Source organism: Mesorhizobium sp. WSM4816 (assembly GCF_055811535.1).
In genome coordinates, this window is sequence record NZ_JBVVQR010000006.1 from 110,134 (window position 1) to 166,288 (window position 56,155).

Consider the following 56,155-nt stretch of genomic DNA (forward strand, 5'->3'; position numbering starts at 1 on the left):
TCTTGCCGACGGCCAGGCCCTCGATCGAGAACCATGGGGCATATTGTGGAAATTCCGTGCGGATCGCCATCACCAGCAAGCCGAGATCGCGCGCTGTCGTATACTGGTCCGGCGAAAACAGCCCGTTCGGGTTGACGAAATGCGTTCCGGTCATGCCGAGCCGGCGCGCCTCGGCGTTCATGCGTTCGGCGAAAGCGATCTGCGAACCGCCGATGTTCTCGCCGACGGCCATGGCGACGTCGTTGGCCGATTTGACCAGTATCATCTTCAGCGCGTTATCGAGCCGCATGACCGAGCCGGGCTTGAAGCCCATCTTGCTCGGCGGCTCGCTGGCGGAACGCTTCGTCACCTTGATCGGCGAATCGACCTGGACCTCGCCGGCGGCAATCGCACGAAACGCCACATAGGCGGTCATCAGCTTGGTCAGCGAGGCAGGATACCAGCGCTTGAATGCCTCCTGGTGCTGGAGGATCTTGCCATTCTCCAGGTCGAACACGATCGTCGGATTGGCGAGAGCCGGGCCGGCCAGCGCCGCAAGCGCCACGGCGCCCGCGAGCAACAATTTGAGGAAACGCCTGTACCGCATGGTGGAATCCGAAATCGCCTCTTGCCGCAGTCGCCTCTGGCTCCGTAAGATTTGTTACGCGATCGCCAGCATGGTGATCCGGTCCCTCTATCCGGATCACTATCTTGCGGTGCTATTTAGCCTATGTGACGTCAAGATGGCAAAGTGCCTGAATGACAATTCTAAAACAGCAGGCACAATTGCAAAGCAGCAGGCAGAGCCCGTCTGCTCCAACAGCGAGATGGAACATCATGCCGATCCTGAACCGCGCCGCCGAAATGCAAGACGAGGTCGCCGGCTGGCGCCGCCATCTGCATCAGACGCCAGAGCTGAATTTCGACGTCTTCGAGACCGCCGCCTTCGTCACCGAGAAGCTCAAGGCCTTCGGTTGCGACGACGTGGTGACCGGCCTCGGCAAGACCGGTGTCGTCGGCATCATCCGCGGCCGCCTGGGCGAAGGCACGAGCATCGGCCTGCGCGCCGACATGGATGCGCTGCCACTCAACGAGATCACCGGGAAACCCTACGCCTCGACCATTCCGGGCAAGATGCACGCCTGCGGCCATGACGGCCACACCGCGATGCTGCTCGGCGCCGCCAAATATCTTGCCGAGACGCGCAATTTCGCCGGCTCCGTCGCAGTGATCTTCCAGCCGGCCGAAGAAGGCGGCGGCGGCGGCAACGAGATGGTCAAGGACGGCATGATGGAGCGCTTCGGCATCTCCAAGGTGTTCGGCATGCACAACATGCCGGGCCTGCCGGTCGGACAATTCGCCATTAAGCCGGGCCCGATCATGGCGGCGACAGCCGAATTCACCATCACGGTCAAGGGCAAGGGCGGGCATGCGGCGATGCCGCACGGCACGATCGACCCGATCGTCATCACCAGCCAGCTCGTCGGCGCTCTGCAGACGATCGCCTCGCGCAGCACCGATCCGGTCGAGGCTGTCGTGGTGTCGGTTACGAAATTCCACGCCGGCGACGCCTACAATGTCATTCCCGAGAGCGCCGAGATCGCAGGCACCGTGCGCACGCTGAAGAAGGAGGTCGCCAGGAAGGCTGAGCAGCGTGTGCGCGCCATCTGCGAGGGCGTGGGCGCGGCCTTCGGCGCAACGATCGAGGTCGATTACAAAGCCAATTATCCCGTCACCTTCAACCATCCGGAGGAGACGGTCTTTGCAAGCGATGTCGCCGCTGAAATCGCCGGCGAGGCACAGGTGCAACGCGCCATCCAGCCGGTGATGGGCGGCGAGGATTTCTCCTACATGCTGGAAGCGCGGCCGGGCGCCTTCATCTTCATCGGCAATGGCGACACCGCCGGTCTCCACAACCCTGCCTACGACTTCAACGACGAGGTCATCCCGCACGGCATGAGCTATTGGGTGAAGCTCGCGGAGACGGCGCTGGCCGCTTGATGCATCGGCCATAAACCGCCCTGCGGCTTGATCCGAGGGGTGCGCCGCGATTTGGGATGGCTGCAAGGCGGTCGGGCGCGGGACGTGGCGATGCTCCGATCGTCACTTCCGACCGGACCGCCTCCGCGCAAGACCCAAGGCAATGCCCAGGGCGATGCCGATTCCGATACCCGCAATAATATTGTCCGACCCTACGCCGATAGCCACGCCGATCACAACGCCGAGTGTGATGTGTTTGGCATCCATCATGCCGGGTCATTTAGGGTGGAAGGGGAGAGCTGCAACCGCTGGTAGGCTGCCATCCGATGTTGCCTGGGATCGCTACGGCCCGCTCTTCGGGTCGTCGACCTCCAGCGCCTCCATGACGGGCGCCAGATCACTCTCTTCGGCCGGATCGTCAGCCTGCGGCTGTTCGCCTGTCCGGGCCCTGTTCAGAGCTTTCTCAATGGCCTCTTCGATGTCGCCGATCTCGTCTTGGCGCACCTCGTGACCATAGCCGGCCGCGTCGGCATCCTGCTCGAATTGCTGAACCAGGACGGCCACGCTCACTTCGCTTTCCGCGGGCAGGTTACCGACGTTCTCCTGGAGCCAGGTTTCGAAGAACTCTTTCGTGGCACTCATGCGGGTCTCTCCTTCGGGACACTAAAGCGCGGCGGTGGTCCGAAGTTCCGCTATTTTCCGGCTCATCTTTGCGGTCCACTCGTGACCGGCCGATTGCGTCAAGCTTGCCTCTTGGCGAAACGGTCCGAAGCAGTTATGTGTCGGGCCGCGTGGTCCCGTAGCTCAGTAGGATAGAGCGGCAGATTCCTAATCTGTAGGTCACAGGTTCGATTCCTGTCGGGATCACCATAGTTTTCAATTGCTTAGGGAGCCTTCGCCGTACTTTTTTCTGCGATTTTGTATGGCGAACTTTGTACACGTTGTGGTCGTAGCGCGCTTGGTGTGCGCTTCGTGCTAGCCAGACACCGTTTTCATACGCAACGTGCAGTGCACTCAGGAAAAGACAAAACAGATGACGAGACCAAATAGTTTGCCAAACCCCTGGCTCCTGGACCACGCCCTGCTTCGAGACACGCAACGTCATCACGCCTGTTTCCGTTCCGGTCGCAACGCTTCAATTCGTCAGAAGAACTAGAAGGGAACGCCTTGTAGCTCATGTCCTCAGGCGAGCGTCGAAAGAAGCGCCACAACGGGAAATTCCGCACGGCATATGGCCTGACGCCGTTGCCCGACAAGATACTCTATCGCGATCCTAACCAGGTGGCGCCGGAAACGATCAGCGGGCTGCCTTGACCACTCGAAATGGTAGCAGCATTGGCACTCGCCGTTCGTATTCCTGGTATTCGGGGAACGCGGCGCGCAGCACGCGCTCTTCGTTCACGGCCCGCCGGAACTGAAGCATAAACCAGCAGGCACCGACCGCAACCGACGAGATCGACCAGTTGGCGATGATAACACCGCTGATTGTGATCGCCTCCGCAACATAAAGCGGGTGTCTGACGATGCTATAGGGGCCGGCGATCACGAGCTTTCGAGCTGTCGCCATTATAGAAAATGACCGTCCAAGCCAAAGCAGGCAGTAGGCTGAAAGGATCGTGCCCACCACGATCATCGCGGTTCCAAACAGTCGAACTTCTGTTGGAACGGTTCCGACCGGGAGTACGACCAGCAAGAACATCACAAAGGTTCCCGCGATCGAGACTATGCGCGGTGCAAGGCCCGACGCGCTGGCCTTGGCCGGCAGCCTCACCAGCGTGAAAAAAAGCGACATAGCCATGAAGATCAAGGCAGCGATCCGAGAGATCAATACTAGCGACCATCCTTCGAGACTCTCGCGCGCATTGAATATGCCGCCAATTGTACCTGTTTCCAGCACTACCAGCGCCGAGAAAATAGCCAGGATCGCGGCCTGGCCGGCGAAGTCTTCAATTCGACTGGTCATGATTCAGCTCCGCCATTTGCAAGTCTGATGCGATGGGCCTTTTAGGCGTGGTGAACGGATAGGCGAGTTGTCCCAAATAGGCATCTGGCACCGGCTCGTCGGTCCCGTATTTCGTCGGCATCGCTTTGGGCATGTACATCGTGCCGAATATCGCATCGATGATAGAAAGCTGGCCGGCGAAGTTCTTGTCGATGGCGGCTGGCTCGTTAGCATGGTGCCAATGATGAAAGAGCGGCGAGGCGACCACCCACTTGAACGGCCCAAACCTGATCCTGATGTTCGAGTGAATTAGTAGCGCCTGCCATTGGTAGATCAGCCCAGCGATGATGATTGGCCAGACCGAAAAGCCGAGGGCGTAGATAGGTAGGAGCGACGTCGCCTTGACGAAGAGTTGGTCGAGGGGATGAACACGGTGGGCAGCCAGGGCGTCCAGTTCTTCGATGCTGTGGTGGATCGCGTGAAAACGCCAAAGGAACGGCACAGAGTGGAGCGTCCTGTGGGCGACGTAGAAACCAACGTCCGAGATAACGATCACCTCAATCGTCTGGAGCCATATGGGCTGCGTCCGCACCGTCTCGCCGATGATACTCGGCACGGCTGAATTGATGGCCATCATGCAGGCGCCGACAAAGATCAGAAATCCGATCTTGAACAGCAGTCCGGTCACCAGCAGGTGAAGGAGGTCGGTTACGAACGCCCGTCGCAGGTACCGTCGCCCATCATGCAGCGGCACCAGATGCTCCAGCGGAACGAAGATCATAAAAACGATCAGAATCGCTTTCAGATCGATTATCTCGAACATTATTGAAGCCCACCAAGCGGCTGACGCAGGTATGGCCGAACCGTTTTCCGACGCTGGCGGCCGCGTGGCGAGCGGTCCGGCCGGCTATCTGTGGCCATCACAAGATTGCCGCGGCAAGTGACTAGCGGAACAGATATTTTGATACCTCTGGATTGCCTCGTCGCCACATAACGTTATCCAGGAAGTAGTGGTGCACGTTGATGAATATCCACGCTATGAAGAGGAACAGCGACGAGCCGAGCACCTCTTTATTATAAGGAATCAAAGCAGACAACGCGATCGGGACCAGCCTGAAACCGAGAATCCCAAGAACACTACCAATGATGATAAAGCCCAGCACTCGCAACCTATACATCGGACCAATAATGGACAGGACCTTGAATTCGGGTTCTATAACAGCATCTGAACGGTCGAGCTCTACATTGGTCTGATAAACGCCAGACCACCGCCAGGTACTGCAACGAATGGAGCGCCGGCACCACAAGCAGCCAGAGCGGGTTTATCCTCACAAATAGAATCCAGGCGTATAGAGACACGACGTAAGCGACGACGCCGTTGTACGGTAGCGTGCCACCATGCTTGTGCCAGCGATTGATCAGCATCACGACCGTGGCTGCCGTGGAAGCAGCGGCGGCAAATACGGCAATATTGGTGACCCACGAGGGGGCGGCAAATGTGTAGTAGTCCAAGCCCCAGAATTGCCTTTCGGTGATCACCGCGTTTGTCTGAAGCCAGGCGAACAGCCATACGGCATAGCCGTTGAACAGCAGCACTTTCTTGTCTTGCTCGTTGAAGAACCTGCGCTTCAATACGGCGTCCACCATCAGCATGCCGTAGCCTTGCTTGACATAGTGGCCAGCCCACAAAAAAGGCCATCGCATTGCCAGCATACCCCAGCAGGCGCGCATTCCCCGCTATTGAACCGTAAGCAAAAAAACCGCCCATGATCAGCGGGACGACAATGCCCGCGAAGATGTAACGGACCTGAAGGTTCTTGTCATATCTATCCGTCTCCGCACACCTTCCGCCCGAAATTGCGATAGAAAAGTTGATACGAGTGGGCAAAGTGCGGATGGTTTATCAGATGAGCCAGCAACAACATCGTTGCGCCCACGAAACCTTCGTACTTAAGAGGGACAAAAAACAAGACCGGCAGGATGAGCAACGCGCTCCCGCCAAGCATGAGAAAGTCAGCGACCGGACCAAAAAGATACTTCTGTGGGGCCGCCGCGACAGGAACCGCATCCGCCGAAAGGTGAAGTGCCATATTTATGCCCCTTGGGGAGACTCATTTAACAAGCCCGTCGTTTCCTAACGGTTAACGTGAAACGGTTGTGATCACGATAATTGTTGGTCGTTCCATCGCTGCGGCATTTCTTCATCTTATGCCCGTCGCGATAGCGTTCCAGGCAAAGCGCATTGTGGGATTCGCAATCGCGTGCTTGCCGACGATCTCGTCGGCATGCGCCAACCCGAATGCGACGGCGATCTCGTCACGATAGTCCTGGATTGCTGCCGCGGCCCGACGGAGTAAGTCGGCGCGCTCCACAGGCTCAGGGGTACGGCAACGGTGACAACTGGCCTGACACCACGGTCGCCACGATCCTATACCCAAATGGGTCATGCGCGGCCCATGGAACCATTCTATTATCGATGAGGGGTAGCTTGCTGCGAGCAAAATCGCACTTGGCAATTGGTGGGGCAAGGGGAAACTACGATCATTCCTACGACCGCGCTGATGTCAAAGCTCAGTGGGTGGCGAGCGAATGCCTCAGGCCTTGCTTCATGCTGGAGGGCAACATGCGCGCCTCTTTTCGACGTATGCTCATCAATCTAGATCGAGTACTCCTTAAGCTCGCGTCAGCTGTACTTCTCTTTTGCGCGTGGAGCGGGGATATCCATGCCGGAGAGTTCAAGAAAACGAATTGCTGGTTCGAGGTTCCGCGCGACCGGGGAATGACGTGTGGGACTCTCAATGTCCCTGAAAACCGCAAAAAAGCTTCTGGGACTGAAATCACTCTATCGGTGGTGGTCTTCGAACCCGACCGCGAGCGGCATGAGCCCATTGTGTTTCTCACGGGCGGGCCGGGCCAGCCCACCGATATTGGCGACAGGGAAGACATCGAGGCATGGTGGCAGTTCATAAGTGATCAAAATTGGATGATCGGGCGCCGGGTGGTCGTGGTCGACCAACGAGGGATAGGAAAGTCAATTCCCAGGCTGAGCTGTTCGCGATACTTCAAGGCCGATCATTGGAACTCCATTTCACTAAGCGTCGATGCCGAGATCAGCTTTGACAAGCTCATGAGAGATGAGGTGGTCGCGTGCCGAAGCGCGCTGATAGCAAAGGGCATTGACCTCTTCGCTTACAACACCACCGAAAATGCAGCAGACGTCAACGACGTTCGGAAGGCTCTTGGCATAAGGAAGTGGGTACTCTACGGCATCTCTTACGGCACAAGAGTTGCCTTGGAAGTGATGAACGAGCATCCAGAGGGCGTCTCGGCGAGCATTCTGGATTCCGTTCTTCCCCTTGATATCGACTACCTCAAGGAAGATGGGCGAAATCTGGATCGTTCTTTGCGACTGCTGGAACGAGATTGCCAAAAATCAAAAAATTGCATGCGCGGACTAGGAGACGCGGTGCGAGCGATCGTAAAGCAGCTGGACAAACAGCCGGTGCTTTTGCGGAGCGACGACAGGGAAAACGCTCCCGCTCAGTACAGATATGTCTCCGGCGCGGATTTTCTCGAGCTTATATTCGGGTTGCTATATGATCGTTACGCTATCGAAGATCTTCCAAAGCTAGTCGAGAAAACATACGAAAACGATTTCAGACCGCTTGCGGATATGATCTTTGAACATGACGATACCGAGATTGCCCAGGGCATGGATTTTTCGGTCACTTGCTCTGAGACCAACAGATCCGAGCTGCCTGACAAGCGCCTCGAATACTGGACGAAGTGGATCGGAGAGGCCGACTATACCTGGGTTTGCCCGCTTTGGTTTCCCCAGGGAATGACGGTTTCGCAAAAGCATCCTCGCCGCCTGGATATCCCGACCCTGCTGTTGTCGGGAGAGTATGATCCGGCAACACCGACTCACTGGGCATATCGTGCGGCCAAAAGCCTTCCTTTTGGGCAGGTCGTCGTGCTTCGCGGGATTGGGCACGATGTGATCGATTCCGACCCTTGCGGATCGGAGGTTGTCGCCGATTTCCTGGCGAACCCCACACGCAAGCTGAAGACTGGGTGCATTGGGCGGTTGCAGGCTCCGCAGTTCACCACCGCGGCGGAGGAGCAGTGGCAGGAGCCAGCAACGCAGCGGGCTGCGGCGATAAGGTCGCCAAAGCAGATGAGGTCGCCGTTCCGGTTCAGGCATCGCTCTTCAACATCGCCCAAAAAACACTAATTCCCTGGCGGCAAGCGCCGCCAAGCTGCATCACGATCGCGGGCGGCCCCGAGACGGTCCGACTCGCTATCCAAGATTCGGTATGTTTAGATAGGTGCCTACCAAGGGGCTGGCGGTGGGCGCTGCTTTCGATTTTGACGCGATCGGTGTTGCCTTTGTCGAGGCAGCCCTCGATCCATCACGCTGGGATTCCGCGATGGAGGTGGCAGAAAAGGCCACCGGGAGCGCCGGAGCGCTGCTCTTCGACATAAAAGGGCATCTGCCACTCGTGCCTTGCAGCCGCACCATGGCCCCTGCTCTCGAATCCTACGTCCGCGACGGCTGGATAAACCGGGACGAGCGGTATCGCCTCATCAACTTCCTCGATCGGAAAGGGGTCACCTCGGAGTTCGACCTCCTGACGTCAGACGATATCGCCAAGCATCCATACTACCAGGAATTCCTCGCGCCATTCGGCCTGCGATGGTGCGCGGCCGTCAAAATCGCCGCCGGAGACGACTTCTGGGCGCTGTCGCTGCAACGGTCAATCCAGCAGGGTCCGTTCACGCCAGACGAGATGAGACAGCTGGCGGACCTTTCGAAACAGCTGGGCTCTGTGGCCGCAGTTGCGCGGGCAATCGGTTTCGGGAGGGCCGACGCGGCACTGGATGCGTTTAGCGCCACCGAAACGCCTGCCGTCATGTTGGATAGGAGCGGCAATGTCCTCCGGTCCAATGCTCCGGCGGAAAGGCTTCTGGGGCGAGGCCTGCAGATTACGCGCCGGCGTCTGGTCTCCTTTGACCGAACCGCGACAGATGCTCTCGACCGATCGCTGAAAGCGCTGCTGTGTTCGCCGGACACGGCCGCATTGATGCCACCCGTGCCACTGCCCAGACTGCAAGGGCGGCCGCTCCTTGCCTGTCCGTTGCGACTGCCGAAAGTCTCCTACAACGCGTTGGCGCCGTGCCAGGCAATCGTCATCCTCATTGATCCTGACGCGAGACCTCCTCCTGCCGAAGCCGTGCTGCAGTCCTGCTTCAGGCTGACAGCGTCCGAAGCGAGGCTGGCGAGAAAGATTTGCGCGGGACACGGCGTTGAAGCGGCAGCCGACGAACTTGGCGTTTCCTATGAGACCGGGCGCAACCAGCTGAAATCGGTCTTCGCGAAGACGCAGACGCATCGGCAGTCGGAGCTGGTCGCGCTCCTCACAAGGCTCTCGAGCGGCCGATAGTTCGGGCAACACCGTTCTGTCCGGTGCCATCGGGCACGTTATTGTCGGTGAAAACGCGTTTGGCGACAAGGCGCCGCAATTGGTACTGCGGCGCTTTTGCGTGAATATCGTCTTCGCGTCAGCGCACCCGCCGCGCAGGCCACGCCATCACATACGCCGACCGGTTTTCGCGTCGAACAGGTGGGCGCAGGCGCGATCGACTTCGATCCCTATCGCCGCGCCCTGCTTGAGCGGCAGCCGCTCGCGGAACAGGCAGGCAATTTCCTCGCCGGCGCAGTCGACCTTGGCGAAGATTTCCGAACCCGTGGCTTCCAGAAGCGTGACCGTGCCCGGCATGCCCTGGGCAGTTGCGCGGATGTGCTCGGGACGGATGCCGTAGACAAGTTCGCGTCCTGCAGCGTCGGTCGGACGGGCGCCTTCCGGCAGCGGCAGGATCAGCCCACCAGCGCTGCGGAACACGCCTTCCTCGATGCGGCCGGCAATAAAATTCATGGCGGGCGAGCCGATAAAGCCGGCAACGAAGAGGTTGGCCGGCTGGTCGTAGAGGTCGAGTGGCGCGCCGATCTGCTCGACCAGGCCGTCATGCAGCACGACGATCTTGTCGGCCATCGTCATGGCTTCGATCTGGTCATGCGTGACGTAGATCGTGGTGGTGCCGAGCCGCTGGTGCAGCGCCTTGATCTCGCCGCGCATCTGGACGCGCAGCTTGGCGTCGAGATTGGAGAGCGGCTCGTCGAACAGGAAGACCTGCGGGTCGCGTACGATGGCGCGGCCCATGGCGACGCGCTGGCGCTGGCCGCCTGAGAGCTGACGCGGATAGCGCTCTAGCAGCTTTTCCAGGCCAAGGATGCTGGCGGCATTCCTGACGCGGCCAGCGGTATCGGCAGGATCGGCTTTCTTGATCTTGAGGGCAAAGCCCATGTTGTCGGCCACGGTCATATGCGGATAGAGCGCGTAATTCTGGAACACCATGGCGATGTTGCGGTCCCGCGCCCGCAGATTGTTGACCATGCGTTCGCCAATGGTGATCTTCCCGCCCGAGATCGTTTCAAGTCCGGCGATCATGCGCAGCAGCGTCGACTTTCCGCATCCCGACGGGCCGACCAGGATGACGAATTCGCCGTCGGCGATATCGACACTGACGTCGTGAATGATCTTGGTGGCTCCGAACGCCTTCTGCACGTTGTTGATGGTTACCGATGCCATTGGATTTCTCCGGGAGAAGAGTGATGTCGAGCTGGAATGCGTCTTCAGCCGCCCTTGACCGCGCCGGCGGTCAGTCCTGCGACGATCTGCTTCTGCGCGAACATGGTCAGCACCAGCACCGGCAGCGTCACCACCAGTGCGGCGGCGGCGAGCGGCCCCCAGCTCACCTGCTCATAGGAAAGCATGTTGTAGACGGCGACCGGCAGCGTCCGCGTCTCACGGCTGGCGAGCACCACGCCAAAGACGAAATTGTTCCACGAAAAGATAACCGACAGGATGAAGGCGACAACGATGCCCGGCTTGGCGATGGGCAGGGCGACCAGCCGGAACACCTGCCAGGAGCTGGCCCCGTCGATGTTGGCCGCCTCTTCCAGTTCCATCGGCGTGGTTTCGAAATAGCCGATCATCACCCAGACCACGATCGGCACCGTCACCACCAGGTGGATGATGATCTGCGGCCAGAGCGTGCCGAGTATCCCGATCCATTGGAACAGCAGAAACAGCGGGATGAGATAGGACAGCCCCGGCGTCATGCGGGCGATCATGATGACGACCGCCGATTTTTCGGCCTTGAGCCGCGCTATGCCATAGCCGGCCGGTACGCCGATCAGCAGCGCCAGCAGTGTCGCCGTGCCGGTGACCAGAACCGAATTCCAGAGATAGAGCAGGAAATTGTTCTCCTCGAACACTTTTACATAGTTCGACCAGGCGAAGCGTTCGGGGATCAGGATCGGCGGATAGGCGCCGTTGTCGATCTCGAATTTCAGCGAAAGCGAGATCATCCAGAGAAAGAAAAGAATCGCCGGCGAGACGATGACCAGTGCCGCGAAAAACAGGCCGATCTGGTTGAGCAATCGTGAGCTCATCTATTTGCCCTCCGCGTCGTTCCACTGCGAGCGCTGGCGCAGCATCAGGAGGATGAAGGACAGCGCCACGATGACGATGAAGAACACCACGGCCATGGCCGAGCCATAGCCGATGTCGTAATAGGAGAAGGCGGTGTTGTAGAGATAGATGTTGATGGTTTCGGACGCCGTGCCCGGCCCGCCCTGGGTCATCGCATAGATGATGTCGAAGCTCTTCAGCGCATCGATGGTGCGGATGATCAACGCAATCATCAGGAACGGCGCGATCATCGGCAAGGTGAGGTAGCGGAATTGCTGCCAGGCATTGGCGCCGTCGATCTCGGCGCTCTCGAACGGCTCGCGCGGCACCGAGGCCAGCCCGCCCAGCACGATCAGCATCACCAGCGGCGTCCAATGCCAGGTCTCGACCGCGACCAGCGAAGGGATGACCGTGTTGGCGTTGAATATCCATTCCTGCGCCGGGATGCCGACCAGCGACAGAAGGTAGTTGAGCACACCGAGCTGGGGATGGAACATCATGGTCCAGACCAGCGCCACGGCAACCGGCGTTGCCATCATCGGCATGACGAAGACGCCGCGCAGCAGGCCGCGCAGCGGAAACCTGGCGTCGAAGATCAGGGCGGCGACAGTGCCCAACAACATCGGCGCTGCCACCGACAGCGAGGTGTAGGTCAATGTATGAACAAGCGATTCCCAGAATCGCGGGTCGCTGGCCAGACGGAGATAGTTTTCCATTCCGGCAAAGCTCCGCGACTGGCCGAGCGTCCAGCGGTTGACGCTCATCCAGAGCGTGAACGCCCAGGGAAAGACGATCACGGCGCTAACGACGACGAGCGCCGGAACGACGAAGGGCCAGTAGTTGGGAGCCAGCCGGATCGTCTGGCTCCCTTCGATGGCTTGCGTCGTCACCCCGGTGCGTTCAGGGGCGATGGCGGACATCAGCCCTGCTCGCTCCTGTCGAGAACCGGCTGGAACTGTGCGGTGGCCTTCTTCAGTTCTTCGGCAGGATCGGCACCGGCAATCATGTTGGTCAACGCCACGCCGTAGATGTCGCGGAACTCGGTGACAGGGATGATCACCGGCAGCGCCAGCCTGCTGATATTGCCGGACTGAACCACTGCATCGAGCCAGCTTGCCGGCATGGTGACGCCTTCGCGCACCTTTGGGTCTTCCAGCACCGACTTGCGGAAAGGCACGCCGGCGCCGGCCTGGAGCAGGCGCGCGCCCATCGCCGGGGAAACCGCCCACTGACAGAACAGATAGGCGGCCTCCTTCTTTTCACTGGAGGCGGTCACGCCGAGGCCGTCGCCAAACGTCCCGGAGGCATGCGCCTTGGGCCCCTTGGGCATGACGCCGTAGCCGACCTTGCCGACCACGCGCGACTTTTCGGGATTTTCCATTGGCGGGGCAAAACCGACGCCATCGAACCACATGCCGATCTTGCCTTGCAGGAAGGCGGACTGCGCTTCCGCCCAATTGAAGCCGGTGACGCCCGGGGGGGCGGACTTGGTCATCAGCCTCTGGTAGAGGGCAGCGGCCTCGATCGCCTCGGGCGTTTCGGTGCGCAGCTTTCCCTTGTCGTCGAGCGGCGTCATGTCGTAGCCGAGCATCAGCGACGTCCACACCGGCGTGTTGGCATTTTTCAGGCCGCGGGCGACGAAGCCGAACGTGTTGGTCGATGGATCGGTCAGCGCTTCGGCGGCGGCCACCAGTTGGTCGAACGATTCAGGGTATTTGAGGCCCTTGGCCTCGAACAGCTCCTTGTTCCAGTAGACGATCCAGTAGTCCACCGAGAAGGGCAGCGAACGCAGCACGCCCTGGTTGTCCTTGGCGAAAAGCATGCCGGCCTCGGCGAAATCGCTTTCGACCAGGCCGGGATCGGTCAGCGTCGGATCGGCGAGATAGCCGGCGATGTCGGCCAGCCAGCCACCCTTTTCGAACTGGCGCTTCTGCACGTGATAGCTCAAATGCACGACATCGAAGCTCGGTCTGCCGGAGCTCAGCTCGATCACCGTCTTCTGCCGCTGCTGCTGTTCCGGCGTCGCCTCGGCATTGACCTTGATGCCGGTCAGTTCCTCGAATTCGGCGATGTATTTCAGGATGGTGTCGCTGCGCGGGCTTTTCACCAGATTGACGTCGAGCGTGGTGCCGGCAAAGCGCTTCCAGTCGACGCCGGCGGAAAAGCTCGGGCGAAGGCCGGCCAGGCCCGCGGCTGCGAGCGCCGTGGTTCCTGCAAGGACTTGCCTTCTTGTTGGCTTGAACGGATTGGACGACATTTCTTCCTCCCTTGGGTTGCTGTCGTTATGGATAGCGTCGCGGCAGCCGCGAACCATACGTCCTCAGATCTGGAGCGCCAACCGGCGCGCATTGTCGATATGCCGGCTGATCGCCTCGACCGCCTTTTGCGGATCGCGGCTCTCGAGCGCTTCGATCACCGTCAGGTGCTCCTGCATCACCGGCACGACGCGCCCATCGATGCGGAAACGCTCCTGGTGGATCAGCCTGATCTTTACCGAATTGACCAGATACGCCTTGGCGATGATCTCGTTGCCCAGCGCATCGATGAAGGTGTCGTGCATGGCCCAATCGATGTTCTGGGCCTTGGCTTCCATTTCCGGCGTGGGCGTCTGCGACAAGGCTTGAGCCAGCATGTCCTCATGTTCGCGCCGCAGGCCGGCGAGCACGGCGTCGGAGGCGTTGACGGTGAACAGCGCCACCGCCTCACGCTCCATGAACAGGCGAAACTGGAAGGCCTCGCGGATCAGGTTGATGTCGATATGGGCGATCTGCATGCCGCGCTGCGGGATGGTCGTCAAAAGCCCTTCGGCCTCGAGACGCGGCACGATCTCGCGGATGGCGCCAAGCGGCAGCCCGGTAAAGGCAACCAGTTCGCGCTGCGACACGAACTGTCCCGGCCGCAGATCGCGGGCCAGCAAATGCCGCGTGAAGCTGGCATAAGCTCTTTCCCTGAGGGTTGCCGGTTCGCTGCTGTCGTCCATTTCAGCGCGCTTCCCTTTGCCGGTCAGGCCGGCTCTGTCGCAAACAGCCTGTCATAGGCGGCAGCAAGCTGTTGCCGCCCCTGCGAACCGATCGGCTCCAGCGGCGGACGGACCGCCAGCCAGCGCTCGTCGCCGGTTTTGCGCGCCACCATGACCTTCACCGCCGGGATGACCGAATATCTAAGCAATTCGAGCACGAAGCTCTCGACACGGGCATCGTCGCGCCCATCCTCGGCCATGGCGCGGATTTCGCCGGCGACGAAATTGGCCATGCCGGAAATGGCGCCATGCCCGCCCTGGCGCACGCTTCTGGCCAGGTGCCGCTCGTCGCCGATCAGGATCACCAGGTCGCCATGGGCTCTTAGCAGCGCCTCGCTGTAACTCCAGTCGCCACCCGAATCCTTGACACCGGCGATCACGCCGGGGAAGGCCGCACACAGCCGACCGATCAGGGCAAGCGGGAGCGGCACCATGGTGACAGAGGGGATGTTGTAGAGGAGGATGCCGCGAGCCAGCGGCCCGAGCGCAGCGAAGACGGCAGAAAACCATCCGAACAGCCCGTCCTCGCCGACATTCTTGAAGTAGCTCGGCGGAGCCAGCAGGATGTTGCGGACGCCGCACTGCAAGGCATGCCGCGCCTGTTCGGCGGCGTCTTCGGCTGCGTCGACCAGCACGCCGGCAACGAGCCGATGTGCCGGAATGCCGGCGGCCAGCATGGCCTCGGTAATAATCCGCCGCTCTGCCGTGCCCACGGAGGCGCCTTCCCCGGTGGTGCCGAACAGCGTGGCGCTGCTGCAGCCGGCGCCAAGGCAAGCCCGGGCCTGCGTGACCATGGGAAGGATGGCGATCTGCCCGGACGCATCGAAAGGCGTGGCGAGAGCAACCGAAAGACCAAAGCGCGAAACCACTATTCTCTCCAGATGTCGATGTGCAAGCAGTACTACCACACTAACATGTTAGTTGTAAATTGCGGCGGGACCTTTTCCAAACGGCGTCGACATCGGACGAATATATGATGCGGATTTGGGCGGCTGCCGTCTTTCGGCGGCGCGATCCCTACTATCCCGTCGCGTCCGCGTAGATATCGAGGACACGGGTGATGCTGCCGATCAGAAGCTCGTGAGCGAGGGGCTTAACCCGGCCTGCGGCAACCTCGGCGTCGAGCTGCCCCAGACACTGGCTGATCAGCGGCCGGGGGATATCCTTGTCCCTCAGCACGTCCAGCAGCGTCCGTGTTGCGCGCTGCGCCTCCGGCGTCGGCCAGTAATAACGGATGCGGTCGCTGAACGAGAAATGCCGCTGCACGCGCTGCTCGTCCGGCGTGCCCGGATAGTATTGCTGCCAATTGGCCGGCGACGCCAGCATGATGCGTTCCATCGCGGCAGGCAGGCTTTCGCGCGAAAAGTCCGACGCGAGGATATCAGCGACATGGCTGAGCCCATACAGCGCTTGGCGAAGCGCGAAGGTCAGCCAGGGGCCGACCTTGAGGATGGCAAAACCGTCGCGAACGAGGGCATTGAGCGCTTCGGCCGGCTGGTAGTCGGTCGAATGCGCCTCAAAAACCAATTGCGGCATACGGTCGAGCACAGCCACCAGTTCAGTCGCCTTGGCCGGTGCATAGGGCACGATCTCGGTGTTGCCGAACTCGACGCCGGGCTGGACGACGACACCGACCGCACGGCCAAAAGCGGCTTCGAGGCCGACGCGGGAAAACGCTCTCGCGTGGATTTCTACGGTGCGCAAGGCATCGCCGGGCGCCGTCACATGCAGGTGGTCGAGCGCCTCCAGAGCCCCGCCCGGCACCGGCACTTCGGTGCCGATGACGTAGACCGGTTTTTCGCCGCCTGCCCGCTCGACCGCCGCCTCAGCGATTGCTGCAAGTTCGGCCGCGCGCGCGGCGATCATTTCATCGGCAAGCACGGCTGGATCGTCGGCGCAGGCCATGCTCGTATCCAGATGCATCTTGGTGAAGCCGGCGCTCGCATAGGCATCGATCATCGCCGCAGCCTTCTTCATCGCGGCGGCGGCAACCATGTGCTTCCACGGATTCAACCCGAGATGATCGCCGCCGAGGATCAGGCGATCGACGGGGAAGCCGACTTTGTGCGCTTGCGCCTCGACGAAGCTGCGGAACCCCGCAGGTGTCATCCCGGTGTAGCCGCCGTCGTGGTTGACCTGGTTGCAGGTGGCCTCGATCAGCACATCCGCGCGCCGCGCCGCGCCATGGCGCAGGGCAGCCTCGATGACCAGCGGATGCGCCGAGCAGACCGAGGCGATGCCGCTTTTCTCGCCTGCGGCGCGCTTGGCCGCAATGTTCGCAAACCTTCGCGTCGCGTCACTCACTGCGTGTTCCCCGTGGCGATGAATGCCTCGACCGCTTCAAGCGGGAAAATGCCCTCCATCGGCCCCTTGCGGGTGACGGCAAGCGCACCGCAGGCGTTGGCAATCCGCAGGGCTTCGGCAGGAGCCGCCCCGCGCAGCCAGAACGAGACGAAAGCAGCACCGAAGCAGTCGCCCGCACCGGTCGGATCGACCTCGTCGACGGCAAAGCCGGACGAGGCGACCGCACCGCGATGATCATGATAAACGGCGCCGGCGGCGCCTTTCTTCAGGACGATGCAGGACAGGCCACGGGCCAGCAGTTCGTCGACTGCACCCTCCTCGTCCCTGGCGGACGAAAAAAGGAAGAGCTCCTCGCCGCTCGGCAGGAAGATGTCGGCTCGCGCCAGCACTTGGTCGAGTGCTGCGCGCATGCCGGATGCCTGCATGATCTCGCGGCGGATGTTCGGATCGAAGGACACGGTTCCGTCTTTGGCCTTGACCGTCTCGATCGCCGATAGCGCCACCGCGATGGCGCGGTCGGAAAACAGCGACGAGCCCATGACATGGACATGATCGGCACCGGCGAGCAGCTTTGTCGCCGCGGCGTTCGTCTCGATCAGGCCGGCGGCGCTGTTGCGGATGTTGAAGACGAAATGCCGGCTGGCGTCGGCCCGGTAGGTGACGAAGGCTGTGCCCGTCGCATGGCCCGTGTGAACCGCGATCGCCGACACGTCGGCGCCCAGTGCCCGTAGCCGATCGATGTTCAGCCTGCCGAAATCGTCGTCGCCGACGGCGCCGATGAGGCCGGCCGGCTGGCCGAGCGCCGCCGCCTGGCCGATGAAGATCGCGGGCGCGCCCGACGGGTAGGGTCCAAGCAGCGGACCAGGCTCGAGAAAGCTCTGGCCGATCCGCTCGGCCATGATCTCGACCAGAATCTCGCCGGCACTGACCAGCTTCTTCATCTCGCGGAATCCCTCGATTCGCCTACTTCAAGTGAATAAGGCTTGTGCTTTTTCGCGTCAATTAATAAATTTACGCATGGAAACTATGCAATTTTTGTGTAAAGTTTCGCCTTGCATTCGGGGGCTTTGATGTCGATGACGCACAAGACGATGGAGGATTTTGCTCGCTCTTGTGGTGTCTCCAGGCCGACACTGTCGAAATATTTCGACGATCCGAGCAGCGTCAAGCCGGCGACACGTCAGCGGATCGAAGTGGCGCTGCGCTCGTCCGACTACCAGCCCAATCTGTTTGCACGCAACCTCAACCGCAAGCGGACCCGCAGCATCGGCATTGTCGTGCCGACGCTCGCCGATCCCTTCTATTCGGAAATGGTCAGCCGCATCGAACTCAGGCTGCGCGACGAAGGCTACTGGCCGATCGTGATCTCCTCGCACGGCTTGCGCGAGCTCGAAGTGGAAGCGACACGAACCATTCTTTCCCTGAAAGTTTCCGGCGCGCTGATCGCGCCGCTCGGCCTGCGCTCCGACGAGCGCACGCTGGAGAAGCTGACACAGACCATACCGATCGTCTATTTCGACACTTATCTTGAGGGCGAGACGCCATTCGTCGGCAACAACAACAGCCAGAGCGTCTCGACCATCGTCGATTATCTCTGCCGCTCCGGCGATGCTCCGGTCTATTTCGATATCCCGCACGTCAACCACAATTCGCGCGAGCGCCTGAACAGCTATGTCGGCGCCATGCAGCGGCTCGGGCATGAGCCGGTGCTCATCGGCACCCCTTATGACTACAGCTGGGATTTCGAACGGATCGGCTATGAGCAGATGGAAGCGATGCTTGCCCGTGGCGGTCTGCCGGGCAAGACCATTCTGTGCGCCAACGACCGTCTCGCCTTCGGCGTGATGGCAGCCGCCTACTCGCAAGGCCGCAAGGTCGGCCGCAAGGGCGATTGCGACCTGCGGGTCGCAGCCCATGACGACCATCCGCTCAGCCGCTACACCTGCCCTGCCCTCACCACCATGGCGCAGGACTTCGCTTCGATGGCCGGACGCAGCGTCGAGACGCTGCTGGCCTTGCTGGACGAGGACGACGCGACAGTTGCACGCAAGGTCAGTCTCGACGCGACGCTGGTCATGCGTCAGTCGGCCTGAGCGTTTCCAAACACAGGATCGAAGCCGCGCCATGCGGCAACTGCCGCGCCGACCGCTTGCCGCGCCGCCGGACCATGGCGGCCCATCGAAACGAAGCCATGGATCTGGCCGGGCCAGCGCCGCAGGACGACCGGCACCTCGTCATCTTCCAGACGCTTCGCGTAGGCCTCGGCTTCGTCGGCGAGGATATCATGGCCGGCGATTGCGACAAAAGCCGGCGCTGCGCCGGCAAGGCTTGCGGCCTTGAGCGGCGACACGCGCCAGTCATCGATATCGCCAGCATGGTTGATATAGTGGTCGCGGAACCAGGCCATGGTCGCCAAGGTCAGGCCATAACCGTCGGCAAAGCGGCGATAGCTGTCCGCCGCCTGCGAGGCGTCCGTGTTCGGATAGAACAGCAGCTGCGCCGCCGGCGGCTTCTTGTCGCCGCGCGCAAGCAGGCAAAGGACGGTAGCGAGATTGCCGCCGGCGCTGTCGCCGGCGACAGCGATCCGTTCGGCGTCAATGCCGAGATCGCCCGCGCCGTCCTGCATGAAGGAAAGTACGGCGCGGCAATCTTCGATGGCCGCCGGAAATTTGTGTTCCGGCGCCAGCCGGTAGTCGGGAGAGACGAGGACGCAGGCCGCCATATTCGCAAGCCAGCGGCAGATCTCGTCATGCGACTCGAGATTGCCGATCACCCAGCCGCCGCCATGCAGATAAAGCAGCGCCGGGGCAGCGGCCCCGACCGCGCCCTGTCCGCGATAGATTCTGAGCGTCAACGGGCCGCCGGGTCCGGTGATGGTGCGCTCGGTCAATGAGCCGACCGGCTCGCGCTCGCCCTGGAGTGCCGGAAAGCCCTCCTCATAGGCGCGGCGCGCCTCTTCAGGCGTGCCGGCTTCGAATGGCGGGGCGGCCGCCTGCCGGTCAAGGTCGAGCACATGCCGGGCCTCCGGATCGAGCAAGGGTGAAAGCAATGTCGTCATCGTAAGCCCTCCGATATCAGGCGAGCAGGCTCGCCGCTTCGGCGTCCTGGAAGAGCGGCGGCTGATCGACCGTTGCGTTGACGGCGACGGACTCGCGGCTCTCACCCGAAGCGAGGATCGCCTCCATGATTTCCAGCACATGAAGCGCAAGGTCGCCGGACGCCCGCGGCTTTCTTCCTGTTGTCAGCGCGCGCGAAAGATCGGCAACGCCGAGCATGCGATAATTCGCGCGGTCGGGCGCGGCGAAGGGCCAATTGCGCGCGCCATAGAGTTCGCTCTCACTGTGGAAGTCGGCCCAGTCGGCCCCTCGTTCCGACAGCGAGACGGTGCCGCCGAACGTATCCGGATCGGGCAGCCTGAGCGAGCCTTCCGTCCCATGCAGCTCGATCGGGTGGTTGGAGTGCCTGAAGACATCCCACGAGGCGCCGAAGGTGACGGTGGCGCCTGAGCGAAACTCCAGCAGCGACAGGATGTTGGTCGGTGTGCCGACCTTGAAGCTGGTGTTCCGGTAGGGACCTTCGGCGGTGATCAGCCGCTCCTCCTGGCCCCGCGTCGCCATCGCCATCACGCGGGCCACCGGCCCGAGCAAATTGACCAGCGTCGTCAGGTAGTAGGGACCCATGTCGAAGACCGGTCCGCCGCCGGGCTGATAATAGAATTGCGGATTGGGATGCCAGTGCTCCATGCCGCGCCCCATCATGAAAGCGGTGCCGGTCACCGGCCGGCCGATCGCACCCTCGTCCATGAGGCGGCGTGCCCGCCGTCCGGCGGCGCCAAGGAAGGTGTCCGGGGCCGAGCCCAGCAGCAGCCCGCGCTCCGCCGCCTCGGCGACAAGCCGCCTGCCGTCCTTGGCCGAGGTCGCCAGCGGCTTTTCGGTGAAGACGTGCTTGCCCGCCGTAAGCGCTGAAAGCGAAATATCGAAATGCGCCACCGGGATGGTCAGGTTGAGGACGAGATCGATCTCCGGGTCGGCCAGAAGCGCATCGACGCCGACCGCGCGGATGCCAAATTCCTTGGCGCGCAGCGCAGCCATATCGGCCGAAATGTCGGCGCAGGCGCGTAGCTCGACCTCGCCGAACAGGGCCGCATTGCGCAAATAGGTCATGGAGATATTGCCGCACCCGACAACGCCGATGCCGAGCTTAGCTCCTGATTTTCCTAGCATTTTCCACTCTACCTCCCGACGGCGCAACGCTGTGGTTGAATCATTGCACCAGCAACGGATCACAGTCGAAAGCCGCTATACAACATTTTAAATCTTGACGCGCGTAAAATTATTATAGAACATGCGAAAATGATGGCGCAACATTGGAGGCCGCCAGCCTTGAGGAACATGACTGACATGAAAAACGGCCAACAGCCGATGCGAATCCCGTGGGTCATGCGCGCGTTGGATCTTTCCGTCGCGGTCAGGGACCGAGATGGGGTCAGGCATAAATCACCTTGGCCCCGGTCATCTCAAGCTGGCTGCGTATTGGACCGGGCAGGCCATCGTCGGTGATCACCACATCGACGGCCGACAGCGAAAATGCCTTGGAGGTCCCGCTGACGCCCCATTTGCTCGAATCGGCGAGGAGGACAACGCGCCGGGCCATGCGAACGAGGTTTCGCTTCGTTCGCGCCATGTCTTCGTTCACGTCGACCACATCCAGTGACGAGTCTATCGCATGCGCTCCAACAAAGACCTGATGCGCTACCAAGCCGCCGAGAGCCGTATCGGCATCGGTGATCAGCGTGCTCACCGTGTCGGGATAGACCCGGCCGCCGATCATATGAACGTCGAGCCCGGGACGATGCATAAGATGCTGCACGATATTCATGGCCGTGGCCGCGACCACGACATTGCTGAGCGGCGGTAACTGCATGGCAACCTGCATCAATGTCGAGCCGCCGTCGAAGATGACCGATTGGTTGTCCTCGAACAGGTCTAGCGCCGCCCGGGCGATGCGCTTCTTTGCGTCGAGGTTCGTTTGCATCCGCCGGGCGAACGCGGCCGTAGTCGAATCGGTGGTCCGGGTCACCGCCCCTCCACGGGTCTTGGTCAGTAGTCCCTTGCGGTCAAGTATCTCGAGGTCGGAACGGACCGTGACCTCCGACACGCCAAACCCGTCTGACAGGTCCTTCGTGCGCACCTGTCCGCTGCGCTGCACCTCACCCAGGATCGATTGGCGTCTCTGCTCCGACAACATTGCCCTGCCCTTCCCTGCGCCAAGCAACCGCTCTGGCCTCGGTTCAGCTTACCAAAAATATGCAAATTCGAAAGCTTTCGAAAGATTGTATTTCTTGTTTCTTTCGGAAACACTGGGTCCAGGATTTTGAAATCAAACGATTGGGGAATTTTGCACTCATGAGCCTAGGAACCAAGGTGCGTCTTGCGCGCCTCTTCTCGCATCCATCGGGGAAACTTTTTGGCGGCGCGGTCGACCACTTCGTCGGCTATGGCGACGTGCGCAAAGGCGGCCTTGCCGACCTGCCGGGTGCGCTCGCACGCGTCATGGTGGGCAAACCCGACTACGTCAGCATCCAGCCTGGCACCGCGCGCCATCTGTGGCCGCAATATGCGGGCAAAGCTTCCCTGGTGATTCAGGCGGGCTGCTTCACTCCGGACGATCGCATCAGCGAGTTGATCGCAACGCCCGAGGATGCGGTGCGCGCGGGGGCCGATGCGTTGGCCGTGGCCATTCCGGTGCGCGGCGCGACCGAGGGCAAATACATACGCTGGCTGACCGATTCGGTGAATGCAGCGGCCCGCTACGGCATGCCTGTGGTGGCGCATATCTACCCTCGCGATTTCACCGACGGAGCAAAAATCGTCTTCACCCCCGACGAGATCGCCTATGCGGCGCGCATCGGCTACGAGTCCGGTGTCGACGTGATCAAGATCGGCTACACGGGCGATTTCGAGTCGTTCCGAGAGACCGTCCGGACCTGCCCGGTGCCGGTTGTGATCGCGGGCGGTCCAAAGACCGATACGCTGCTCGGCGCCCTTCAGCAGACGGCGGACGCCATCCGTGCCGGCGCGCGCGGTGCCGTGGTGGGCCGCAATCTCTGGGGGCATGGCGATCCGGAAAAGGCAGCAATTGCCTTTCGGGGCGTCATCCATGACGGCCTTTCGGCGCAAGACGCCTTGGCGAAGGCGGGTGCCTGAACGATGCCCACCGTCCCTTCAATCCTCGGCTTCGGAGCTATTGCGATCGACGACATCGTCTATGTCGATCAGCCGTTGTCGGCGGGCAAGGGAAAGGTTCTGCAAAGTGCCCGCGCTTTCGGGGGAAATGTCGCGACGGCACTTGCCGCCGTCGCGCGGCTCGGCGGAACCGCCGGCTTCGTCGGATGGCTGGGCAGTGCCGCCGACGACGCCGTGTTGTGCGATCTCGTTGCGAGCGGCGTTGAAACCGCGTTCGCGCCGCGCCACCCCGACGCGCGCCCGGTGCGCTCGCGGATCACCGTCGGCTCGGACGGGGAACGGTTCATCGCGTATGACGACGATGCGATGCTGGGCACCGCTCCGGATTTTCCGGACGATATCCTCAGCCGGGCGACCGTCCTGATCGTCGATAGCTACGCGATCCGGTCCCTGGATGTCGTGGCTCGGGCTCGCGATCTCGGCCTTGCGATCCTCGGCGATGTCGAATGGAGCAGCGGCCCAGCCACGGAGCGGCTGATCGCGCTCTGCGACCATCTCATTCTTCCACTCGGCTTTGCGCGGACTGCCACGGGGTGCCGATCGCCCGCCGAGATGCTCGATGCATTGTGGTTGCCGTCGCGGTCCGCAGTGGTTCTGACCGACGGTGGCAGGGGCGTGTACTATCGCGGGCGTGAAGAGACAGGTCTCTGGCACCTGCCCCCGCACAGGATTGTGGTCGTCGACTCGACCGGTGCGGGTGACTGCTTTCATGGCGCCTATGCCCATGCGTTGACGCGCGGAGCCGGCACCGCAGGCCGGGTGGCATTCGCGGCCGCGGCGGCAGCCCTTTCGATAACGGGCCGTGGCGGGCGCGAGGCGCTTCCGACCGACGACCAGGTTACGGAACTCCTGGCATCGACGAACGCGCCGTCAGCAGTCGAACTGGAAAAAACGCATGTCAATACTGGAACATAGCTAGAAACTATACGATGAAATATTTCGCATGTGAACATGCTCCGAGGAGGGTTATAAAAATCAGCGGCTTATGCTTGCGGAGGGAGGAATATGGCAGAAGTAATTCTTGAGAATATCTGCAAAACCTACGGTAACAATTTTCGCGCAATCGACCAATTGAACCTATCGGTCGAGGACGGCGAGTTCTTGATTCTCGTCGGGCCATCCGGCTGCGGCAAATCCACCGCGTTGCGAATGATCGCGGGATTGGAGGACATCACCAGCGGCAGCCTTCGGATCGGCGGAATAGACGTCGTCGACATGCCGCCCAAGGACCGCGACATCGCGATGGTCTTCCAAAGCTACGCGCTCTACCCGCATATGACGGTGTTCGAAAACATCGCCTTTTCGATGCGACTGGCAGGCAAGCCGAAGGCCGAGCGCAAGATGCGCGTGGACGAGATCGCCAAAACCCTTCAGCTGACGTCTTTGCTGGACAGCAAACCCGCGAACCTTTCAGGCGGACAGCGTCAACGGGTTGCCATGGGCCGCGCCATGGTGCGCGAGCCGGCCGCCTTTCTCATGGACGAACCCCTTTCCAATCTGGACGCGAAACTGCGCGTGCAAATGCGCGCCGAAATCACCAGTCTGCAAAAGCAGCTCGGCGTAACGACCATATACGTGACCCACGATCAAATCGAAGCGATGACGATGGGAGACAGGGTCGCGGTGTTGAAAGGCGGCGTGCTGCAGCAGGTCGATACACCCAAGAGGCTCTATGAATCGCCGGTGAACGCCTTCGTTGCCGGCTTCATCGGCTCTCCTTCGATGAACCTTTTCGAGGCGACCCTGACGGGCGACGAACTGATGTCCGGCACCTTCGCCATCCGGCTGCAGGAGGCAGCCTTCGTGCGCAGGCCGGGCTTGAGGTCGTTTGCGGGGCGCAAGGTCGTATTCGGCATACGACCGGAGGATCTTTATGACAGCAGCCTCGAATCCGGTCGCAAGTATCAGACGATACCGGCCAAGGTGACCTCGATCGAAGAACTCGGATCCGAACATATTGTCCATCTGAACATCGACGCCGTCCGGGTGGACTCCGGCGATCCGGACGCGGTGGACGATTTTGGCCTGGCATCGAACGCGGTGGCGAGATTCGAGCCGATCAGCGCCGTCCACTCCGGCTCGGAAATCCGGTTGGCCGTGGATGATGCCAAGTTCCATTTCTTCGATCCCGAGACGCATCTGGCGATCTGAAGATCTGCGGCAGACCGCAGGCGAGAGCGAGGCGCCTGCGAAACGCAAGAAGGCTTCTGGGTAGAGCAGACGATCGTCCGCATTGTGCGGTCGATCTTAAAGAAGGAGGAGAAAATGATGTTTCGGATACAACCCGCGATGCTGAAAATAGCCGCGGCCGCATGGTTGCTTGGCGCAACCGGCGCCATGGCGGACACGACGCTGGAATTCACCCAATGGTGGGAGCCCGAATTGCCGGCCGGCTCGCTCAGGGCAATCATGAATGACTTCGAGGCTGCAAACCCCGGAATCAAGGTGACGCTGGTCAGCGGCCCCTATGCGACCACGCGAGACCAGATCTCGGTTGGTGCTGCAACTGGAACGCTTAGCGACGTCGTCGGTCTCGACGGCGCCTGGGTGAACAATCTGAACGCGCAGAATGCGCTGGCCGACATGAACCCGATGATGGATGCGAGCGAGTTCGACAAGACCCAGGTCGCGGATATCATCAAGGTGGACGGCAAGGCGGTGATGTTTCCCGTGGCTTCGTTCGTCTATCCGGTCTTCGTGAACATGGATCTCGCCGCCCAGGCAGGCGTGACCAAGCTGCCGTCGACCCGCGCGGAGTTTCTCGAAGCCGCCAAGAAGATGACCCATGCCGACAAGAACCAGTATGGCTGGGTGCTGCCCTTGTCGCTGCAAACGCCGTCCGGTGTCCAGAACGACCTGATGTCGTGGGTCTGGGCCTCGGGTCAATCGATGATGGCTGACGGCAAGCCGGCTCTCGAGGGCAAGCCGGTCGTCGATATGCTCACCTTCGTCAAATCGCTGAACGACGCCGGCGTCATTTCGCCCGGCATTGCCACCAAGACCGAGCAGGAAAAGGTCGAGGAATTCGTGAACGATCGGGTCGGAATGATGATCGACTCGCTCGCGCATGTGAACCTCATTCGCAAACGCAATCCCAAGCTGAACTTCGACCTCATCCCCGTCCCGGTCGTGGAGAATTACAACGGCAAGCGCGGCCTTCCCTACGCCTCCTGGGGCATCGGCATCTCTGCGGCCTCAAAACATCAGGAGGAAGCCTGGAAGCTCGTCCAATATCTGATGAGTGAAAAGGTGAACGCCAAGCTCGTGACGCTTGCAAACGCCTTCCCGGGCAACGTCAATGCCAAGCCCGATTTCGTGACCTCGGACAAGGCTTTCGCCAAGGCTTTCGAAATCTTCAAGACCGGCTATCTCGCCAACGAGTTCACGGGTCTGCCGGTGGCTGAAGACCTGATGACCCAGTTCGACGTGGAAGCCCAGAAGATGCTCGCCGGCGAGCAGTCTCCGGAAGAAGCCGCAGCCAACGCTCAAAAGGGCTGGATGGCGAAATTCTGAGCGACCTGTTCCCCGTTGCTATCTTCCACCGGGTAGCCTGACTTAGGGCAGGCCACCCGTCAACAACGGATCGGCAATTTGAGATGGACCTCTTTCCGAAGCGCACCTTCCTCTTGAAGGCACATCCCAAGGGTGGCACATGACTCGGCAGAAGCGCTCCCACCATCGACTGAAACGAGCGGTCGCACCCTATCTCTATCTGTCACCCTCGCTCCTCATCATCGGCCTTCTGATGCTACTGCCGATGGTGACGGTGATTGGCTATTCGTTCCAGAACAGCGCGGTGCTGCGTCGCGACCCATCCTTTGCCGGACTGAAACACTACCACGCGATCTTTGCCGATCCGGTGTTCTGGGCCTCGCTGTGGCACACGCTCTACTTCACCTGCATGAGTGTCATCTTCCATATGACCATCGGCATGGTCTTCGCACTCATGCTGAACAGCGACCGCATCAATCCGACGCTGCGCAACATTCTGCGCGTACTCTACATACTGCCTTGGCTGTTCACCGCGGTGATTATCGCCGTGATCTGGCGCCTCCTGCTCGAGCCGAACGGTGTCGTGAACAGCGTTCTCATGCAGATGGGCATCATCGGTTCCAAGGTCGAGTGGTTTTCCTCGACGGCGACCGCGCTGCACGCCGTCACCTTCGCCAATATCTGGGCGGGCTACCCGCTTTTCATGGTCAGCTTGCTCGCAGGCTTGCAGGGCATTCCCAAGGATTTCTACGAGGCCGCCGATATCGACGGGGCGAAGGCCTACCAGAAGCTGATCTTCATCACCATCCCGCAGCTGATGCCGATCATTATCAGCATCTCGCTGCTCGACTTCATCTGGACCATGCAGGTCTTTCCATTGATCTGGATAACGACGGGCGGCGGTCCGATCTACTCGACCGAGGTCCTCAGCACTTACACGTACAAGCTGGCGTTTTCGAGCTACAACCTGTCGCAGGCGTCGGCGAGCGCCGTGGTCATCCTGCTGATCTCTCTCGGCCTGACGCTGTTCTACATCCGCTATCAAAAGGCTCGGTAGTCACCATGAGGAAAAGGCACACACCGAAAGACAGACTGATCACCGTCGCGCTCCATGTCGCGCTTGCCGCAGGGCTCTTTTTCGCGGCCTTCCCGATCTACTGGATGCTGAGCAGCTCGTTCAAGTCGAATACCGAAATCTTTGCGCTGCCACCAACCGTCCTGCCGAAGGCCTTCACGCTGGAAGCGTATGCGGCCATCCTTGGCGACCCGGTAAAGCTGCGCTTCTTCTTCAACAGCTACTTCGTGGCCGGAGCGGTGACCGTGCTGACGGTCCTGATCGCCTTGCTGGCGGCTTATGGGTTCAGCCGTTTCAATTTCCGTGGAAAGGGCAGCCTCAACACACTCATCATCAGCACGCAGACGATTCCGCCGATCACGCTTTTGATCCCCTTCTTCGGGCTTGTCGTCTCGTATGGCATCTTCGACACCTACGTCGCACTGATCCTGACTTACCTGGTGTTTACGCTGCCCTACGCGATCCTGCTGATGACGGGATATCTGAACACCTTGCCCCGCGATCTCGATGAAGCGGTGGCTGTCGACGGCGGCACCAGCTGGACCGCACTCTGGCGGGTGATCGTCCCGATTTCACTGCCTGGTATCGTGGCGACGTCGGTCTACACCTTCCTGTTGTGCTGGAACGAATTTCTCTTTGCGCTGACGCTGACGAAGTCAACGTCCATGCGCACCGTCCCGATCGGCATCCAACTTTTGATGGGGCAGCACGCCTTCGAATGGAACCAGATGATGGCGATGAGCGTGCTGGGCTCGCTACCGCTCTTGCTCATCTACCTCGTCGCCCAGAGGTTCTTCCTCGCCGGCATGACCGCGGGCTCGGTCAAGTAGGATGTCCCTCCCACGGAGAACCGATGGGGAAGGCCGCGCGTCGAAATCGATGGATTGGACCTTCACTGCTGGCAGGCGATATCGCCGCGCCTCGGGCGTCTTCATAGCGCCGCTGAATCGTGCTCGTGCTGTTCATCCAGCGCCACATCAACAAAGGGCTGACGCAGGGCGGCATCAAGGAATGAAAGCATGAAAGACCTGAAAGTCGGTTGCCAGACCTTCACCTGGGAAATGCTCGGAGACCGGTTTGCCGGTGGTCCCGACGATCTGCTCAAGGCGATCGCCGATGGCGGTTATGCCGGCATCGAGATCACCGACACGATGATCGGGCGCTATGCCGACAGGCCGGCGGAATTCGCCCCGGCGCTGAGATCGGCCGGCCTCACCCTTGTTTCTTTCGCCTTCGGCTCGAAGAGCGGCTTTACGCTGATGGAGAGCATCGGCCCCGACCTGGAGACAGCGAAACGCTGGATCGATTTTGCCGCTGCCTTTCCAGGCGCGCTGGTCTCGATGGGCTCGGCCACCGTCGTGTCTGACGGCCCGCGCGACGACAAGTTCCCTATTGCTGCCGAGTTCTACAACAAGGCCGGCGAATTTGGACGCAAGGCGGGCGTCGAAATCGCTGTCCATCCCAGCTCCCACCACAACACGCTGCTGTTCGACCGTGCCGACTACGACCGGATCTTCGCACTGATCGATCCCGCGCTTGTCGGCTGGGTGCCCGACACCGGACACATCTTGCGCGGCCATCAAGACATGATCGATACGCTCACCACCTACCGCGACCGCATCCGCTACGTGCATCTGAAAGACGTCGATGCCAGCGGCACTTGGGCTATGCTCGGCAAGGGCGTTTGCGATACCCAAGCCGTGATCGATATCGCCAGCGCCGCACCTCGTTTCAACGGCTGGCTGGTGCTGGAAGAGGAATCCGAGACCGCCGCCGGCGATCCGGCCGCCGCGGTCAAGACCAACCGCCAGACGATGCGCGGCTACGGCGCGTGAGGAAGAGACCATGATCCGGAAGCAAGACCGTCGCCTTCGTGTCGGCGTGCTCGGTTGCGGGCCGATCGCCCAATTCGCGCATCTCGAATCCTGCGTGAAGGCCGGCAACGCCGATCTCTATGCGATCTGCGATGCCGCCCCTGATCTTCTGGCGCGCATGGCCGCGACCTATGAACCCGAAAAAGTCTATGGCGATTACGATGAGATGCTGGCCGACCCGCAACTGGAAGCGGTGATCGTGGCGACCTCCGACGCCTACCACGTGCCGATGTCGATCAAGGCGCTCGAGGCCGGCAAGCACGTGCTGTGTGAAAAGCCGATCGGCGTCTCGGTCGAGGAAGGCGAGATGCTCGCCGATGCGGTCCGGCGCTCCGGCACGGTGCTGCAGGTCGGCCATATGAAGCGCTTCGACCCGGCACTGGAAGCGGCGCGCGATTTCGTCCGCGATGAGATCGGCGAGATCCTGGCGCTAAAAGCCTGGTATTGCGATTCCACGCACCGCTACACCAACACCGACGCGGTCCAGCCGCTGCCCGTCACCAGCAAGCTGGCACGCAAGCCGGGTGGCAATCCGAAGTCCGATCTCAGGCAGTATTTCATGCTCGCGCACGGCTCGCACCTTGTCGACACCGCGCGCTTCCTGTGCGGCGAGATCGTTGCCGTGCGCGCCCGGCTCAACGAGCGTTTCGGCGCCTATTGCTGGTTCGTCGAAACCGAATTCGCCAATGGCGCGCTCGGCCACCTTGACCTCACCGTGGCTGTCCGCATGGACTGGCACGAGGGTTTTCAGCTCTATGGCGAAAACGGCTCGGTGATCGCTAAGACCTTCAATCCCTGGTATTTCCGGGCGAGTGAGGTCGATATCTTTCACGAGAAGGATGCAACGTCGCGAAAGCCGCTCGGCGCCGACGGGCATTTCTTCAGGCGCCAGCTCGAAGGCCTCGCCGAGACAATCCTTGACGGCAAGCCGATGCGCGGCGCCAACGTCGAGGACGGCCTTGCCTCGATCCGCGCCATGGTGGCGATCGCCCGTTCGGTCGAAACCGGTGATCGCGTCGAGATCGCTTCCGTAACGGGAGCGGTCTGATGCAGATCGGGGTGTTCGCCAAGAGCTTCCCCGGCAGCGAGCCGGCTGGCGTGCTGGCAGCGGTCCGCGACGCGGGATTTGCCGTCACCCAGTTCAACCTTGCCTGCGCCGGGCTGCCGTCGATGCCGGATGCGGTGCAAAAGGACGCCATTGATGCCATCGCGGCCGCATCGAATGCTTGCGGTGTCGTCCTTGCAGCGCTCTCGGGAACCTACAACATGGCCCATCCCGCCAAAGCTGTGCGCGACGACGGCCTGCGTCGGCTTGGCGTGGTCATCGAGACCGCGGCAGACCTTTCCGTTCCGCTGGTCACCTTGTGCACGGGAACGCGCAACGCGGACGACCAGTGGGCATATCATCCCGACAATAGCGAGCCCTCGGCATGGGACGACATGGCGGGCGAGATGGAAAAGGCGTTGCAGCTCGCGGAGCGTCACGGCGTCGATCTCGGCATCGAACCCGAACAGGCCAACATCGTCACCTCGGCGTCGGACGCGGTGCGCCTCATCGCCGAGATGGGGTCGACACGGCTGCGCATCGTGCTCGATCCGGCCAACCTGTTCGAGCAGGCGAGCCCCGAGGAAGCACGCGCCATCGTCGCCGCCGCCGTCGAACGCACTGCGGGCCACGTCGCCATGGCCCATGCAAAGGACCGTTTCGCTGACGGCCGCTTCACGACCGCCGGCCGGGGTGTCGTCGACTTTGCGGATTTCGTCGCCAGGCTGAAAGCATCGGGTTTTGACGGGCCGCTGGTCACGCATGGCCTCTCGGCCGAAGAGGCCCCCAGCGTTGCCCGCTTCCTCAAAGGGCTGGTGTGATGGCGCGCCTGGCCACGCTGCTTCGCGATAACGCCACGCTTCGGATTTCCGATAGTGGCGACGGCATTGCGGTCATCTTTCAGCATGGGCTGGGCGGTGGCGACGCGCAGGTCGCCCAGGCCTTCCCTTCCGGGCCGGGCTTGCGGCGCATCACGCTGGAATGCCGCGGGCACGGCGCCTCCGGACTGGGCAGCCGCCGGCCGTTCTCCCTGGAGATGTTCGCGGACGATGTTGTTGCCGCCGCCGATCAGGCCGGTCTCGATCGTTTCGTCGCCGGCGGCATTTCGATGGGCGCGGCGATCGCCATGCGCCTCGCCTGCCGTCATCCGGACCGCGTCGCGGGTCTTCTCCTGGTGCGGCCGGCCTGGATTTTCGACGACGCGCCGGTGAACCTGCTGCCGATCGCCGAGGTTGCCAGGCTTATCCTGGAACACGGGCCCGACAAGGCGAGGTCGATCTTCGCGCAATCGGAAACCGCCGCGCGCCTGCGGCGTGAAGCACCCGACAATTTTGCCTCGGTGATCGGCTATTTCGACCGGCCGGACGCCGCGCCATTCGCGCAGGTCCTCGCCGACATTGCCGCCGACGGCCCGGGTGTTTCGGCGCGTGACGCCGCGGTGCTTGGCATTCCGACGCTGGTCATCGGCAATGCCATGGATGCGGTGCATCCGCTGACGGCGGCCCATACGCTCGCCGCAGCCATTCCCGGCGCGACCTTTGCCGAAATCCATCCCAAGGCGCTCGACAGCGTCAGGCATTTCGCCGAACTGCAGGCTGAGATCACGATCTTCCTTGAGACCTACTCGAACTTCCGGAGCCTCGTTCCGTCATGACGACCAAATCCCTGTCCGGCCCCGCTGCCATCGCCGCCCTGCCACGCAACCGGCTGCTCGGCGAGTTTTCACTGTGGTCGGCCGACCTTGCCAATATGGAGCGCGACCTGAAGCGCATAGAACCTCACGTCGACCTTCACCACATCGACGTCGCGGACGCCCGCTTCACCCCCGGCTTCCTGTTCTTCCCGGATCTGGTAGCGCGGATCGCCGGGCTGACGGCAAGGCCTATCCATGTCCACCTGATGGTCGAAGCCGAGATCGTCGATGAGCAGACGCGTCAGTTCATCGAGGCCGGCGCCGATCTGGTCAGTGTCCACGCCGAAAACGGCGAAGCCGGCCTGCGCGCCGTGCGGCTGGCGCATGCGCTCGGCGCCGAGGCCGGCGTGGTGCTCAGGCTGGAAACGCCGGTGGCCGCGATCACGCCATTCCTGTCGCAAGTGGCGTTTGTGACGCTTCTCGGCACATCCATCGGCGTCAAGGGCCAGAGCCTTTCCGAGCAGGCCTGCCCACGTTTGATCGAAGCGCGCGCACTGATGAGAAAAGCCGGTCGCGAAACTGACATCATCCTGGCTGCCGACGGCGGCATCCGCCACGAGACGGTGCCCCGCCTGCGCGCCTCTGGCGCCGAGACGGTGGTGCTCGGATCGCTGGCGTTCGGCGACCCCGACCTTGCGCAGCGCATTCGCTGGCTGCATGGGCTGGAGGTCGCCGCCTGATGACAAGACTGGCCCTCGCCTTCGATCTTGGCGGAACGGAGCTGCGCGGCGCGCTGGTCGAGAGCGACGGCGGCGTTGTCGCGCAGGTCTCGGCGCCGACGATGGCGATTGCGGGATCGGATGCGGTGATCGGCCAGATCATCGCACTGGCAGGGGCTCTTCTGACACAGCGCCCACAGGCGGATGTCGCCGGGATCGGCATCGGCGCGCCGGGACCGCTCGATCCCAAGGCCGGTATCGTGATCGCGCCGCCGACGCTGGCCGGCTGGCACGATGTGCCGTTGATCGACATTCTCGGCAAGCATTTCGGCCTGCCGGTGCGTCTGGAAAACGACGCCAACGCGGCAGCGCTGGGCGAATGGCGCTTCGGCGCCGGCCAAGGTACCGGATCCCTCGTGTTCGTCACCGTATCGACCGGCATTGGTGGCGGCGTCGTCGCCGACGGCCACATCTATCACGGCCGGCGCGGGCTTGCGGCCGAGATCGGCCACATGACCATCACCGGCGAGGGCGACCGCTGCTTCTGCGGCGCCGTCGGCTGTTTCGAGGCGGTCGCCTCCGGTACCGCGCTCGGGCGGCGTGCCACGGCGCTGACCGCGCCGGGCGACGGCTCCCTGCTTAGGCGCCTTTCGGCTGACGGCGACGTTTCGGCCAGGCACGTCGTCGAAGCCGCACGTGCCGGCGATATCAGCGCGCTCGAATTGATCGAGGCTGAGGCGAAGTGGCTCGGCATCGGCTTCACCAATCTGCTTCACCTCTATTCGCCGGATCTGATCGTCATGGGCGGCGGCCTCGCCAACGGTTTCGACCTGTTGGCTCCAACCATCAGGGCAACCGTCGAGCAGCGGGCGATGCCGGCCTACAGGGATGTGCCGATCGTGCCGGCGCAGCTTGGCGACCGCGCAGGACTGATCGGCGCGGCCAGCCTGATCCTGTGGGAAGGCGAACCGGGCGCGCCGTTGGCGATGGCGCAGGACAAGGACAGCAAAGGCGGCCGGACCGAACGTGTCGCCGGCAGGGAGGCAATCCATCGCTGAGCTCAAGCTGCTGGCGCCGGTCACCTGTGGCCCGGCGCTGGTGCCGCTGCATTCGGCGTTCGCGGTGGATTCATAGGCTGAAGCCACACAACTGACGACGCCGGCATCAAGCTGCTTCGCCCCCCAAGCGTCAATTTCTGCTGCACCGCAGCACATCAAAAACCTCTGCATACCATTTTAAATGTTGACGCATGTTAATTTTTTCTAAAACATGCGGAAATGCTGACAAGGCATCGGTCAGCGCTCCGGGAGGAGAAATGCCAGACACGAAAATGGCCATGACCGGGCGCTCGGAAACCGCCGTGCGGCGATCGCCGGTCGGTCGGTCGCCTGTCATCGCAAGCGCCGGGCTGGCCTTCGCCGGCACAGCCATTCCGTTCGCCGGGCAACGGGTCGATTGCGACACCACCAACAAATTAGGAGGAGGAAGAGCATGCGTATGTTCAATTGCCTGACGCTTGGCGCAGGCCTGTTTGCAATCGTGATTTCAGTGCCGGTCCATGCCGAGGACGCGGCCCGCGTCGCGGCGATCGTCAAGGGTCTCGACAATCCCTTCTTCCAGTACATGCACCAAGGCATCGAAGAGCAGGCCAAGGCCGACGGCGTGGCCGTCACTATCCAGGCAGCCGCCAATATGGGCGACGCTACCGGGCAGGCCGATCGATTGACCGCCATGGCCATGCAGGATTTCGACTGCTATCTGGTCAATCCGATCAGCGTCAGCAACCTCGTCCAGGCACTTGTCCCTGTCGCCCAGAAGAACAAGCCGATCGTCAACATCGACAGCACCATCGACGCCGAGCAGGCCAAGGCCGCCGGCTTCACCATCTCAACCTACATCGGCACAGACAACGTTGCCGCCGGCGTTCTGGCGGGCGAGGAGATGCTGAAGCTGGTTCCTGCAGGCTCCAAGGTCGCGCTGGTGGCCGGCATTGTCGGCGATGTCGGCAGCAACGCCCGCATCAAGGGCTTCAAGCAGGCTGTCGAAGGCAAGCTCGAAGTCGTGGTGATGGTCAGCGCCGACTGGGATCGCGAGAAGGCGCTTACCGCGGCCACCGACATCCTGGCCGCGCATCCCGATCTCGCCGGCTTCTTCGCCGCCAACGACATCATGGCGCTCGGCGTTCAGCGCGCCGTCCAGACCTCGGGCAAGGACGTCAAGGTGATCGGTCTCGACGGCATCGTCGACGCGTTGAAATCGGTGGCGGCCGGCGAACTCGCCGCGACCGTCGCGCAATATCCCTATGTCGTCGGTGCCATGGGCGTGGAAGCCTGCAAGGCAGCGGCCATGGGCAAGGAACTGCCCGCCAACGTGCCGGCGCCGGTTCTATTGATCAACAAGGACAATGCCGAAGCCTCGCTGAAGAACTTCCCGCGTCCAGGCGACGACTATCCCGATCCCTTCCGCGAGATGTTGAAGTGAGCATTCCTGAACAAAACGCGCCCGTGCATACTGCGGGCGCGGCGGAGGAGAGCCGCCCCTCCCTGTCGGCTCTCCTCCTGGATCCTTCCTTCTGGGCCGACTGGGCATCGGTCGTCGGTCTTGTCGGCCTCGTCATCGTCTTCGGCATTAGTCAGCCGGTCTTCCTCAGCATCGCCAACTTGCAGGCCCTGCTGCTGGCCGCGGCGATCCTGGTCGTGCTGTCGATCGGCCAGACCTTCGTCGTCGCGACCGCCGGCATCGATCTCTCCTTGGCGGCAGCCGTCATGCTGGGCGCCATCATCCTCGGGCTCGTCGATGCCGCGGGCTATGGCATCTTTCTCGCCTGCGTGCTCGCCGTAGCCGCCACCAGCGCGGTCGGTTTCCTGAACGGCGCGCTCATCACAGCCGGGCGAATACCCGACTTCGTGGTAACGCTCGGCACGCTTTCGGGCGTCACCGGGCTCGGCCTGATCCTGTCGGGCGGCGAGCCGATAATGGTCGGCTCGACCTTCCTGCTGCGGCTGGCCTCGGGCTCCCTTGGACCGTTCGGCTATCCCGTCTGGGTGGCGATATCAGCCGTTCTGGTGGCGCATATCGCGCTCTTCCACACCCGCTTCGGCGTGCATCTGCTGGCGACCGGCGGCCAGGTCGAAAGCGCCAGCGCGCTCGGCATCCACACCAACCGGGTCAAGATCGTCGCTTATACGATTTCAGGCTTCTGCGCCGGCATCGCCGCACTGCTTCTGGTGGCGCGCATCGGCTCGGCCGAACCGCAGATCAATACCAGCCTTCTGCTCAATTCGGTGGCGGCAGTCGTCTTGGGAGGTGTCAGCCTGTTTGGTGGACGCGCCAGCATTCTCGGCCCGGCGATCGGAGCGCTGATGCTAACCGCTCTCGTCAACGGGCTGACGCTGCTCAGCGTTTCGGCCTTCTACCAGCCCTTGGCCGTTGGCGCCATCGTGGTGCTGGCGGCACTGATCATGCGGTATCAGAAATGAGCGCCGTCAATCACTCCCCGTCGGCCGACGCGATCCTCGCCTGCGAAGGACTGAGCAAGCATTTCGGCGGCATCCGCGCCTTCACCGATGTCGCCTTCCGGGCCCGCCGTGGCGAGGTCACCGCGGTGATCGGCGACAATGGCGCCGGCAAGTCGACGCTGATACGCTGCCTGGTCGGCGTGCATGTGCCGGACGCTGGAGACATTTTCTTCGACGGCCGGCTGCACCCCTTCGCCAATCCCGACGAGGCGCGCAAGGCCGGCATCGAGACGGTGCACCAGAACCTCGCGCTGATCGATGAATTGACCGTCGCCCAGAACCTGTTCCTCAACCGTGAGATCGTGCGCCGGATCGGCCCCTTCGCGCTGCTCGACCGCAAGGCGATGAAGCAGCAGGCGCGCGCCATGCTGTCACGCCTGTCGATCAACATGCCTTCGGTCAGCCAGCGCGTGCGGCGCCTGTCGGGCGGACAGCGACAGGCGATCTCGATCTGCCGCGCCGCAGGTTCCGGCGCCAAGCTGGTGGTGATGGACGAACCAACCGCAGCGCTCGGCGTGCAGGAGACGGCCAATGTCGAAGCCCTGATCCGGCGGCTGCGCGAACAGGCCGTCAGCGTCATCCTGGTCAGCCACAATTTCGATCAGGTGCGGCGCCTGTCCGACCAGATCTGGGTGATGCGAGCGGGACGGATGGTGGCGACCGTCCGTTCATCCGAGACGACCGGCAACGAACTCGTCGCGCTCGTCACCGGCGCTGCATGACGGACGGCCGGGTCGAGCCGCACCTGTAGCTATAACGAGCTGTTGGCTGAAACAATTGGTTTGCGAAGGGAGTGTGCCGTGGCGGTGATCCGTGTCGGGCTAGTGGGACTTGGAGAGGTCGCGCAATCAATCCATCTGCCGGTGCTGAGCGATCAGCGCGAGAGCTGGCTGGTATCAGGCATCTATGATGTGTCGCCGAGCCTGATGGCGCTGTGCACATCCGAATACCCGACCGCCAAAGCCTTCGAAACGGCAGAGGCGCTAATCGACTCGCCGGATATCGACGCGGTTTTCATCCTCTCGTCAGACGAGACCCACAGCCGTTTCGTCCGAGCCGCCGTCCAGGCGAACAAGCATGTCCTCTTGGAAAAGCCCGCCTGCCTGACGGTGCGCGAGATCGACGAGCTTCTGGCACTGACGCCAAACTACGCCAAGACGATCTTCGTCGGCTACATGCGCCGCTACGCTCCGGCCTATCTTGCAGCGATGGAGGAACTGCCTGACTTCGCCGACATAACCCATGTCCGCATCTTCGACCTGATCTCCGAGGGCCGGCATTTCCTGAAGGAGAGCCAGAACGTCCTCTATCCCACCGACATAGATCCGGCCCTTTTGGCACGCGGCGCCGGGGAGCGCGAGGCGCTGATTCGCGAAGTGGTGGGCAGCGATGCGCCCGCCGATCTCGTACGCGCCTATCGCGGCCTGACGGCGCTGAGCTCGCACCATATTTCGGCGATGCGCGGGCTCCTCGGCGAACCGGCCCGTGTGCTGGCGGCGCACCGCACCAATGGCGGGGCCAACACCAGCGTGACCTTCGACTACGGCCATTTCGCCTGCTGCTACGACGCAGTGGTCGACGATCTCGGCCTGTTCGACGCGATGATCGAGGTGCGCTCGAACACCAAACGGGTCCGCATCATTTACGACACCCCCTACATCCGCAGCCTGCCGACGCGACTCGAAGTGACGGAAGCCGGGGCAGCCGGCCCGGTGACGCGGACATTCGGGCCGCTGTATGGCGACGCCTTCTCCAACGAACTGGAAACCTTCCACCGCCACATCACCGCCAGGACGAAGCCGCTGACCGACCTAGCGGACTCCCGCCGCGACCTGGCGCTGATGGCCGAGATTATCGAACAGATGAAGAAGACTGGCGACCGCCGCAGCCTGCCGCCTACTTCCCGCAATGGTGATCGTTGATCTTGTTCAAGGCATTCGCGTCGGGCCCGACCCGATGATAGGAGCAGGGCCCTGCGGCTGTCGTGAACAACTGCCGATCATAGTAGCGCGGGCCGCCGAACAGAATGTCGATGATGTTGCCTTCGGCGGGAACGTAGCGCTCAGGGTGAGGCCGATCATCGCGATCTCCAGCCAAGGCCGCGGCGGACATGCTGCAGCCCATTGCGAAAACGAGAGCGCGGATCGCAAAGCGTTTTGTTGTCATCACCAATCCCCTTCCGGCCGTTCGGCTTCTCACCATACATCCAAAATCGCCAGCCGGACAAAAGTTCCCTCACCCTGGCAGACCAGCCCAACCATATGACCTGTCACAATAGCTTTATCCTGCGGCGCTGCGCGGCAATCTATCCCGCAATCTCCAGCAAGGACGATATCAGCAACCGGCGTTCGTCGACCGAAAGAACATCCGAATCGAAGAGATTCATGCTGCGAAGTCCTTCGATGGCGAGGTAGCAGACCAGCAGCGCCTTGAGGTCCGGCGATTCTTCCTTGAGCCGTTCGAAAACCTGCCGCCTGAACGCTTTTATCGGCGTCAGGAAATCGGGATCCTCGGCGATCGCCGAAAATATCCAGGACGCCGACGGTTTCGATTCCGCGGCATGTTCGGCCGAAAGCTTGATGTAGGTCGCAAGCGGGCTCTCGCCCGCGACGCCGGCAGTGCGGGCGGCGTCCAGCGCCTGCTCGAAGGCGCGAAGATAATCCTCAACCAGCGCCTGCATCAGCTTCGCCTTGGTCGGGAAATTGTACAGCAAGCCGCCTTTCGACACCCCGGCCCGGCTGGCGACGGCGTCCAGCGACAGGCTGCCAGGCCCTGTCTCGCGTGCCACATCGGCGGCGGCAGCGAGAATTTTATCACGCGAATTTGCTCTGCGGGCTTTCATCAATCGCTCCCCATACATTAGCCTACGCGGAATTGACAAGACCGTCCAGACGGTACAGTAAGGTCGCCGTCATTTGATATCGGGACCAGTCACAGCTATGTGTTTGGGTCATCCGACTGTTGTGCCGGGCCATGGCCAAGGGGACTGTTCGTGATCAAGCGTTTCATCATCGCCTTCATTCTGCTCGTGGTGGTCTGCGGTGGCATCGTCGGCTTCAACCTGTTCCGCGACAATGCAATGCAGGAATTCTTCGCCACGATGAAGCCGCCGGCGGCGACCGTGTCGACGATGATCGTCAAGCCGACGGGGTGGACGCCGGGCGTCGAGGCGATCGGCACTGTCAGTGCGGTCCGCGGTGTCGACCTGACCGTCGAAACCGCCGGCATCGTCAAGGATATCCTGTTTCACGCCAATCAGAAGGTTGAAGCCAACGCGGGCCTCCTTCAGCTTGACGATGCTGCCGAGCGCGCCGATCTCGATGCGACGAAGGCGCAAGCAGCGCTCGACCAGACGGCGTTGACACGCGCCCTTGAATTGCAGAAACGCGATGTCGGCTCGGAATCGACGCTCGATTCAGCGCGGGCAGCCGCATTGGCTTCCGCTTCGCGGGTCAACAGGCTGCAGGCGGTGCTCGAGCAGAAGCTGCTGACAGCGCCCTTCAGCGGCACCATTGGTATCCCCAGGATCGATCTCGGCCAGTATCTCTCACCCGGCACTTCCGTAGCCACCCTGCAGGATCTGGAGACGATGCGGGCCGATTTCTCGGTTCCCGAACAGCAGCTTTCGCTGCTCAAGATCGGCCAGACGCTGCGGCTGGGCATTGGCGACGGCGAGCTTCCGTTCGCCGGCACCATCCGCGGTATCGACCCGAAGATCAATCCGACCAGCCGGATGGTGACGGTCAGGGCCGAGGTCGCCAACCCCGAAGGCAAGCTGACGCCTGGCCAGTTCGTGCAGGTGCGCGTCGAACTGCTCGAGGAAAACAACGTGCTAACGGTGCCGCAGACCGCGCTGACCTCCAGCCTCTACGGTGATTTCGTCTACGTGGTGCGTCCGGCAAAGCCAGCCGCGGCCAACGGCGCCGCCCCTGCCGCTGCGGAGCCGGAAGAAAAGCCGGCCACGGACCCCGCGGCCGAAGCGTCCGCAGCAAAACCCGAGGAGAAACCAGCTGCTGCGCCGGCCGAACCGACGGCGGAAGAACAAAAGCCGCAGCTCGTGCTTGCCCAGGTGTTCGTCAAGCCAGGCCGCCGTAATGCCGGCCTGGTTGAGATCCTGGAAGGCATCGCCCCCGGCGACGAAGTCGTTACCGCCGGCCAGAACCGGCTTTCCAACGGCATGTCCGTTGCCGTCGACAACACCATCGATCCGACCAAGCCGGCAAACCAGCAGGCAGCCCAGAAATGAGCTTCTCCGACATCTTCATTCGCCGTCCGGTCCTTTCGACCGTGCTCGCCTTGATGATCCTGCTTCTGGGTTTCCAGGGCATCTTCAGCCTCTCGATCCGGCAGTATCCGGAGGTCGAAGAAACGGCCATCACGATCACCACAGCCTATCCCGGCGCCAGCGCCGACCTGATCCAGGGGTTCATTTCCGCGCCGATCGCCCGTGCCGTCGCCTCGACCGAAAACATCGATTACGTCACGTCGGCGAGCCGGCCGTCCTCAAGCACCGTGACGGTGCAGATGAAACTCGGGTCCAATCCCGACGTCGCGCTGAACGAAGTCTTGTCGAAGGTACAAAGCGTGCGCGGCGACCTGCCGGACGAGTCCGAAGACCCGGTGATCGTCAAGGGCACCGGCGAGCAGTTCGCGATGATGTATATCTCGATGCAGAATCCGAACATGACGCCGGAACAGCTCACCGAATATATCGAGCGCGTCGTGCGACCGCGCATGTCGACGGTCGAGGGCGTCGCCGACGTGCAGATCTTCGGGGCCGCCGAATATTCGATGCGCGTCTGGATAGACCCGATCAAACTGGCGGCGCGCGGCGTGACGGCGTCGGAAGTGCTGACCGCGATCAACGCATCGAATTTCCTCTCCGCACCCGGCAATACCGAAAACGAATATGTCGCCTCCTCGATCACCGTCCGCTCGACGCTGCAGACGCCGGAGGCTTTCGCCGCTCTTCCGCTTCGTTCGACAGGCGGCAATGTGGTGCGATTGCGCGACGTGGCGCGCGTCGAGCTCGCCGCGGCGAATACCGACACCAGGGTCACTTTCAACGGCAAGCCCGGCATCTTTCTCGCCATTTTCCCGACGCCGGCCGCCAATCCCCTGACGACGGCGGGGGCGATCCACGACATCGTGCCGACGATCCAGGAGACGCTGCCGCAAGGCATGACGATCGAGATCGTCTACGATTCGACCGAGCAGATCAGCGCATCGATCGAGGAGGTGTTCAAGACCATCGGCGAGGCGGTCGTCATCGTCATCGTCGTCATCCTGCTTTTTCTTGGCTCGTTCCGCTCGGTGCTGATGCCGATCGTGACTATTCCCCTGTCGCTGATCGGCGTCTGTTTCCTGCTGTTTACGCTCGGCTATTCGATCAATCTTTTGTCGTTGCTGGCCATGGTGCTGGCGATCGGCCTCGTCGTCGACGATGCCATCGTGGTGGTGGAAAACATTCACCGCCACATGGAGGAAGACGGTTTGTCGCCGATGCAGGCGGCGTTCAACGGCATGCGGGAGATCTCGTCCGCCGTCATCGCCATGACGATAACGCTGGCCGCCGTGTTCGCGCCGCTGGCCTTCACCGGCGGCCTGACCGGCGCCCTGTTTCGCGAATTCGCGGTGACGCTTGCCGGCTCGGTGGTGCTTTCGGGTGTCGTCGCCCTCACCGTCACCCCAATGATGTCGGCACGCATCCTGAGGGCCGGCTCGCACAGCCGCTTCCAGCGCATTGTCGACAACACGTTCAGGCGCGTCGAAAACGTCTATGAGCGGCTGGTCAGCGGCTCGTTGAAATACCGCCCAGTGACGCTGATGATCGTCATCGCACTGGTCGCCACGACCGGCTTCATGTTCACCAAGACCGCGAGCGAACTGGCGCCCGAAGAAGACCAGGGCTTCCTGCTGTCTCTTGTGAACGCGCCGCGCTACGCCACGTCGGACTACACCGAAACCTATGTGAACCAGATTCTCGGGCTGGTGAATGACATCCCCGAAACCAGGGCGCGGTTCTCCGCTGTCGCCTTCGGGGGCCCGACGAACAGCGCCTTCGTCGGTTTCGCTTTCAAGGACTGGGCCGAGCGCGCGCGCAGCTCGAAGGAACTTCAGGAAGACATCACCGCCCGCCTCGCCAAGGTGGCGGGCGTCGAGGCTTTCGTCTTCGCCCCACCGACGCTGCCCGGCTCCGGCGGCGGCCTGCCGGTCACCATGGTGGTGCGCTCGACCGGCGATGCCTCCCAGGTGTTCGAGGCGGCCGAGGACATCAAGAACAAGGCGCAGGCCTCCGGTCGCTTCCTCGCCGTGCAGAATTCGATGTCCTTCGATGCGCCGCAAGTGACGGTGACGATCGACCGCGACCGCGCCGCGGCCCTCAACCTGCCGATCGCCGACATCGGCCGGACGCTGACCCTTTTGGTCGGTGGCGCCGAAGTGGCGCAGTTCGACCGCGAATCCAACAGCTACGACATCATCCCTCAGGTGCCGCAGAACTTCCGCGACAACCCTGAAAAGCTGGCCGAGTATTTCGTCCGCAGCGCGTCGGGCGAGATGGTGCCGCTCTCGGCGGTGGTGAAGATCTCGACCAACGCCTCGCCGGCCGTGATCGAGCAGTTCAACCAATTGAACTCCGCCACGATTTCCGCTCTGCCATTGCCCACCATCACCACCGGCGACGGGCTGAGGACCATCGAGGACATCGCCAGGGAAAGCCTGCCCGACACGTTCTTCATCGACTATACCGGCCAGTCGCGGCAGGAGAAGGAACAGGGCTACACGATCATCATCGCCTTCGCGGCAGCTGTTCTTGTGATCTATCTGGTGCTGGCGGCGCAGTTCGAAAGCTTCCGCGATCCGTTGATCATCATGATGTCGGTGCCGCTGTCGATCTTCGGCGCAATCGTGCCGCTCAATCTGGGGCTGGGTACGCTCAACATCTACACGCAGGTCGGGCTGATCACGCTGATCGGCCTGATCACCAAGCACGGCATTCTTCTGGTCGAATTCGCCAACCAGCAGCGCGAGCTCCACGGGATGCGGCGGCGCGATGCGATCGTCGCCTCGGCCAGGGTGCGGCTAAGACCGATCCTGATGACGACGGCGGCGATGGCGCTCGGCGTGGTGCCGCTGATCGTCTCCAGCGGCGCAGGCGCCGCAGCGCGCTATTCGATGGGCCTGGTGATCTTCACCGGCATTCTGGTGGGAACCATGTTCACCCTGTTCGTGGTGCCGATGTTCTACACCTTCATCGCCAGCAAGGACCTGCCGCATCACGCCGAGAAGCCGGACCCGAGGCTGATGCCGGTGCCTGTCGATTGATTGAGAAAAAGGCCGGAAATTCCGGCCTTTTTCTTGGGCAGTGATGTCCGACCGCAACGTATTTATAAAGGCGGATCGTCTTGCTTGTCATTTGACGATGACGATCCTGGTGTTGGTCGGACCGAACATCTCGACAAGCTGGTAGAAGTCGGCGGCGTTGTCCGGATGCAGCCGCACGCAGCCATGCGAGGCCGGCTGGCCGAGGCGCCTGACGAAATTGGTCGCATGCACGGCGTAGCCACCCTTGAAGAAGACCGAATGCGGCATCGGCGCGTTGTCATATTTCCTCGAATACCACATCTGGTGCATGCGGGTCGGCTTGAACGACCCAGTCGGGGTGAGATGCCCCCTACCGCCGGTCGAGACTTTCCACGCGAAGGTCGGCCGGCCGTCTACGAGGACTTCCATCGTCTGCTGCGAAAGCGAAATCCGCGCCACGATCTGATTGGCGGCCCGATTGGCAGCATCGGCAACGCCGTTGCCGGCGCCGAACAGAAGAACCGTGCCCGCGGTGACGGTGGCGGCGATGTTGATGAGCTTGGCGGAAATGGCAGTGTACATGATATCCCCCTGTCTGCCGGGCATGGCCGGCTCCAATTCGATGACTGGCTTGTCGTCGGGTCACGTTTCGAATTGATTTCGCACGGCCCACGTTTCTGTTTCGAAACTGTTTCCTCTGGTTAACGGCCGGAGGCCCATCCGAGGCATTTGCAGGGGTGAAAGCAAGGACAGGACGGTTTGCCTGGTCGAGCTCGGACCGGAAAAGCTACTGCCATCTCCTGGCAGAAGCGCGGTCTTCCCTCACATGAAAGAAAGCTCGAAACCAATCGGCAACAAAGCGCGGACTCGAGCGGCATGATGTTGATACAGGCCACCGGCAAAGTTGACCCAACGAAAACAGCCGGCACAAACCAAGATGAACATGCAATCGAACGTGATCTCCTGGTTCAGGATAAGCATAGAAGCAGCGTTGATTTGCATGCCGCACTGTTTTCGCCACGGTCTGGATCGTGTCCAGCCTGCGCATAACCGGCTCAAGGCCCTCTGGCGGGTCGGTTTTGGGCTGAAGAAGATGCGCGGCACCTCCGGCAACTTGCAGCCGAGAGGACCGAAGGCCCGCGCCGCAACGGGGGGCTCCGATGGCGGCGCGGGCACTTCGGGGTTTTCCCTGAAGCGAACGTGAAACCAAATTTGGGGACGAAAACGATGAACACGAAATTTGCAGCTTCGGTGCTTTCCGCACTGCTCTACGCACAGGGCCTGCTCGGCTTTGCCGGCCTCGCCACCGTGCTTCTCAGGGATCGTGCCCATGCCAGCGAATTCGTCGCGGCCAGCGAAATGCCGTCAGGTCCGTCGCTTCTCGTGGTGCGCTGAGCGCCTGGGCCTGTGGACAGTACGGTGAGGGGCTCGCTGGTGAGGGGCTGGGCCTCAGTCGGCGAACTGCGTCGGCGGATCGAACCGGTAGCCCGCACCCCGTATGGTGGTGATGGTTTCGGTGTCGAGCTTGCGGCGCAGTCGCACAATGCGCGAATCGATCGAGCGATCGAAGGCATCGGCATTTTCGGCGGGCGCGGCGGCAATGATATCGTCGCGCGTCAAGACCTTGCGCGGACTGGCCAGGAACAATCTGAGCAGCGCCACCTGACCCGGCGACAACTGTTCTTCCGTGCCGGAGCGATGCATGACCATGGCCGACCGGAGGTCGACCGTCGCGTTCTCCAGCACGACCAATTCCCCGGCGTTCCGGCCGCGCCGTGCCAGCAAGCCGCCGATACGGGCGGCGAGTTCCCTGACGTTGAGCGGGCTCTCGACGACGTCAGCGGCGCCGAGCTCGAGCGCCAGAACCTTGTCGACGAGATCGGCCGGCCGGCAGATCAGGATGAAATCCGGCCCGCCCTCGCCGCCATGGCGCTTGAGCAGATCACGCCCTTCCGCCTGGCTGAGGCTGTCGCCGACGACAACGACATCGATGCCGTTTCCGGAAAGCAAGGATTCGGCCTCCCACGGCTGCCGCACTGCGCGCACGTCATGACCGCGCCGTTCGAGATGGTCGGCCAGATCGGTTGCGACCACTTCGGCGACGGAAACAAGCGCGATGATGGATCGTGCAGCCATTTTTTTCCACCCTGCAACCCGGCAACCCAAGATGAGTGCTGGACATGATGTTTATACCCAATCTACTTTCCGCTGAAAGTGGGAGCGAGAGCATCGTGCGGGCACGAATTGTCGTCGTCGAGGACGAGCCGGATCTGAGGGACGCGGTCGCCGAATATCTCGACGCCAGCGGCTACGATGTCGCTACGGCCGAGAGTGCCAGCGCTGCGCGAACCTTGCTGGAAACGCAGTCGTTTCACCTGGCCATCCTCGACATCGCCATGCCGGGCGAGGACGGCCTGTCGCTTGGCCGCTGGATGCGCTCGAAAACGCCGATCGGCATCATCTATGCCACTGCCGCCGGCACCGCGCTCGACCGCATCGTCGGGCTGGAACTCGGCGCCGACGACTATATCGTCAAGCCTTACGAATTGCGCGAGGTGCTGGCTCGGGTCCGCAGCGTGCTGCGCCGCGTGCCGCAGCCGGCCGAGCCGCAGGCCGCCAAGGCCGAAACAACTGCCAACCGCCGTTCCATGAGCTTCGGACCTTTCCATGCCGATCTCGACGGTCGGTTCGTCACCGGCACCAATGGGACGGTCATCGACCTGGCCAAGAGCGAGTTCGACGTGCTGGAGGTCTTCCTGACGCGTGCCAACCGCTTGCTGACGCGTGCGGCGATCTCCGAGGCTATCGGCTTCGCGGAAGATCCTGAATCGTCACGTGCAGTCGACATCCGCATCATGCGGCTGAGGAAGAAGATCGAGGCGGACCCGGCCAATCCGAAATTCCTGCGCACAGTCCGCGGCGAAGGCTATATCTTCTCGCTGCCGACCAGCGAAGGCAACTGAGCGGCGCGACCAACCACTCTCGGTGGCACGACTGTGAAATGACGGCTGACCCCATGACGGCTGACCATGACGGCTGAAGCACGCGGCGATAGGCACGGCGTCAGGCAGGGCGCGGCGATGGCCGCTGTTCACATCGTTCGCCGGCTTCACGAAGCTGGCGACTGGCAGCGCGAGATGGGCAGCATCCTTGAAACGCTGTGCGGGGCCATGGATTGCCAGCGCGGCATCCTGTTTCGGCTGCGCGAACTGCCCGGCCAAGGCTTTGCCCAATCGGTGGCGGCCTACTGGATCGACCCCCGATATGGTGGCGAGCTGGCATCGCCGACGGTGATCATGCAGTCGGTTGTCAATTCGGACCCACTGCTGGAACGGTTGGCGGAGGACGAGCGGCAAGGCAAGATCTTCGCGGGACACACGCGCGACCTCGAAGGCTTTCTGAGAACCGACTTCGAAAAGCAGCACATCAAGTCGTTCCTGTCGGTGTCGGTCTTTGCGCATGGCCATCTGTGGGGCACGCTGGCGGTCAACGACTGCGTGAACGAGCGCCAATGGACCAACGAGGAAGAGGCAACGCTGCACATCGTGGCGCTGGCCATCGGCAACGCCATCGAACGATCGCTTTCCGATGCCCACGCCAGCGAAGTCATCCGCCGCACCATGCTGCAGGCCTCGCTCGACGCGATCATCGTCATCGACGAGACCGGTTCGATCATCGAGTTCAATCCGGCCGCCGAAAAGATGTTCGGCTACCAGCGCAGCGACATCCTCGGCAAGGACCTGCTCGACACCGTCGTTCCGGAATATTATCGCAAGGGCTATGTGTCGGGCGCCGAATACATGTCGGGCCGCGGCGCGCCGATGGTCGGGCAGCGGATCGAGACCGTCACCCAGAATGCTGCCGGCGAGGTCTTTCCGATCGAATTGACGGCAACCGAGATGCGGGTCGCCGACCGCCGCCTGATCTTCGGCTCGATCCGCGACCTTCGCGACAAATTGCGTGCCGAGGAGGAGATCGGCCGCCAGCGCGAAAAGCTGCACCAGAACGAGAAGATGGCGGCGATGGGCTCGCTGCTTGCCGGCGTGTCACACGAGCTCAACAACCCGCTTGCCGTGGTCGTCGCCCAATCGACTTTGTTGCACGAGTTCGCTTCAGACCCGCAGACCAAGGTGCGCGCCGAAAAGGTGCGCGCCGCCGCAGAGCGCTGCGGCCGCATCGTCAAGAGCTTCCTCTCGATGGTCCGCCTGCATCCGGCGTCGCAGGCCGAGACCGACCTCAACCAGGTGGTCCGCGCGGCACTCGAAGTGACCGCCTACGGTGCCAGGTCGACCGGCATCATTATCGATACCGATTTCGCCAGCGGCCCGCTGCTGGCCATGGCCGACGCCGACCATGTGACGCAAGTGGCCGCCAACTTCCTCATCAACAGCCAGCACGCTCTGGCCGGCATCGGCGGCGACCGGCTGATCAAGGTTCGCACGTTTCGCAGCGATCGCGGCAATCCCTGTTTCTCGGTCGAGGACAACGGGCCGGGCGTGCCGGAAGCGATACGCTCTCGCATCTTCGAATCGTATTTCACCACCAAGCCGGTCGGCGTCGGCACCGGCATCGGCCTGTCGATCTCGAAATCGATCATCGAACGGCACAATGGCAATGTCTGGTTCGAGGAAGTTCTGCCGAGAGGCGCCCGTTTCGTTGTCCAGTTGCCGGCGATCGCCGGCGGCGCGGCCGCCGCCGGCGAAAGCCCGTCGCGCTCGAGCGGATTGCGCCATGCCCTGATCATCGACGACGAGCCGGATGTCGCCGCCTCGCTGTCCGACATTCTGGAGTTGATGGGCATCAAGTCGCGGATCGTGCCGGCCTGGGTGTCGGCCGCCGCGACCTTGTCGGGCCATATGCCACCGGACATCGTCTTTTCCGATCTGCGCATGCCCGGCACCAGCGGCATATCGATCTATCGCGAACTGCTCGCCGAAAAGCCTGATCTGGCGCGGCGCTTCGTTCTGGTCACCGGCGACCTGATCGGCGCGAAAGCCGAAATCGAGGCATTGCCGGCGCCGCAGCGGCCGCAGATCCTGGAAAAGCCGTTCAGCACGCTGGACGTGCGCGGCGTGCTGTCGGCCATCGCCGAGCAGGCCGCATTGGGCAGCTAGAACTTCGGACCGGTGGAATCGGCTTTTGAAAAATTCCGATGCTCAACAAAGGGCTAAGTTCCACGGAAAAAAGACTCCCGGCCGAGGATGCGGCGGGAGCCTGCCTGGAGCGCTGGAGGGTCGCTCGGGCATCAAAAAACGTTCGGGGTATCGGTCAGCGGCGCGGCATTGGCGATCACGCGAACCGCGCGGGCCTTGTGAATGCCGGATTGCTCGGCAATGACGCGCAGGCAGTCCGCACTCTCGGCGCCCCAGGCCTGCCCCTTGCAGACAAAATCGATCTCCGGCATCGGCAGCCGCGCGGTCTTGGTCGTGGTCGGCGCGCCCTTGACGATGTTTGCCCGCGGGTTCAGTGAAGCAAAGGCGGGACCGACCGTTGGCGCGAAGGCCATGCCGGCGAACGCGGCGGCGCCCAGCACCACGAACAGCGCCATCGGATGGTCGTTGGCGCGCTGGCGCAGCGCCAGCTTCGGCCGCCGTTCCTTGCCCTTCAGCGCTTGCAGACGGCGGTCATTGCAGGCAGTCCGGATTTTCGTATACATCGCGCTTCCCTTCGTCGATCTTCTTTTTTTGTTGAAACGAACTTAGTCGCACCTTGTAACGGACGAACGACGCCGCAAACTGACCGTGTAACAGCTTTGAAACGGGGATTCGGCGGGCGGCCATGCAGGGGCGAGGGCGTCGTTGCCGAACTGTTTTCGTGCAGTCGAATGTTCACGGGATCAAATCGCGCCGCTCTGGCCCGGCGACGTCCGGCCGCCACCTTGAGACGCCCTCGCCTGCGACCATGAGGCGCTGGTGATTACTGCAGATTAAATTCCCTGAGGATTTTCTGTGCCGCAATGCGCCCAGCCACGATTGCGCCTTCGACATAGCCCGGAAACGACGGCGACAATTCCGAAGATGCAAAATACACCGGCGGCGCGCCGGCCAGGATAGTTTGTTCGGCCTCGGTGGCACTTGTATCGATGATAAGATCGGCGTAGCCGCCGCCGCTCCAGCGATCATCGGTCCAGTCGCGACAGCTGAAGTCGATGAAGCCGTCCGCGTCCGTGCCGAGCGCCTGCCTCAGCCGCGCCATAACCTCGGTGCGCAACGCGGCATCTCCCAGTTCCCGCCAGCGGAGGGCAAGCGGCCCGCCGACGAAGACGACCAACGCAGGGTGGCGACAATCCTTGCTGACGTCACAGGCAAAAAGTGCCGGCGGATCGCGCCACATCACCATGCCGCTCAGGCCCTTGGCGCGCCAAAACGCGGTGGCATAGCGCATTTGTACTTTGATCACCGCGCCGCTCTGCCAGGCGCCGAGAGCCCTTTGCAAGGCAGCCGGCAGCGGCGGCGCGAAGTCCAGCTTCGAAGCCATCATCGGCGGCATGGCGATCAGTGCTATTCGAGCCGTGATCGAGCCCGTCGTCGACGCGAGACGAACGCCTCCCGGTCTGCGCTCGATCGTTCTGACCGGCGTGTTCAATCGCAGGCGGTCGCCGAGGTCGCCAGCCAGATCATCCGCCAGGGACTGCATGGTTTCGTGCACGAAATATTGCAGCTCCGACACCTCACTGGTGATACGGCGGTCATTGTCGATGAGGTGCCAAAGCGGCAGTTTTTCGAGCGCTTGGCACCACAGGCCCTCGATCATCGAGCGGAAAGCCGCCTTGGCCTCGCCGGGATCGTTCTGGCGATCGAGCCATGCGGCGACGGTCAAGCCGGCGATGGCCGGATCGCCCGGTGCGATCGCGTTCATGCGGTCGCGGATCGACATCGAGGCGTGGTAGATTCGCTCGACTTGCTTTGCGCCGGTCAGTGGCTGGGCAACGAACTCGCCCTTGGCATAGGTCTCGACCAACGTCTTGCCGCGCGTTCGCACCAAGGCCATCAGTTCCGGCATGTCCTCGCACAGGAACTGACCGCCGCTGTCGATCCGCTCGCCAAGCCCGTTCCACTGGGACTCGACCCGCCCGCCGACGCGGCCGCGCGCCTCGAGCAGTGCAAGATCGATGCCGGCCTTGCTCAATTCATGCGCGGCTGACAGGCCGGTAAAGCCGGCGCCGACGATGGCGACATCGGTTCGTACGGTCTGGCGCTTCAAGAGCCGGCCCTGAAGGTCTCGAAACCCGCAATCATCCGCGGCTTGAGCTTCGCAGACAACGGTCCTGTCGAGATCATCAACCCCCGCTCGATCGAATTGCAGGTCGCTCCGCCGGGCGACCCGCTTTAGCCAATGGTCTTTTCCAGCATGCTTATCCAGTTGCGGTAGGCGATCTTCTCGATCAGCGCGCGACCGAAGCCGCGCGCGGCGAACGCGTCGAGCAGCTTCGGCAGGCCGGTGACGTCGCCGATCACAGCCGGGATCATGGCGCCGTCGAAGTCGGACCCGAGCCCGACGCCGTCTTCGCCCAAAGCCTGCAGCAGTGAATCGACATGGCGCACCATGACGTCGAGACTGGTATCGGCATTCATCCTGCCGTCTTCGCGCAAAAACCCGGTCGCGAAATTCAGCCCGACCATGCCGCCCGAGTCGCGGATCGCGCCGAGCTGCCATTCGGTGAGGTTACGCGAATGGCCGCAGATCGCATGGACATTGGAATGGGTCGCGACCAGTGGTGCGTCGCTGATCTCGGCGACGTCGCGAAACCCCTTCTCGTTGAGGTGCGAAAGATCCACCATAATGCCTAGTTGGTTGCAGGCCTTGACCAGCGCCTTGCCGGCATCGGTCAGGCCAGGTCCGGTGTCGGGCGTCGACGGGAAACGGAACGGCACGCCGTGGCCGAAAGCGTTCGGGCGGCTCCAGACGATGCCTAGCGAGCGCAAGCCGGCCGCATGCAGCACATCGAGCATGGTCAGTTCGGGGTCGATCGCCTCGACGCCTTCGATATGGAACACCGCTGCGATCGACCCTTGCGCCATCGCGTTTCGCACATCGCCGGCGCTGCGGCAGATGGTGAGCGCCGACGCTCGTTCCAGCCTGAACAGGATCGAGGCCATGGCGATGGTGGAAGCAAGCGCGTCGGCGCGCGGAATTTCGGGCGGCAAGGGCTCGATATCGCTTGGCGCGGGAGGAACCGCACTGCGCTTGGATTTCTCGACCGGCGGCGGAAAGATTGCGAACATGCCGCCGGCAAAGCCGCCCTGTTTCGCACGCGGCAGGTCGATGTGGCCACCCGATGTTCCCTCGATGAACAGCCTTTCGACATCCGCGTCTTTCGACTGGTAGAGCCTGAGCAGCGTGTCGTTGTGGCCGTCGAAGACGGGAACAAGATCGGTTTCGGTCATCAGGGGGATCATTTCGGTTCGATTGGTCGGGCGGGCAATATCCTACTTAGGCAAGGCAGTACCCACTAGGCAAGACGACTTACTGGTAGACTGGCCACTGGGTAGGACAGGCGATCTGCGCAAATGCCACAGCGATGCACACCCTTAGCTGCCCGCTCTCAACCGTCACCACGCCAAGACCCGTCGCTAGGACCAGCGCTATTGCTTCAGCACGTCGGCCCATTCCGGGTGACGATGGAACTGGGCGTTGGCGAAAGGGCAGAGCGGAATGATCTTCTTGCCCGCCGCGCGCGCGTCCTCGACGGCGCGGGTAACGAGCCTGAGTCCCGCGCCCTGGCCGCGAAACGCATCCGGCACTTCGGTGTGGTCGATGATGATCTGGTGCTCGCCGACCTTGGTAAAAGTCATCTCCGCCTCGGCGCCGTCAGGCCCGCGCAGGAGATAACGGCCCTTGGAACCGCGATCCTCCAGTTCGACCTCCGGCAATTGGTCAGGCATTGCTTACGCTCCTTCTGCCGGCGTAGCGGACAGGAAACGCCGCGCCGCCTCGATCTCGTTCGACTGCACCTCATGGCCGCCGTCGTGCCACTCCACTGTGACATCGGCGCCATCGGCGCGCAAATGGGCTTCTAGCCGCGACGTCAGGTTGGGCGGACAGATCGGATCGCGCCTGCCTGCTGTGACCAGGATGCGGCGGCCGGCCAAGCTACCCTTCACCTCCGGCTCGAATGGGATCAGCGGATGCATCAGCACCGCCGCGTCGAACAGAGAGGGCGCCGCGAACATCACCGAGGCCAGGATGTTGGCGCCGTTCGAATAGCCGAGGCCAAGCACCGACGCGGGCTTTGACGCCTCGACATGCGCCCCGATATGCGCCTTGACGAAGCCAATCATCTTGTCCGTCGCCCGCGCCAGGTCGTCCATGTCGTAGACGCCCTCGCCGGTGCGGCGAAAGAAGCGCGCAGCACCGTCTTCCGAGACATCGCCGCGCGGCGAAACGATCGTCGCCTGCGGCGCGAGATCACGCCCGAGCGACAGAAGCTGGTTCTCGTCGGCCCCGGTGCCGTGGAAGACGAAGAGCAGCGATCCATCAGGCGAACCCGGCAGTGTCTTGTAGGTGTAAGCGTCCTTGCTCATGGCCTTGTCCTTAATGCATGTCGCGCGAAAGTGCGCAGCGGTTTTGCGATGACGACATGCACAAAACCAAACTAAAAGCGCGTCGCCCAACCTGGTCAAACGCGATCCGCTTTTAGTCTTCCAGCTTTTGCAGATGTTGCTCGAGATAGGGCCTCAGATGCTGGTGCTGCGACGGCAGCTTCAGCGCCTCGCCGAGATGGGCGACGTCCTCGTCGCGGTCGAAGCCCGGCTCGTTGGTGGCGACTTCGAACAGCACGCCGCCCGGTGTGCGGAAATAGATCGCCCAGAAATAGTCGCGGTCGATCACCGGCGTCACCTGGTAGCCGGTGTCCATCAGCGCCTTGCGCACTTCGAGCTGCTTGGCGCGGTTTTCGATAGCGAAGGCGACGTGGTGGACCGAGCCGGCGCCGAGATCGGCAAAAGCGGCGCCCGGCAGCGATTCGATATCGACGATGTTGGCGCCGTTGCCGTCCTTCAGCGCCAACCTTTTTACAGTGCCGGACGTGTCGACTTCCTCATAGCCCATGAAATTCAGCAGCTCTTCCGTGGCGCCGCCATCCTTCAGCCTGAGCGACACCGAGTGAAAGCCGCGGATCGCCTCGTCGGACGGAACATCGCCCTTCGCCCATGGCGCACGGGTGTCGGCCTCGTTCTCGACCAGCGCAAACCCGTCGCCATCGGGACCGGCGAAGCCAAGGCGCTTGTCGCCGAAGCTCTCTTCGCGCGACAGCCCGGCGACGCCCTCATCGGCAAGACGCTTTTCCCAATAGGCAAGCGTGCCTTCGGGCACCGAATAGACCGTGGTGCCGACCTCGCCAACGCCGTGGCGGCCCTTGCCGATATTGGGGAACGGAAAATAGGTCGTCACCGAACCGGGCGTGCCGAGCTCGTCGGCATAGTAGAGATGGTAGACATCCGGCGCGTCGAAATTGACGGTTTTCTTGACCCGGCGCAGGCCGAGCTTTTGTGTGAAGAACTCATTGTTCTGGCGCGCATCCCTGGCCATCGAGGTGACGTGATGCAGACCCTTGATCTGGTCGAGCATTTTCCTGCTCCTTCTCTTGTCCTGTGCGGCCCGTGCCGCGGTCCACGCCAATATGAGGAGCCGCCAGCCGGCGGCAAAGACCGCAAACACAGAATAGACTGTGCTCTATAAGTGAACAATAAAGCGCATTTTGTTCACCATTTAGCGAACACCTCAGGCTTGTGTCGCCACAAAAATTCGGCTCCCGTGACCGGCAGGTATTCGCGACAGGTTTTCAATGAAGGACACCAGCATTGGCCAGTACAGACAGAAGCCCGAATGTTCTCCTGATCACCTGCGACCAGTGGCGCGGCGACTGCCTGTCGGCGGCAGGCCACAAGGTGGTGCGAACGCCGAATGCCGATGCGCTCGCCGCCGAGGGTGTGCTGTTTCGACAGCACTTTGGCGGGGCGGCGCCCTGCTCGCCGGCACGCGCTTGCCTCTACACCGGCCTTTACCAGATGAACAACCGCGTCTGCCGCAACGGCACGCCGCTCGACGCCCGCCATGGCAACATCGCGCTCTCGGCACGCAGTCTCGGCTATGATCCGACGCTGTTCGGCTATACCGACGTGTCGCCCGATCCGCGCACGCTGACGCCAGGCGACCCGCGGCTGAAAAGCTATGAAGGCGTGCTGCCCGGCTTCACCGTGCGCCAACTCCTGCCGGAGCACCAGAAACCGTGGCTGTCATGGCTCAAGGCGCGCGGCATCGATAGCAGCGCCGGTTTTCCCGATATCCATCGCCCGGCGGACGAAATCGGTGCTGCCACGACGGACGGCGCCGTGACCACCTCACCGCCCGTCTACTCGAAGGACGAGACCCCAGCCGCCTTCCTGACCGGCGAATTCGTCCGCTGGCTCGGCGAACAGGAGCGCGGTACACCGTGGTTCGCGCATCTTTCCTTCCTCAGCCCGCATCCGCCCTTCATCGTGCCGGAGCCTTACAACAGCATGTATGGCCCAGCCGACGGAACAGCCTTCCGCCGCGCCGCGAACTGGCAGGCCGAGGCGCAGAGCCACCCCTACCTCGCCTATGAACTTGACCAGCAGCAGCGGGCAAATTTCCGCCCCGGCGCCGAGGGCAAGGTGCGCGACTGGGGCGACGACGATTTTGGCCGCATCCGCGCGCTCTATTACGGCATGATCTCGGAAGTCGACGCGCAGCTTGGCCGCATCTGGCAGGCGGTCAAGGCGGCGGATGCCTGGGACGACACCATCGTCGTCCTGACCTCTGACCATGCCGAGATGATGGGCGACCATTTCATGCTGGGCAAGGGCGGCTTTTTCGACGGCAGTTTTCATATTCCGCTGATCGTCCGCGACCCGCGTCGCCGCAAGGCGGCCGGCGCCAGCGTCGACCGTTTCACCGAAGCGGTAGACATAGCGCCGACATTGCTCGATCTGCTTGGCGAGGTATCCCCGCCGCATCTCGACGGACAATCGCTGAAGCCGTTCCTGGATGCCCGGGAGCCGGCCAATTGGCGCGGGGCCGCGCATTGGGAGTTCGACTTCCGCTCGGTTGCCGACGGTGATGCCCAGCGCCATTTCGGCATCGCTCCGCGCCAATGCAATCTGGCGGTCATCCGCACGAAACAATTCAAATATGTACATTTCGGCGGCGGCCTCCCGCCGCTGCTGTTCGACCTGGAGAAGGATCGGAACGAACTGACCAATGTCGCTGCCGACCCGACCTATCTGCCGGTCCGCCTGGAGCTCGCCGAAAGGCTGCTTGCCTGGCGGGCCGAACATCTCGATCAGTCGCTGGCGCTTGCCGAACTGACCGAGGATGGCGTGGTCGGCCACGTCGCAGGCCTGCCACCTTTCCCATCATGAAAAGGCCCGCGCCGTTGCCGCCGCGGGCCTCTTTCATCGTTGGCGCAAGCTAGCGCATCATCATGCGCTGGGTGTCGCGGTTTTGCGCATATGTGGCCTTGTCATAG

Annotated in this window: 57 protein-coding genes and 1 tRNA gene (2 of these 58 running past the window's edge); 28 read left to right on the top strand and 30 right to left on the bottom strand. The window is 62.3% G+C overall.

What is annotated here, in order from left to right; all coding sequences use genetic code 11:
- Positions 1–586 carry the 5' portion of a D-alanyl-D-alanine carboxypeptidase family protein gene (locus AC0L3H_RS09915; RefSeq protein ID WP_473512106.1) on the bottom strand. It extends 581 nt beyond the left edge of the window, so only the first 586 of its 1,167 coding nucleotides appear in the window; its start codon is at positions 584–586; its stop codon lies off the left edge, out of view.
- Positions 587–816: 230 nt separating this feature from the next.
- On the opposite strand from AC0L3H_RS09915, the gene AC0L3H_RS09920 reads away from it, so the two are divergent.
- Complete coding sequence (locus tag AC0L3H_RS09920; RefSeq protein WP_473585329.1) at positions 817–1,980, top strand: M20 aminoacylase family protein; 1,164 nt, start codon at positions 817–819, stop codon at positions 1,978–1,980.
- A 102-nt stretch (positions 1,981–2,082) separates the two neighbouring features.
- Here the strand turns inward: AC0L3H_RS09920 and AC0L3H_RS09925 are convergent, their stop codons facing one another.
- Together AC0L3H_RS09925 and AC0L3H_RS09930 are read right to left on the bottom strand one after the other, a co-directional pair.
- Entirely contained in the window at positions 2,083–2,229 is a 147-nt protein-coding gene (locus AC0L3H_RS09925) for a glycine zipper domain-containing protein (protein WP_473585330.1), read from the bottom strand.
- Between the two features lie 72 nt (positions 2,230–2,301).
- Positions 2,302–2,601 (bottom strand): DUF768 domain-containing protein, encoded by a 300-nt coding sequence (locus AC0L3H_RS09930; protein WP_027153425.1) that lies wholly within the window; start codon positions 2,599–2,601, stop codon positions 2,302–2,304.
- A 151-nt stretch (positions 2,602–2,752) separates the two neighbouring features.
- Between AC0L3H_RS09930 and AC0L3H_RS09935 the strand changes: the two genes are divergently transcribed.
- A tRNA-Arg gene (locus AC0L3H_RS09935) sits at positions 2,753–2,829 on the top strand.
- Between the two features lie 427 nt (positions 2,830–3,256).
- Here AC0L3H_RS09935 and AC0L3H_RS09940 read toward each other — a convergent pair.
- From AC0L3H_RS09940 to AC0L3H_RS09955, 4 genes are all read right to left on the bottom strand, one after another.
- On the bottom strand, positions 3,257–3,922 hold the full coding sequence (locus AC0L3H_RS09940) for a methyltransferase family protein (protein WP_473512103.1): 666 nt from the start codon (positions 3,920–3,922) through the stop codon (positions 3,257–3,259).
- Positions 3,906–4,724 (bottom strand): sterol desaturase family protein, encoded by an 819-nt coding sequence (locus AC0L3H_RS09945; RefSeq protein WP_473585331.1) that lies wholly within the window; start codon positions 4,722–4,724, stop codon positions 3,906–3,908. Before AC0L3H_RS09945 ends, AC0L3H_RS09940 begins: the two co-directional genes overlap by 17 nt.
- Positions 4,725–5,071: 347 nt before the next feature.
- Positions 5,072–5,554: a hypothetical protein gene (locus tag AC0L3H_RS09950; protein WP_473585332.1), complete on the bottom strand. Its 483-nt coding sequence runs from the start codon at positions 5,552–5,554 to the stop codon at positions 5,072–5,074.
- Between the two features lie 173 nt (positions 5,555–5,727).
- Entirely contained in the window at positions 5,728–5,991 is a 264-nt protein-coding gene (locus tag AC0L3H_RS09955) for a hypothetical protein (RefSeq protein ID WP_473585333.1), read from the bottom strand.
- 398 nt (positions 5,992–6,389) lie between these two features.
- Between AC0L3H_RS09955 and AC0L3H_RS09960 the strand changes: the two genes are divergently transcribed.
- A complete protein-coding gene (locus AC0L3H_RS09960) occupies positions 6,390–8,135 on the top strand; it encodes an alpha/beta hydrolase (protein WP_473585334.1) in 1,746 nt (581 codons plus the stop codon).
- A 115-nt stretch (positions 8,136–8,250) separates the two neighbouring features.
- A complete protein-coding gene (locus tag AC0L3H_RS09965) occupies positions 8,251–9,345 on the top strand; it encodes a helix-turn-helix transcriptional regulator (RefSeq protein WP_473585335.1) in 1,095 nt (364 codons plus the stop codon).
- 147 nt (positions 9,346–9,492) lie between these two features.
- Here AC0L3H_RS09965 and AC0L3H_RS09970 read toward each other — a convergent pair whose 3' ends face one another.
- The 8 genes from AC0L3H_RS09970 to AC0L3H_RS10005 all read right to left on the bottom strand — a co-directional run bounded on the left by AC0L3H_RS09970 (position 9,493) and on the right by AC0L3H_RS10005 (position 17,700).
- A complete protein-coding gene (locus tag AC0L3H_RS09970; RefSeq protein ID WP_287235656.1) occupies positions 9,493–10,551 on the bottom strand; it encodes an ABC transporter ATP-binding protein in 1,059 nt (352 codons plus the stop codon).
- A gap of 44 nt (positions 10,552–10,595) precedes the next feature.
- Positions 10,596–11,417, bottom strand: coding sequence for a carbohydrate ABC transporter permease (locus AC0L3H_RS09975; protein ID WP_023797160.1), 822 nt, complete (start codon positions 11,415–11,417; stop codon positions 10,596–10,598).
- Complete coding sequence (locus AC0L3H_RS09980; RefSeq protein ID WP_473585336.1) at positions 11,418–12,356, bottom strand: carbohydrate ABC transporter permease; 939 nt, start codon at positions 12,354–12,356, stop codon at positions 11,418–11,420.
- Positions 12,356–13,693 carry an ABC transporter substrate-binding protein gene (locus tag AC0L3H_RS09985; protein WP_287066541.1) on the bottom strand — a complete coding sequence of 446 codons (1,338 nt, stop codon included), beginning with the start codon at positions 13,691–13,693 and terminating at the stop codon, positions 12,356–12,358. Before AC0L3H_RS09985 ends, AC0L3H_RS09980 begins: the two co-directional genes overlap by 1 nt.
- 63 nt (positions 13,694–13,756) lie before the next feature.
- Positions 13,757–14,416, bottom strand: coding sequence for a GntR family transcriptional regulator (locus AC0L3H_RS09990; RefSeq protein WP_091593158.1), 660 nt, complete (start codon positions 14,414–14,416; stop codon positions 13,757–13,759).
- Positions 14,417–14,439: 23 nt separating this feature from the next.
- On the bottom strand, positions 14,440–15,324 hold the full coding sequence (locus AC0L3H_RS09995) for a dihydrodipicolinate synthase family protein (RefSeq protein WP_473585337.1): 885 nt from the start codon (positions 15,322–15,324) through the stop codon (positions 14,440–14,442).
- Between the two features lie 151 nt (positions 15,325–15,475).
- Positions 15,476–16,759: a D-tagatose-bisphosphate aldolase, class II, non-catalytic subunit gene (locus AC0L3H_RS10000; RefSeq protein ID WP_473585338.1), complete on the bottom strand. Its 1,284-nt coding sequence runs from the start codon at positions 16,757–16,759 to the stop codon at positions 15,476–15,478.
- The gene (locus AC0L3H_RS10005; RefSeq protein ID WP_473585339.1) at positions 16,756–17,700 is read right to left on the bottom strand and encodes a sugar kinase; all 945 of its coding nucleotides are present in this window, start codon (positions 17,698–17,700) and stop codon (positions 16,756–16,758) included. The genes AC0L3H_RS10000 and AC0L3H_RS10005 overlap by 4 nt, the downstream gene beginning before the upstream one ends.
- Positions 17,701–17,829: 129 nt before the next feature.
- On the opposite strand from AC0L3H_RS10005, the gene AC0L3H_RS10010 reads away from it, so the two are divergent.
- Entirely contained in the window at positions 17,830–18,852 is a 1,023-nt protein-coding gene (locus AC0L3H_RS10010) for a LacI family DNA-binding transcriptional regulator (protein WP_473585340.1), read from the top strand.
- On the opposite strand, the gene AC0L3H_RS10015 is transcribed toward AC0L3H_RS10010, so the two are convergent.
- From AC0L3H_RS10015 to AC0L3H_RS10025, 3 genes are all read right to left on the bottom strand, one after another.
- Positions 18,840–19,817: an alpha/beta hydrolase gene (locus AC0L3H_RS10015; RefSeq protein ID WP_473585341.1), complete on the bottom strand. Its 978-nt coding sequence runs from the start codon at positions 19,815–19,817 to the stop codon at positions 18,840–18,842. The two genes, AC0L3H_RS10010 and AC0L3H_RS10015, sit on opposite strands and share 13 nt — an antisense overlap.
- A gap of 16 nt (positions 19,818–19,833) precedes the next feature.
- Positions 19,834–20,982, bottom strand: coding sequence for a Gfo/Idh/MocA family protein (locus tag AC0L3H_RS10020; RefSeq protein ID WP_473585342.1), 1,149 nt, complete (start codon positions 20,980–20,982; stop codon positions 19,834–19,836).
- 262 nt (positions 20,983–21,244) lie between these two features.
- The gene (locus AC0L3H_RS10025) at positions 21,245–22,006 is read right to left on the bottom strand and encodes a DeoR/GlpR family DNA-binding transcription regulator (RefSeq protein WP_023797150.1); all 762 of its coding nucleotides are present in this window, start codon (positions 22,004–22,006) and stop codon (positions 21,245–21,247) included.
- A 158-nt stretch (positions 22,007–22,164) separates the two neighbouring features.
- Between AC0L3H_RS10025 and AC0L3H_RS10030 the strand changes: the two genes are divergently transcribed.
- From AC0L3H_RS10030 to AC0L3H_RS10085, 12 genes are all read left to right on the top strand, one after another.
- Entirely contained in the window at positions 22,165–22,965 is an 801-nt protein-coding gene (locus tag AC0L3H_RS10030; protein ID WP_473585411.1) for an aldolase, read from the top strand.
- 3 nt (positions 22,966–22,968) lie between these two features.
- Positions 22,969–23,919 carry a PfkB family carbohydrate kinase gene (locus AC0L3H_RS10035; protein ID WP_473585343.1) on the top strand — a complete coding sequence of 317 codons (951 nt, stop codon included), beginning with the start codon at positions 22,969–22,971 and terminating at the stop codon, positions 23,917–23,919.
- A gap of 90 nt (positions 23,920–24,009) precedes the next feature.
- Positions 24,010–25,155 carry an ABC transporter ATP-binding protein gene (locus tag AC0L3H_RS10040; RefSeq protein WP_473585344.1) on the top strand — a complete coding sequence of 382 codons (1,146 nt, stop codon included), beginning with the start codon at positions 24,010–24,012 and terminating at the stop codon, positions 25,153–25,155.
- 114 nt (positions 25,156–25,269) lie between these two features.
- On the top strand, positions 25,270–26,517 hold the full coding sequence (locus AC0L3H_RS10045; RefSeq protein WP_123150270.1) for an ABC transporter substrate-binding protein: 1,248 nt from the start codon (positions 25,270–25,272) through the stop codon (positions 26,515–26,517).
- 139 nt (positions 26,518–26,656) lie between these two features.
- On the top strand, positions 26,657–27,553 hold the full coding sequence (locus AC0L3H_RS10050) for a carbohydrate ABC transporter permease (protein ID WP_027153440.1): 897 nt from the start codon (positions 26,657–26,659) through the stop codon (positions 27,551–27,553).
- 5 nt (positions 27,554–27,558) lie between these two features.
- The gene (locus tag AC0L3H_RS10055; protein ID WP_023797144.1) at positions 27,559–28,401 is read left to right on the top strand and encodes a carbohydrate ABC transporter permease; all 843 of its coding nucleotides are present in this window, start codon (positions 27,559–27,561) and stop codon (positions 28,399–28,401) included.
- A gap of 189 nt (positions 28,402–28,590) precedes the next feature.
- Positions 28,591–29,406, top strand: a complete 816-nt coding sequence (locus AC0L3H_RS10060; RefSeq protein WP_473585345.1) for a sugar phosphate isomerase/epimerase family protein — start codon at positions 28,591–28,593, stop codon at positions 29,404–29,406.
- 10 nt (positions 29,407–29,416) lie between these two features.
- The gene (locus tag AC0L3H_RS10065; protein ID WP_473585346.1) at positions 29,417–30,493 is read left to right on the top strand and encodes a Gfo/Idh/MocA family protein; all 1,077 of its coding nucleotides are present in this window, start codon (positions 29,417–29,419) and stop codon (positions 30,491–30,493) included.
- Positions 30,493–31,311: a sugar phosphate isomerase/epimerase family protein gene (locus tag AC0L3H_RS10070; protein WP_473585347.1), complete on the top strand. Its 819-nt coding sequence runs from the start codon at positions 30,493–30,495 to the stop codon at positions 31,309–31,311. Before AC0L3H_RS10065 ends, AC0L3H_RS10070 begins: the two co-directional genes overlap by 1 nt.
- The gene (locus tag AC0L3H_RS10075) at positions 31,311–32,144 is read left to right on the top strand and encodes an alpha/beta fold hydrolase (protein ID WP_473585348.1); all 834 of its coding nucleotides are present in this window, start codon (positions 31,311–31,313) and stop codon (positions 32,142–32,144) included. Before AC0L3H_RS10070 ends, AC0L3H_RS10075 begins: the two co-directional genes overlap by 1 nt.
- A complete protein-coding gene (locus AC0L3H_RS10080; RefSeq protein ID WP_473585349.1) occupies positions 32,141–32,863 on the top strand; it encodes a ribulose-phosphate 3-epimerase in 723 nt (240 codons plus the stop codon). The genes AC0L3H_RS10075 and AC0L3H_RS10080 overlap by 4 nt, the downstream gene beginning before the upstream one ends.
- Positions 32,863–33,900 carry an ROK family protein gene (locus AC0L3H_RS10085; protein WP_473585350.1) on the top strand — a complete coding sequence of 346 codons (1,038 nt, stop codon included), beginning with the start codon at positions 32,863–32,865 and terminating at the stop codon, positions 33,898–33,900. Before AC0L3H_RS10080 ends, AC0L3H_RS10085 begins: the two co-directional genes overlap by 1 nt.
- A 130-nt stretch (positions 33,901–34,030) precedes the next feature.
- Here the strand turns inward: AC0L3H_RS10085 and AC0L3H_RS10090 are convergent, their stop codons facing one another.
- A complete protein-coding gene (locus AC0L3H_RS10090; protein ID WP_473521059.1) occupies positions 34,031–34,273 on the bottom strand; it encodes a hypothetical protein in 243 nt (80 codons plus the stop codon).
- A 60-nt stretch (positions 34,274–34,333) separates the two neighbouring features.
- Between AC0L3H_RS10090 and AC0L3H_RS10095 the strand changes: the two genes are divergently transcribed.
- The 4 genes from AC0L3H_RS10095 to AC0L3H_RS10110 all read left to right on the top strand — a co-directional run bounded on the left by AC0L3H_RS10095 (position 34,334) and on the right by AC0L3H_RS10110 (position 38,282).
- The gene (locus AC0L3H_RS10095; protein ID WP_473493791.1) at positions 34,334–35,323 is read left to right on the top strand and encodes a sugar ABC transporter substrate-binding protein; all 990 of its coding nucleotides are present in this window, start codon (positions 34,334–34,336) and stop codon (positions 35,321–35,323) included.
- Entirely contained in the window at positions 35,320–36,321 is a 1,002-nt protein-coding gene (locus AC0L3H_RS10100; protein WP_473493790.1) for an ABC transporter permease, read from the top strand. The genes AC0L3H_RS10095 and AC0L3H_RS10100 overlap by 4 nt, the downstream gene beginning before the upstream one ends.
- On the top strand, positions 36,318–37,082 hold the full coding sequence (locus AC0L3H_RS10105) for an ATP-binding cassette domain-containing protein (RefSeq protein ID WP_473585351.1): 765 nt from the start codon (positions 36,318–36,320) through the stop codon (positions 37,080–37,082). The genes AC0L3H_RS10100 and AC0L3H_RS10105 overlap by 4 nt, the downstream gene beginning before the upstream one ends.
- 78 nt (positions 37,083–37,160) lie before the next feature.
- Entirely contained in the window at positions 37,161–38,282 is a 1,122-nt protein-coding gene (locus AC0L3H_RS10110) for a Gfo/Idh/MocA family protein (protein WP_473585352.1), read from the top strand.
- Here AC0L3H_RS10110 and AC0L3H_RS10115 read toward each other — a convergent pair.
- Together AC0L3H_RS10115 and AC0L3H_RS10120 are read right to left on the bottom strand one after the other, a co-directional pair.
- Positions 38,257–38,472, bottom strand: a complete 216-nt coding sequence (locus tag AC0L3H_RS10115) for a hypothetical protein (RefSeq protein WP_329608797.1) — start codon at positions 38,470–38,472, stop codon at positions 38,257–38,259. The two genes, AC0L3H_RS10110 and AC0L3H_RS10115, sit on opposite strands and share 26 nt — an antisense overlap.
- A gap of 193 nt (positions 38,473–38,665) precedes the next feature.
- The gene (locus tag AC0L3H_RS10120) at positions 38,666–39,202 is read right to left on the bottom strand and encodes a TetR/AcrR family transcriptional regulator (protein ID WP_473585353.1); all 537 of its coding nucleotides are present in this window, start codon (positions 39,200–39,202) and stop codon (positions 38,666–38,668) included.
- A 150-nt stretch (positions 39,203–39,352) separates the two neighbouring features.
- On the opposite strand from AC0L3H_RS10120, the gene AC0L3H_RS10125 reads away from it, so the two are divergent.
- Positions 39,353–40,606, top strand: coding sequence for an efflux RND transporter periplasmic adaptor subunit (locus AC0L3H_RS10125; protein ID WP_473585354.1), 1,254 nt, complete (start codon positions 39,353–39,355; stop codon positions 40,604–40,606).
- Positions 40,603–43,686: an efflux RND transporter permease subunit gene (locus AC0L3H_RS10130; protein ID WP_473585355.1), complete on the top strand. Its 3,084-nt coding sequence runs from the start codon at positions 40,603–40,605 to the stop codon at positions 43,684–43,686. Before AC0L3H_RS10125 ends, AC0L3H_RS10130 begins: the two co-directional genes overlap by 4 nt.
- A gap of 87 nt (positions 43,687–43,773) precedes the next feature.
- On the opposite strand, the gene AC0L3H_RS10135 is transcribed toward AC0L3H_RS10130, so the two are convergent.
- Positions 43,774–44,247 (bottom strand): L,D-transpeptidase, encoded by a 474-nt coding sequence (locus tag AC0L3H_RS10135; RefSeq protein WP_473585412.1) that lies wholly within the window; start codon positions 44,245–44,247, stop codon positions 43,774–43,776.
- A 355-nt stretch (positions 44,248–44,602) separates the two neighbouring features.
- On the opposite strand from AC0L3H_RS10135, the gene AC0L3H_RS10140 reads away from it, so the two are divergent.
- Both AC0L3H_RS10140 and AC0L3H_RS10145 read left to right on the top strand, forming a co-directional pair.
- Positions 44,603–44,869, top strand: coding sequence for a hypothetical protein (locus AC0L3H_RS10140; protein ID WP_473585356.1), 267 nt, complete (start codon positions 44,603–44,605; stop codon positions 44,867–44,869).
- 23 nt (positions 44,870–44,892) lie between these two features.
- A complete protein-coding gene (locus AC0L3H_RS10145) occupies positions 44,893–45,060 on the top strand; it encodes a hypothetical protein (protein WP_023797130.1) in 168 nt (55 codons plus the stop codon).
- A 54-nt stretch (positions 45,061–45,114) separates the two neighbouring features.
- Here the strand turns inward: AC0L3H_RS10145 and AC0L3H_RS10150 are convergent, their stop codons facing one another.
- Complete coding sequence (locus AC0L3H_RS10150) at positions 45,115–45,801, bottom strand: response regulator transcription factor (protein ID WP_023797129.1); 687 nt, start codon at positions 45,799–45,801, stop codon at positions 45,115–45,117.
- A gap of 47 nt (positions 45,802–45,848) precedes the next feature.
- On the opposite strand from AC0L3H_RS10150, the gene AC0L3H_RS10155 reads away from it, so the two are divergent.
- On the top strand, positions 45,849–46,628 hold the full coding sequence (locus tag AC0L3H_RS10155; RefSeq protein ID WP_473585413.1) for a response regulator: 780 nt from the start codon (positions 45,849–45,851) through the stop codon (positions 46,626–46,628).
- A gap of 66 nt (positions 46,629–46,694) precedes the next feature.
- Positions 46,695–48,779, top strand: coding sequence for a GAF domain-containing sensor histidine kinase (locus AC0L3H_RS10160; protein WP_473585357.1), 2,085 nt, complete (start codon positions 46,695–46,697; stop codon positions 48,777–48,779).
- 131 nt (positions 48,780–48,910) lie between these two features.
- Here AC0L3H_RS10160 and AC0L3H_RS10165 read toward each other — a convergent pair whose 3' ends face one another.
- The 6 genes from AC0L3H_RS10165 to AC0L3H_RS10190 form a co-directional block, all read right to left on the bottom strand.
- The gene (locus tag AC0L3H_RS10165) at positions 48,911–49,321 is read right to left on the bottom strand and encodes a hypothetical protein (RefSeq protein WP_473585358.1); all 411 of its coding nucleotides are present in this window, start codon (positions 49,319–49,321) and stop codon (positions 48,911–48,913) included.
- A 260-nt stretch (positions 49,322–49,581) separates the two neighbouring features.
- Positions 49,582–50,868: a flavin monoamine oxidase family protein gene (locus tag AC0L3H_RS10170; protein WP_473585359.1), complete on the bottom strand. Its 1,287-nt coding sequence runs from the start codon at positions 50,866–50,868 to the stop codon at positions 49,582–49,584.
- A 125-nt stretch (positions 50,869–50,993) separates the two neighbouring features.
- Positions 50,994–52,052: a dipeptidase gene (locus tag AC0L3H_RS10175; RefSeq protein WP_473493781.1), complete on the bottom strand. Its 1,059-nt coding sequence runs from the start codon at positions 52,050–52,052 to the stop codon at positions 50,994–50,996.
- A gap of 198 nt (positions 52,053–52,250) precedes the next feature.
- Positions 52,251–52,550, bottom strand: a complete 300-nt coding sequence (locus tag AC0L3H_RS10180; RefSeq protein WP_473585360.1) for a GNAT family N-acetyltransferase — start codon at positions 52,548–52,550, stop codon at positions 52,251–52,253.
- A 3-nt stretch (positions 52,551–52,553) separates the two neighbouring features.
- Positions 52,554–53,189, bottom strand: a complete 636-nt coding sequence (locus tag AC0L3H_RS10185; protein ID WP_473585361.1) for an alpha/beta hydrolase — start codon at positions 53,187–53,189, stop codon at positions 52,554–52,556.
- Between the two features lie 112 nt (positions 53,190–53,301).
- Entirely contained in the window at positions 53,302–54,234 is a 933-nt protein-coding gene (locus AC0L3H_RS10190) for a VOC family protein (RefSeq protein WP_473585362.1), read from the bottom strand.
- Between the two features lie 233 nt (positions 54,235–54,467).
- Between AC0L3H_RS10190 and AC0L3H_RS10195 the strand changes: the two genes are divergently transcribed.
- Positions 54,468–56,048 carry an alkaline phosphatase family protein gene (locus tag AC0L3H_RS10195; RefSeq protein ID WP_473585363.1) on the top strand — a complete coding sequence of 527 codons (1,581 nt, stop codon included), beginning with the start codon at positions 54,468–54,470 and terminating at the stop codon, positions 56,046–56,048.
- A gap of 49 nt (positions 56,049–56,097) precedes the next feature.
- On the opposite strand, the gene AC0L3H_RS10200 is transcribed toward AC0L3H_RS10195, so the two are convergent.
- Positions 56,098–56,155, bottom strand: partial view of a PRC-barrel domain-containing protein gene (locus AC0L3H_RS10200; RefSeq protein ID WP_473493776.1) — the 3' end only. The gene runs 1,406 nt beyond the window's last position; the window shows 58 of its 1,464 coding nt (coding positions 1,407–1,464); its start codon lies off the right edge, out of view; its stop codon occupies positions 56,098–56,100.

Coding starts and splice junctions, on each gene's coding strand:
- AC0L3H_RS09920 (WP_473585329.1), top strand. CDS start 817: ATGCCGATCCTGAACCGCGCCGCCGAAATGCAAGACGAGGTCGCCGGC.
- AC0L3H_RS09925 (WP_473585330.1), bottom strand. CDS start 2,229: ATGATGGATGCCAAACACATCACACTCGGCGTTGTGATCGGCGTGGCT.
- AC0L3H_RS09930 (WP_027153425.1), bottom strand. CDS start 2,601: ATGAGTGCCACGAAAGAGTTCTTCGAAACCTGGCTCCAGGAGAACGTC.
- AC0L3H_RS09940 (WP_473512103.1), bottom strand. CDS start 3,922: ATGACCAGTCGAATTGAAGACTTCGCCGGCCAGGCCGCGATCCTGGCT.
- AC0L3H_RS09945 (WP_473585331.1), bottom strand. CDS start 4,724: ATGTTCGAGATAATCGATCTGAAAGCGATTCTGATCGTTTTTATGATC.
- AC0L3H_RS09950 (WP_473585332.1), bottom strand. CDS start 5,554: ATGCTGATGGTGGACGCCGTATTGAAGCGCAGGTTCTTCAACGAGCAA.
- AC0L3H_RS09955 (WP_473585333.1), bottom strand. CDS start 5,991: ATGGCACTTCACCTTTCGGCGGATGCGGTTCCTGTCGCGGCGGCCCCA.
- AC0L3H_RS09970 (WP_287235656.1), bottom strand. CDS start 10,551: ATGGCATCGGTAACCATCAACAACGTGCAGAAGGCGTTCGGAGCCACC.
- AC0L3H_RS09975 (WP_023797160.1), bottom strand. CDS start 11,417: ATGAGCTCACGATTGCTCAACCAGATCGGCCTGTTTTTCGCGGCACTG.
- AC0L3H_RS09980 (WP_473585336.1), bottom strand. CDS start 12,356: ATGTCCGCCATCGCCCCTGAACGCACCGGGGTGACGACGCAAGCCATC.
- AC0L3H_RS09985 (WP_287066541.1), bottom strand. CDS start 13,693: ATGTCGTCCAATCCGTTCAAGCCAACAAGAAGGCAAGTCCTTGCAGGA.
- AC0L3H_RS09990 (WP_091593158.1), bottom strand. CDS start 14,416: ATGGACGACAGCAGCGAACCGGCAACCCTCAGGGAAAGAGCTTATGCC.
- AC0L3H_RS10005 (WP_473585339.1), bottom strand. CDS start 17,700: ATGAAGAAGCTGGTCAGTGCCGGCGAGATTCTGGTCGAGATCATGGCC.
- AC0L3H_RS10010 (WP_473585340.1), top strand. CDS start 17,830: ATGTCGATGACGCACAAGACGATGGAGGATTTTGCTCGCTCTTGTGGT.
- AC0L3H_RS10015 (WP_473585341.1), bottom strand. CDS start 19,817: ATGACGACATTGCTTTCACCCTTGCTCGATCCGGAGGCCCGGCATGTG.
- AC0L3H_RS10020 (WP_473585342.1), bottom strand. CDS start 20,982: ATGCTAGGAAAATCAGGAGCTAAGCTCGGCATCGGCGTTGTCGGGTGC.
- AC0L3H_RS10025 (WP_023797150.1), bottom strand. CDS start 22,006: ATGTTGTCGGAGCAGAGACGCCAATCGATCCTGGGTGAGGTGCAGCGC.
- AC0L3H_RS10030 (WP_473585411.1), top strand. CDS start 22,165: ATGAGCCTAGGAACCAAGGTGCGTCTTGCGCGCCTCTTCTCGCATCCA.
- AC0L3H_RS10035 (WP_473585343.1), top strand. CDS start 22,969: ATGCCCACCGTCCCTTCAATCCTCGGCTTCGGAGCTATTGCGATCGAC.
- AC0L3H_RS10040 (WP_473585344.1), top strand. CDS start 24,010: ATGGCAGAAGTAATTCTTGAGAATATCTGCAAAACCTACGGTAACAAT.
- AC0L3H_RS10045 (WP_123150270.1), top strand. CDS start 25,270: ATGATGTTTCGGATACAACCCGCGATGCTGAAAATAGCCGCGGCCGCA.
- AC0L3H_RS10050 (WP_027153440.1), top strand. CDS start 26,657: ATGACTCGGCAGAAGCGCTCCCACCATCGACTGAAACGAGCGGTCGCA.
- AC0L3H_RS10055 (WP_023797144.1), top strand. CDS start 27,559: ATGAGGAAAAGGCACACACCGAAAGACAGACTGATCACCGTCGCGCTC.
- AC0L3H_RS10060 (WP_473585345.1), top strand. CDS start 28,591: ATGAAAGACCTGAAAGTCGGTTGCCAGACCTTCACCTGGGAAATGCTC.
- AC0L3H_RS10065 (WP_473585346.1), top strand. CDS start 29,417: ATGATCCGGAAGCAAGACCGTCGCCTTCGTGTCGGCGTGCTCGGTTGC.
- AC0L3H_RS10070 (WP_473585347.1), top strand. CDS start 30,493: ATGCAGATCGGGGTGTTCGCCAAGAGCTTCCCCGGCAGCGAGCCGGCT.
- AC0L3H_RS10075 (WP_473585348.1), top strand. CDS start 31,311: ATGGCGCGCCTGGCCACGCTGCTTCGCGATAACGCCACGCTTCGGATT.
- AC0L3H_RS10080 (WP_473585349.1), top strand. CDS start 32,141: ATGACGACCAAATCCCTGTCCGGCCCCGCTGCCATCGCCGCCCTGCCA.
- AC0L3H_RS10085 (WP_473585350.1), top strand. CDS start 32,863: ATGACAAGACTGGCCCTCGCCTTCGATCTTGGCGGAACGGAGCTGCGC.
- AC0L3H_RS10090 (WP_473521059.1), bottom strand. CDS start 34,273: ATGGCTGTGCCGGCGAAGGCCAGCCCGGCGCTTGCGATGACAGGCGAC.
- AC0L3H_RS10095 (WP_473493791.1), top strand. CDS start 34,334: ATGCGTATGTTCAATTGCCTGACGCTTGGCGCAGGCCTGTTTGCAATC.
- AC0L3H_RS10105 (WP_473585351.1), top strand. CDS start 36,318: ATGAGCGCCGTCAATCACTCCCCGTCGGCCGACGCGATCCTCGCCTGC.
- AC0L3H_RS10115 (WP_329608797.1), bottom strand. CDS start 38,472: ATGTCCGCCGCGGCCTTGGCTGGAGATCGCGATGATCGGCCTCACCCT.
- AC0L3H_RS10120 (WP_473585353.1), bottom strand. CDS start 39,202: ATGAAAGCCCGCAGAGCAAATTCGCGTGATAAAATTCTCGCTGCCGCC.
- AC0L3H_RS10130 (WP_473585355.1), top strand. CDS start 40,603: ATGAGCTTCTCCGACATCTTCATTCGCCGTCCGGTCCTTTCGACCGTG.
- AC0L3H_RS10135 (WP_473585412.1), bottom strand. CDS start 44,247: ATGTACACTGCCATTTCCGCCAAGCTCATCAACATCGCCGCCACCGTC.
- AC0L3H_RS10140 (WP_473585356.1), top strand. CDS start 44,603: ATGAACATGCAATCGAACGTGATCTCCTGGTTCAGGATAAGCATAGAA.
- AC0L3H_RS10145 (WP_023797130.1), top strand. CDS start 44,893: ATGAACACGAAATTTGCAGCTTCGGTGCTTTCCGCACTGCTCTACGCA.
- AC0L3H_RS10150 (WP_023797129.1), bottom strand. CDS start 45,801: ATGGCTGCACGATCCATCATCGCGCTTGTTTCCGTCGCCGAAGTGGTC.
- AC0L3H_RS10155 (WP_473585413.1), top strand. CDS start 45,849: ATGTTTATACCCAATCTACTTTCCGCTGAAAGTGGGAGCGAGAGCATC.
- AC0L3H_RS10160 (WP_473585357.1), top strand. CDS start 46,695: ATGACGGCTGAAGCACGCGGCGATAGGCACGGCGTCAGGCAGGGCGCG.
- AC0L3H_RS10165 (WP_473585358.1), bottom strand. CDS start 49,321: ATGTATACGAAAATCCGGACTGCCTGCAATGACCGCCGTCTGCAAGCG.
- AC0L3H_RS10175 (WP_473493781.1), bottom strand. CDS start 52,052: ATGACCGAAACCGATCTTGTTCCCGTCTTCGACGGCCACAACGACACG.
- AC0L3H_RS10180 (WP_473585360.1), bottom strand. CDS start 52,550: ATGCCTGACCAATTGCCGGAGGTCGAACTGGAGGATCGCGGTTCCAAG.
- AC0L3H_RS10185 (WP_473585361.1), bottom strand. CDS start 53,189: ATGAGCAAGGACGCTTACACCTACAAGACACTGCCGGGTTCGCCTGAT.
- AC0L3H_RS10190 (WP_473585362.1), bottom strand. CDS start 54,234: ATGCTCGACCAGATCAAGGGTCTGCATCACGTCACCTCGATGGCCAGG.